The sequence below is a fragment of the Paraburkholderia sp. SARCC-3016 genome (assembly GCF_031119615.1).
Lineage (GTDB): Bacteria > Pseudomonadota > Gammaproteobacteria > Burkholderiales > Burkholderiaceae > Paraburkholderia.
Genome location: NZ_JAVHZD010000019.1, coordinates 1 through 57286 on the forward strand (window position 1 = coordinate 1; position 57286 = coordinate 57286).

At 65.1% G+C, this 57286-nt stretch carries 49 protein-coding genes and 1 pseudogene (1 of these 50 cut by a window edge); 28 read left to right on the forward strand and 22 right to left on the reverse strand.

Translation table 11 applies throughout. The annotated features are described in order from the left end of the window. On the reverse strand, positions 1 to 218 hold a 218-nt coding region (locus QYH69_RS19525; protein WP_308833462.1), incomplete at its 3' end, for an ATP-binding cassette domain-containing protein. Between the two features lie 22 nt (positions 219 to 240). Further along, positions 241 to 1995, reverse strand: coding sequence for an ABC transporter permease subunit (locus QYH69_RS19530; RefSeq protein WP_308833463.1), 1755 nt, complete (start codon positions 1993 to 1995; stop codon positions 241 to 243). A 589-nt stretch (positions 1996 to 2584) separates the two neighbouring features. Here QYH69_RS19530 and QYH69_RS19535 point away from each other — a divergent pair. Then, entirely contained in the window at positions 2585 to 4264 is a 1680-nt protein-coding gene (locus tag QYH69_RS19535; protein ID WP_308833464.1) for a diguanylate cyclase, read from the forward strand. 231 nt (positions 4265 to 4495) lie between these two features. After that, entirely contained in the window at positions 4496 to 4762 is a 267-nt protein-coding gene (locus QYH69_RS19540; RefSeq protein ID WP_075156580.1) for a hypothetical protein, read from the forward strand. A 158-nt stretch (positions 4763 to 4920) separates the two neighbouring features. On the opposite strand, the gene QYH69_RS19545 is transcribed toward QYH69_RS19540, so the two are convergent. Continuing rightward, positions 4921 to 6237: an ATP-binding protein gene (locus tag QYH69_RS19545; protein WP_308833465.1), complete on the reverse strand. Its 1317-nt coding sequence runs from the start codon at positions 6235 to 6237 to the stop codon at positions 4921 to 4923. Continuing rightward, on the reverse strand, positions 6221 to 6946 hold the full coding sequence (locus QYH69_RS19550) for a response regulator (RefSeq protein ID WP_075156578.1): 726 nt from the start codon (positions 6944 to 6946) through the stop codon (positions 6221 to 6223). Before QYH69_RS19550 ends, QYH69_RS19545 begins: the two co-directional genes overlap by 17 nt. Positions 6947 to 7163: 217 nt before the next feature. Here QYH69_RS19550 and QYH69_RS19555 point away from each other — a divergent pair, with 217 nt between their 5' ends. The 6 genes from QYH69_RS19555 (at position 7164) to QYH69_RS19580 (ending at position 12576) form a co-directional block, all read left to right on the forward strand. After that, positions 7164 to 7700 (forward strand): periplasmic heavy metal sensor, encoded by a 537-nt coding sequence (locus QYH69_RS19555; protein WP_374992453.1) that lies wholly within the window; start codon positions 7164 to 7166, stop codon positions 7698 to 7700. 497 nt (positions 7701 to 8197) lie between these two features. After that, complete coding sequence (locus QYH69_RS19560) at positions 8198 to 8419, forward strand: hypothetical protein (protein WP_308833467.1); 222 nt, start codon at positions 8198 to 8200, stop codon at positions 8417 to 8419. Between the two features lie 155 nt (positions 8420 to 8574). Continuing rightward, the gene (locus QYH69_RS19565; protein WP_308833468.1) at positions 8575 to 9264 is read left to right on the forward strand and encodes a histidine ABC transporter permease HisQ; all 690 of its coding nucleotides are present in this window, start codon (positions 8575 to 8577) and stop codon (positions 9262 to 9264) included. Next, a complete protein-coding gene (locus QYH69_RS19570) occupies positions 9261 to 9974 on the forward strand; it encodes an ABC transporter permease (RefSeq protein ID WP_308833469.1) in 714 nt (237 codons plus the stop codon). Before QYH69_RS19565 ends, QYH69_RS19570 begins: the two co-directional genes overlap by 4 nt. Before the next feature lie 43 nt (positions 9975 to 10017). Continuing rightward, entirely contained in the window at positions 10018 to 10797 is a 780-nt protein-coding gene (locus tag QYH69_RS19575; RefSeq protein ID WP_308833470.1) for an ATP-binding cassette domain-containing protein, read from the forward strand. A 612-nt stretch (positions 10798 to 11409) separates the two neighbouring features. Then, entirely contained in the window at positions 11410 to 12576 is a 1167-nt protein-coding gene (locus tag QYH69_RS19580; protein WP_308833471.1) for a porin, read from the forward strand. A gap of 289 nt (positions 12577 to 12865) precedes the next feature. Here the strand turns inward: QYH69_RS19580 and glnK are convergent, their stop codons facing one another. From glnK to QYH69_RS19595, 3 genes and pseudogenes are all read right to left on the reverse strand, one after another. Continuing rightward, positions 12866 to 13204, reverse strand: a complete 339-nt coding sequence (glnK, locus tag QYH69_RS19585; RefSeq protein WP_008342452.1) for a P-II family nitrogen regulator — start codon at positions 13202 to 13204, stop codon at positions 12866 to 12868. 135 nt (positions 13205 to 13339) lie between these two features. Beyond that, a complete protein-coding gene (gene nadE / locus QYH69_RS19590; RefSeq protein ID WP_308833592.1) occupies positions 13340 to 13930 on the reverse strand; it encodes an NAD(+) synthase in 591 nt (196 codons plus the stop codon). After that, positions 13902 to 15023: pseudogene (locus QYH69_RS19595) on the reverse strand (NAD+ synthase); the annotation flags it as partial. The gene nadE and the pseudogene QYH69_RS19595, both read right to left, overlap by 29 nt. 64 nt (positions 15024 to 15087) lie before the next feature. Here QYH69_RS19595 and QYH69_RS19600 point away from each other — a divergent pair. Together QYH69_RS19600 and QYH69_RS19605 are read left to right on the forward strand one after the other, a co-directional pair. Further along, positions 15088 to 16266, forward strand: coding sequence for a GNAT family N-acetyltransferase (locus tag QYH69_RS19600; RefSeq protein ID WP_308833472.1), 1179 nt, complete (start codon positions 15088 to 15090; stop codon positions 16264 to 16266). Positions 16267 to 16275: 9 nt separating this feature from the next. After that, positions 16276 to 16596 (forward strand): GIY-YIG nuclease family protein, encoded by a 321-nt coding sequence (locus QYH69_RS19605; RefSeq protein WP_308833473.1) that lies wholly within the window; start codon positions 16276 to 16278, stop codon positions 16594 to 16596. A 64-nt stretch (positions 16597 to 16660) separates the two neighbouring features. Here QYH69_RS19605 and QYH69_RS19610 read toward each other — a convergent pair whose 3' ends face one another. The 3 genes from QYH69_RS19610 to ppa all read right to left on the reverse strand — a co-directional run bounded on the left by QYH69_RS19610 (position 16661) and on the right by ppa (position 18359). Beyond that, on the reverse strand, positions 16661 to 17104 hold the full coding sequence (locus QYH69_RS19610; RefSeq protein ID WP_308833474.1) for an Hsp20/alpha crystallin family protein: 444 nt from the start codon (positions 17102 to 17104) through the stop codon (positions 16661 to 16663). Positions 17105 to 17120: 16 nt separating this feature from the next. Next, on the reverse strand, positions 17121 to 17561 hold the full coding sequence (locus QYH69_RS19615) for an Hsp20/alpha crystallin family protein (RefSeq protein ID WP_308833475.1): 441 nt from the start codon (positions 17559 to 17561) through the stop codon (positions 17121 to 17123). A 267-nt stretch (positions 17562 to 17828) separates the two neighbouring features. After that, positions 17829 to 18359, reverse strand: coding sequence for an inorganic diphosphatase (gene ppa / locus QYH69_RS19620; protein WP_308833476.1), 531 nt, complete (start codon positions 18357 to 18359; stop codon positions 17829 to 17831). Positions 18360 to 18741: 382 nt separating this feature from the next. Between ppa and QYH69_RS19625 the strand changes: the two genes are divergently transcribed. The 3 genes from QYH69_RS19625 (at position 18742) to QYH69_RS19635 (ending at position 22413) form a co-directional block, all read left to right on the forward strand. Continuing rightward, positions 18742 to 20181, forward strand: coding sequence for an aldehyde dehydrogenase family protein (locus tag QYH69_RS19625; protein WP_308833477.1), 1440 nt, complete (start codon positions 18742 to 18744; stop codon positions 20179 to 20181). 88 nt (positions 20182 to 20269) lie between these two features. Further along, a complete protein-coding gene (locus QYH69_RS19630) occupies positions 20270 to 21028 on the forward strand; it encodes an SDR family oxidoreductase (RefSeq protein ID WP_308833478.1) in 759 nt (252 codons plus the stop codon). 65 nt (positions 21029 to 21093) lie between these two features. Further along, a complete protein-coding gene (locus QYH69_RS19635; RefSeq protein WP_308833479.1) occupies positions 21094 to 22413 on the forward strand; it encodes an MFS transporter in 1320 nt (439 codons plus the stop codon). Positions 22414 to 22541: 128 nt separating this feature from the next. On the opposite strand, the gene QYH69_RS19640 is transcribed toward QYH69_RS19635, so the two are convergent. From QYH69_RS19640 to hemC, 3 genes are read right to left on the reverse strand one after another with little or no spacing between them, the layout of a single operon-like run. Then, entirely contained in the window at positions 22542 to 23732 is a 1191-nt protein-coding gene (locus QYH69_RS19640; protein ID WP_308833480.1) for a heme biosynthesis protein HemY, read from the reverse strand. A 2-nt stretch (positions 23733 to 23734) separates the two neighbouring features. After that, entirely contained in the window at positions 23735 to 25816 is a 2082-nt protein-coding gene (hemDX, locus tag QYH69_RS19645; RefSeq protein WP_308833481.1) for a fused uroporphyrinogen-III synthase HemD/membrane protein HemX, read from the reverse strand. Next, positions 25816 to 26799 (reverse strand): hydroxymethylbilane synthase, encoded by a 984-nt coding sequence (hemC, locus tag QYH69_RS19650; RefSeq protein WP_308833482.1) that lies wholly within the window; start codon positions 26797 to 26799, stop codon positions 25816 to 25818. The genes hemDX and hemC overlap by 1 nt, the downstream gene beginning before the upstream one ends. A gap of 369 nt (positions 26800 to 27168) precedes the next feature. On the opposite strand from hemC, the gene ppc reads away from it, so the two are divergent. Beyond that, entirely contained in the window at positions 27169 to 30474 is a 3306-nt protein-coding gene (gene ppc, locus QYH69_RS19655) for a phosphoenolpyruvate carboxylase (RefSeq protein WP_308833483.1), read from the forward strand. Between the two features lie 114 nt (positions 30475 to 30588). Here the strand turns inward: ppc and QYH69_RS19660 are convergent, their stop codons facing one another. Further along, positions 30589 to 31650, reverse strand: a complete 1062-nt coding sequence (locus QYH69_RS19660; RefSeq protein ID WP_308833484.1) for a methyltransferase — start codon at positions 31648 to 31650, stop codon at positions 30589 to 30591. A 174-nt stretch (positions 31651 to 31824) separates the two neighbouring features. Further along, a complete protein-coding gene (locus tag QYH69_RS19665; RefSeq protein WP_308833485.1) occupies positions 31825 to 32577 on the reverse strand; it encodes a class I SAM-dependent methyltransferase in 753 nt (250 codons plus the stop codon). 141 nt (positions 32578 to 32718) lie between these two features. On the opposite strand from QYH69_RS19665, the gene QYH69_RS19670 reads away from it, so the two are divergent. Both QYH69_RS19670 and argH read left to right on the forward strand, forming a co-directional pair. Further along, the gene (locus QYH69_RS19670) at positions 32719 to 33591 is read left to right on the forward strand and encodes a helix-turn-helix transcriptional regulator (RefSeq protein WP_308833486.1); all 873 of its coding nucleotides are present in this window, start codon (positions 32719 to 32721) and stop codon (positions 33589 to 33591) included. A gap of 225 nt (positions 33592 to 33816) precedes the next feature. Beyond that, on the forward strand, positions 33817 to 35223 hold the full coding sequence (argH, locus tag QYH69_RS19675) for an argininosuccinate lyase (protein WP_308833487.1): 1407 nt from the start codon (positions 33817 to 33819) through the stop codon (positions 35221 to 35223). A 1-nt stretch (position 35224) separates the two neighbouring features. Here the strand turns inward: argH and QYH69_RS19680 are convergent, their stop codons facing one another. The 5 genes from QYH69_RS19680 to apbC all read right to left on the reverse strand — a co-directional run bounded on the left by QYH69_RS19680 (position 35225) and on the right by apbC (position 40946). Further along, a complete protein-coding gene (locus tag QYH69_RS19680; RefSeq protein WP_374992454.1) occupies positions 35225 to 35995 on the reverse strand; it encodes a lysozyme inhibitor LprI family protein in 771 nt (256 codons plus the stop codon). Between the two features lie 13 nt (positions 35996 to 36008). Next, positions 36009 to 38291 carry an arginine/lysine/ornithine decarboxylase gene (locus QYH69_RS19685; protein ID WP_308833488.1) on the reverse strand — a complete coding sequence of 761 codons (2283 nt, stop codon included), beginning with the start codon at positions 38289 to 38291 and terminating at the stop codon, positions 36009 to 36011. A 97-nt stretch (positions 38292 to 38388) separates the two neighbouring features. Next, positions 38389 to 38958, reverse strand: a complete 570-nt coding sequence (gene dcd / locus QYH69_RS19690) for a dCTP deaminase (protein WP_308833489.1) — start codon at positions 38956 to 38958, stop codon at positions 38389 to 38391. A 168-nt stretch (positions 38959 to 39126) separates the two neighbouring features. Further along, positions 39127 to 39672, reverse strand: coding sequence for a superoxide dismutase family protein (locus tag QYH69_RS19695; protein ID WP_308833594.1), 546 nt, complete (start codon positions 39670 to 39672; stop codon positions 39127 to 39129). Between the two features lie 185 nt (positions 39673 to 39857). Then, entirely contained in the window at positions 39858 to 40946 is a 1089-nt protein-coding gene (gene apbC / locus QYH69_RS19700) for an iron-sulfur cluster carrier protein ApbC (protein ID WP_308833490.1), read from the reverse strand. A 338-nt stretch (positions 40947 to 41284) separates the two neighbouring features. Between apbC and QYH69_RS19705 the strand changes: the two genes are divergently transcribed. Continuing rightward, positions 41285 to 41947: an OmpA family protein gene (locus QYH69_RS19705; protein WP_075156555.1), complete on the forward strand. Its 663-nt coding sequence runs from the start codon at positions 41285 to 41287 to the stop codon at positions 41945 to 41947. Between the two features lie 486 nt (positions 41948 to 42433). On the opposite strand, the gene QYH69_RS19710 is transcribed toward QYH69_RS19705, so the two are convergent. Continuing rightward, positions 42434 to 43210 carry a hypothetical protein gene (locus QYH69_RS19710; protein ID WP_308833491.1) on the reverse strand — a complete coding sequence of 259 codons (777 nt, stop codon included), beginning with the start codon at positions 43208 to 43210 and terminating at the stop codon, positions 42434 to 42436. A gap of 398 nt (positions 43211 to 43608) precedes the next feature. On the opposite strand from QYH69_RS19710, the gene metG reads away from it, so the two are divergent. Beyond that, positions 43609 to 45825, forward strand: a complete 2217-nt coding sequence (gene metG / locus QYH69_RS19715; RefSeq protein ID WP_374992455.1) for a methionine--tRNA ligase — start codon at positions 43609 to 43611, stop codon at positions 45823 to 45825. Between the two features lie 99 nt (positions 45826 to 45924). Here metG and QYH69_RS19720 read toward each other — a convergent pair whose 3' ends face one another. Then, a complete protein-coding gene (locus QYH69_RS19720) occupies positions 45925 to 46731 on the reverse strand; it encodes a GntR family transcriptional regulator (RefSeq protein ID WP_308833493.1) in 807 nt (268 codons plus the stop codon). 413 nt (positions 46732 to 47144) lie between these two features. On the opposite strand from QYH69_RS19720, the gene QYH69_RS19725 reads away from it, so the two are divergent. The 10 genes from QYH69_RS19725 to QYH69_RS19770 all read left to right on the forward strand — a co-directional run. Then, entirely contained in the window at positions 47145 to 47933 is a 789-nt protein-coding gene (locus QYH69_RS19725) for an SDR family oxidoreductase (protein ID WP_308833494.1), read from the forward strand. Positions 47934 to 47950: 17 nt separating this feature from the next. Next, positions 47951 to 48595, forward strand: a complete 645-nt coding sequence (locus QYH69_RS19730; RefSeq protein WP_308833495.1) for an L-fuculose-phosphate aldolase — start codon at positions 47951 to 47953, stop codon at positions 48593 to 48595. A 48-nt stretch (positions 48596 to 48643) separates the two neighbouring features. Beyond that, on the forward strand, positions 48644 to 49660 hold the full coding sequence (locus QYH69_RS19735; protein WP_308833496.1) for a sugar ABC transporter substrate-binding protein: 1017 nt from the start codon (positions 48644 to 48646) through the stop codon (positions 49658 to 49660). A gap of 111 nt (positions 49661 to 49771) precedes the next feature. Then, positions 49772 to 51295 carry a sugar ABC transporter ATP-binding protein gene (locus tag QYH69_RS19740; protein ID WP_308833497.1) on the forward strand — a complete coding sequence of 508 codons (1524 nt, stop codon included), beginning with the start codon at positions 49772 to 49774 and terminating at the stop codon, positions 51293 to 51295. Next, on the forward strand, positions 51292 to 52326 hold the full coding sequence (locus tag QYH69_RS19745; RefSeq protein WP_308833498.1) for an ABC transporter permease: 1035 nt from the start codon (positions 51292 to 51294) through the stop codon (positions 52324 to 52326). Before QYH69_RS19740 ends, QYH69_RS19745 begins: the two co-directional genes overlap by 4 nt. Continuing rightward, the gene (locus tag QYH69_RS19750; protein WP_308833499.1) at positions 52323 to 53321 is read left to right on the forward strand and encodes an ABC transporter permease; all 999 of its coding nucleotides are present in this window, start codon (positions 52323 to 52325) and stop codon (positions 53319 to 53321) included. Before QYH69_RS19745 ends, QYH69_RS19750 begins: the two co-directional genes overlap by 4 nt. 15 nt (positions 53322 to 53336) lie before the next feature. Then, on the forward strand, positions 53337 to 54311 hold the full coding sequence (locus QYH69_RS19755; protein ID WP_308833500.1) for a sugar kinase: 975 nt from the start codon (positions 53337 to 53339) through the stop codon (positions 54309 to 54311). 17 nt (positions 54312 to 54328) lie between these two features. Continuing rightward, a complete protein-coding gene (locus QYH69_RS19760; RefSeq protein WP_308833501.1) occupies positions 54329 to 55093 on the forward strand; it encodes an SDR family NAD(P)-dependent oxidoreductase in 765 nt (254 codons plus the stop codon). 13 nt (positions 55094 to 55106) lie between these two features. Further along, positions 55107 to 56528, forward strand: coding sequence for an aldehyde dehydrogenase family protein (locus QYH69_RS19765; protein WP_308833502.1), 1422 nt, complete (start codon positions 55107 to 55109; stop codon positions 56526 to 56528). After that, a protein-coding gene (locus tag QYH69_RS19770) for a DMT family transporter (protein WP_308833503.1) crosses the window boundary here: on the forward strand, positions 56529 to 57286 show its 5' portion. 202 nt of this gene lie beyond the right edge of the window; the window shows 758 of its 960 coding nt (coding positions 1-758); it begins with the start codon at positions 56529 to 56531; its stop codon lies beyond the right edge, outside the window.

The window sequence follows — 57286 nt, forward strand, 5'->3', positions numbered from 1 at the left end:
ATGCGCAACAGCGTCGACTTGCCCGAACCCGAGCGGCCCAGCAAACCGACGATCTCGCCTTCGCGCAGCGACAGGTTGGCGTCGTCGAGCACGAGCAACTCGCCCTGCGTCTTGTTGAACCCGCGGCAGACATCCTTGACGCGCAGAATCTCGTCGCCGAGGCGCGGTGGCATCGGCGGCGTCTGGATCGGCGTGGCGGCGGCTTTAGGATTTTGCATCGTGTTTTGCCTTCAGTTGCAATCAATCGAGCCGCAGTCGCGATTCGGCGTGCGCATACAGCGGACGCCACAGCAGTCGATTGAACAGGGTCACGAACAGGGACATCACCGCGATGCCCAGGATGATTTTCGGATAGTCGCCAGCCTCGGTGTTTTGCGCAATGTATGCGCCGAGGCCGTGCGCCGCGACGCGCGTATGGCCCCACTCGACGAACTCGGCGACGATGCTCGCATTCCAGGCGCCGCCCGACGCCGTGATCGCGCCCGTGATGTAGTACGGGAAGACGCCCGGCAGCATTGCCTGGCGCCACCACTGCCAGCCGCGAATGCGGAAATTCTTCGCCGCCTCGCGGTAGTCGTTCGGATAGGCGCTCGCCCCCGCGATCACGTTGAACAGGATATACCACTGCGTACCGAGCACGATCAGCGGCGACAGCCAGATATCCGGGTTCAGACGCCAGCGCACGATCGCGATCACGAAGACCGGGAATAGCAGGTTCGCCGGAAACGCGGCGAGAAACTGCGCGAGCGGCTGGATCTTTTCCGCAAGCCTCGGACGCAGGCCGATCAGCACGCCAAGCGGCACCCAGATCACCGACGCGATCGCGATCAGTACGATCACGCGCAGCAGCGTAATGAGCCCGAGCACGAGTACATGGCCGATCTCGTCGAGCGTCACGCCGGTGCGCACGTACGCGATCACGCGATACAGCACGTACACGGTAACCAGCAGCACGACGATCGACCAGACGAGATCGCCGATACGCCGCGTCGTGCCGCTTTGCACGGCCGGAAAACGCACCGCCCCGACCGACGACAGCCGCAGCGGAATGCGCGCCGCGCGTGCGAAACACCAGCCGAGCGGCACGAGCAGCCGATGGATAAGGCGCGTGCGGCGAATCAGGTCGAGCAGCCACGACTCGGGCGCATTGCCCGAGCTCGTGTTCTCCATGCGGAATTTGTCGGCCCACGCGACGAGCGGGCGGAACAGCAACTGGTCGTAAAGCAGGATGACGATGGTCATCGTCAGGATCACCCAGCCGATCGCGTGCAGGTTCTGCTCGGCGATCGCCTGCGCGAGATAGGCGCCGATGCCCGGCAGGGTAATCGTATGATTGCCGACCGTAATCGCTTCCGAGGCGACCACGAAAAACCAGCCGCCCGACATCGACATCATCATGTTCCAGACGAGGCCCGGCATCGAGAACGGCACCTCGAGCTTCCAGAAGCGCTGCCATGACGTGAGGTGAAAGCCGCGCGAGACTTCGTCCAGATCGCGCGGCACCGTGCGCAGCGACTGGTAGAAGCTGAACGTCATGTTCCACGCCTGGCTCGTGAAGATCGCGAAGATCGCCGCCAGTTCCGCGCCGAGCACGCGCGACGGCACGAGCGCGAGGAAGAACGTCACCGTAAACGAGATGTAGCCGAGCACCGGCACCGACTGCAGGATGTCGAGAATCGGCACGAGCACCTGCCCCGCCCGCCGGCTTTTCGCGGCAAGCGTGCCGTACACGAGCGTGAACACGAGCGACGCGGCCATCGCCGCGAGCATGCGTAGCGTGGTGCGCATCGCATATTCGGGCAGGTGTGCCGGATTGAGCGAGATGGCCTGCGTCTTCAGCGTCGAGATCGGCGCCATCGTCTCGTGAAAGCCGATCGCGGCCATCGCGATCGCGCAGATGATGAGCGGAAACGCGACGAAGTCCCAGCGGTTCGGCAACACGCGCCACGCCGATGCGTTGGCGGTGCGATTGAGGTTGAAGCTGAAGAGATCCATCAGGCCCCCTTGCCGCTCTCGGCGTGGATTGCGGTTCGGGTGATGCCTCGGGTCGTGCCTCGCGGCATGCAGTGGGGCGCGGCACAGCGGCGCGCGAATCGGTCCGGAAAGCTGAAATCAGGCATGGCAAAACGCGTGAGCGCGGTGGTCGTTGGCGTCGGGCGCGGCCCCGGACTGGCGAGGGCTCGCGAGCTTTCCCTATTTTGGACGGCACGACAGTACTACAACCAGCATGACAGGCACAACCATCGCCATGGCTTAGCCTGCGCGCGGCGCGCGGCGCTTCGCGAAACCGTCGCGCGCAAGCCACAGCGGCGTGCGGCCATGCGCACATCCTCTATTCAGAAACTGAGGCTGCAAGCCGATAAGGATCATGCAAGGCGAAGCGCGAGACCCGTGACGACAAATAACGGACTCGCGCGCCGCCGCGCGGCGGTTAAAATCGGGGAGCGGCCCGGTGGCGCACGGCCCGCGGATCTGGCCGGATCCGGCGAGCCGCGCGGCACACGACGAAGGAAAGCGGCCCGGTGCCGGCGCGTCGCAGCGCATGACCTTGCCGCATGAAACACTCAGACGGATCAGAGGGTCGATGAAACGGACAACCTTGCGCCAGGCGGTCGGGCCGGCCAGTTTCGTACTGGTCGCGCTCGTTTGCTGGTTTCTGTCCGGCCTCGTCGCCGATCGCATGGTCCAGCAGGAACTGGACGCGGCATTGCGCCAGCAGCGCCAGATGTCGTCGTCGATCGTCTACAACATGGCGGAGGTGATCGCAAGCGACCTCGCGATGTCTCGCGCGATTCCCGCGACCATGGCCGAGCTCGGCGTGATCCAGCAGGCGCTGTCGCATGCGGGCAATTACACCGCGCCCGGTATCGACGCGGAACCCGCGCATCGCAACGAACTGCTCGCCGCGCGTGAACTTGCCGCAGTCAACAATTTTCTGCATGACGCGCAGGGCTTTTCCGGACTCGACGTCATCTGGCTCGTCAATGCGAACGGGCTTTGCGTCGCGGCGAGCAATGCGCAAAGTCCGCAATCGTTCATCGGACTCGACATGCGTTCGCGCAGCTATCTGACGAACGCGCTGCTCGGTGCTTTCGGCGAAGCGTATGGCGTCGGGCGCCGGAGCGGCGAGCCGGGCATCTTCATCTCGGCGCCGGTCTACGACGACGGGCTGCTGGTCGGCGCGATCGTCGCGAAGGTCGGCATCGCGCGCTTGCGCCACTGGGTCGCGCACGCGGGCACGTTCGTCACCGACGAAAATGGTGTGATCATCATGGCGCATAACGCGACACTCGAAGGCGAAGCGATGCCGAATTCGCGCGTCACGCAGATGTCGGCCGCCGAGCGGATCAGCACGTATCGTCGAGAAACGTTTCCGGCCGTGCAGATCCAGCCGGTCGCGCGCCAGGTGCGGCGCGCGGCGCCCTGGGTGCCCGACGAGGTCGCCGCGCAGCTGTTCGACATGCCGGGCCACGCCACCCCGACGCTCTATCAGTCGCGCAGCGGGCTGAACTCCGGGCTCTCCGCGCATCTGGTCGATCCGCTCGGCGCCTGGAGCGAACTGCTGCGCAATCACAAGCGCGACCACATGCTCGTGTTTCTGACGCTGGCGGGCACCGTATCGCTCGCCTGGGTGATCACCGTGTCGTATCTGCGCGAGCGCCGCCACCATCGCGCGACGCGCGATCTCGCCGAACAGCTGCAGGCGGCCAATACGCTGCTGTCCGCCGAAGCGCGCCACGACGCGCTGACCGGCGCGCTGTCGCGCCGCTACTTCCTCGACCTGCTGCGCCACGAAATCGATCGCGCGCGTGCGACAGGCGAACCGCTATGCATGGCAATCGCCGATCTCGATCACTTCAAGCAGATCAACGACCGCTTCGGCCACGCGACCGGCGACCGTGCACTCGAGCATTTCGTCGACACCTGCCGCACTGCGTTGCGCGGCAGCGATGCGATCGGGCGCCTGGGCGGCGAGGAGTTCGGCATCCTGCTGCCGTCCACGACGTTGAGCGCGGGGCTCGCCGTCGTCGAGCGGCTACGCATCGGCCTGAAGGCCACGCCATGCGCGAAGCTGCCGGCTACCGCCGGTTTGAGCGTGAGCATCGGCATTACCGAGCTGTCGCCGGAAGATGCGCCGGAGCGCATCGTGAGCCGCGCCGATCTCGCGCTCTATGCGGCGAAGTCGGGCGGGCGCGATCGCAGCGAAGCGGTGCCGCCCGACGACACGGCGCCGCCTGCGCGCACGCCGGCGACCGCCCTTTAAGCCGCGTGCTTCCGCCGTCTCGTGCCGGAACGCCGCGGGGCGCTGCCACGCGCCAACGTACGCTAACCGCTATCGGCGCGGGAGCGGCGCGGTATCATCGGTCCAAGGCTTACATCCGAAGATAGCAAGCGCATGCAGCGACTGCTGCCGTCGCTGATACCCGTTTGCTATCGGCTGGCTACTTCGCCTGTCGTCACCGAATAGTTACCGCCGCTTAACCGGGAGGCTCGCATGAAGGGAAATCTGGTGATCGTCTGCCGCGATCAGGATGCTGACGCGTTCGACCATCTACTCGCCGAATATGGCGCATTTCAGACGCGGCTGTCGTCAACAGCCTGGTATCTGAAACTCGATGCAACGCCTGAAACCCTGCAGGAGGAAATTCTCGCGCGCCTCGGCAAATACACAACGCACTACATTTTCGAAGCGGAGACGGTGACGTGGAACACCGTCGATAGCGAAGCGGCCGCCGCGCTCAATACGCTTTTCACCGAATAACACGCCTCGCATCGCGGCCGCCGGCGAATCGGCCGCCGTGGCCGCCGCCGTAACGGTCAGCGCGGCTGCGACACGTTTCACGCGGCATGCACCGGTCGCGAAACGCATAACGCAGCGGCCCGCGCCGCGCGCCGCGATGCACCACCACCCTGCCCGCACTACCAGACGCTTTCCGACGCCGACGTTGCGCGCGACACGGCTTCGAGCGGGAACGTCATCTGCACACGCAAGCCGCGTCCGTCGTGATTGCCGATCTCCCATGTACCGCCCGCACGCCGCACGAGCCGCTCGACGATTGCGAGACCGAGACCGCTATGGCCATTGCCGCCGCGCGCCGGATCGAGCCGCACGAATGGCCGCGCCGCGTTGATCAGGTCTTGCGCGGCGATGCCGGTGCCGTTGTCGCTGATCGACAGCACATAGCCGTCCGCTGCGCGCGACGTCGCGACGACCACCGGCGGCGCGCCATAAGCATGCGCGTTGTCGAGCAGGTTGGACAGGATGCGATCGAGCGTCGCGGCCGGCAGCCTGAAGCCCGGCCCCGCATGCAGATCCGTCTGCACGGCGCTCGAGCCCGGCGCGACCGCGCGATAACTGCGCACGACGCGTTCGCATTGCTCGTCCACTTCGACGGGCTCGCTGCGGTCCGCGCCATCGTGCGCGAACACGAGGAACTGATCGACGATATGCGTCATCGAGTCGACGTCGCGCACGACCCCGTCGCGCATCTTCGGCTCTTCCATCATCTCGGCGCGTAGGCGCAATCGCGCAAGCGGCGTCTTCAGATCGTGCGCGACACCGGCGAGCATGACCGCGCGATCGTTCTCGGTGCGCGCGACCTCCTGCACCATCTGATTGAAGCCATGCGTGAGCTGCCGCAACTCGCGCGGCCCGCGTTCGCGCACGGGCGGCACCGGCAGGCCACGGCCGAAGCGCGCGACCGCCTGGGCAAGCGAACGCAGCGGCTGCTGCAGTTGCCACGCGGCAAACAGCGCGGCCATCACGCCGGCCGAGAAGATCACGGTAAGCCACAGCACCATGCGGTCGAGCGACCGCGGCGGCCGCAACGGCTGCACGGGAACGACGATCCAGCTGCGATCCGTCGCGGTCTTCACCCAAAGCGTAGGAGGCTTGCCCGGCAAGCCGATGCGCACCTGCGTCGAATCGGGCATGCGGTCGCGCACATCGTCGACAAAGCGGTCAAGCGGCACCGGCAACGACTTGTTGTCGGGCGGCACATCGGGGCTCGACGGATCGACGAGGCGCACGCGCGACGGCAGCGGCTGGTCCGGCGTGCGCGCGACGTGCTGACGCACGGCGTCGACGAGGAACGCGGCTTCTTCGACCGCATAGCGTGTTTGCAGATTGCTGCGCTCGAGGCGGATCAACGCGTACCACGCGAAATGCGACAGCAGCAGCACCCCGACGACGAGTACCGCAAGCCTGCCGAACAGCGAATCAATGGGACGCCGCATGTTGCTCGCCGTCCGGCACGAAAACGTAACCGCGCCCGCGCACCGTCTGGATGAAACGGGGCACCGACGGGTCCGTCTCGAGGATACGGCGCAGGCGCCACACCTGAACGTCGATGCCGCGGTCTGTGCCGTCGTATTCGGGACCATGCAGCAGTTCGAGCAGGCGTTCGCGCGTGAGCGTACGCATTGGATGATTGACGAAGATCTTCAGTAGCGCGAACTCGCTGCCCGACAGCGTGAGCGGCTTGCCCTCGAGACTGAGCGTGCGCGACTGGAAATCGAGCGTGAAGCGGCCGAACGAAAACGGCTCGCGCTGCTCGGGCGCCGCCGCCGACGGCATCGTGCGCCGCCGGCGCAACACCGCCTGCACGCGCGCGAGCAGTTCGCGCGGATTGAACGGCTTGCCGAGATAGTCGTCCGCGCCGAGTTCGAGGCCGACGATGCGGTCCACGTCGTCCGCGCGCGCAGTGAGCATGATGACCGGAATGTCGTCGCCCGACGCGCGCAGCTTGCGCAGCGCCGTGAGCCCGTCGACACCCGGCATCATCAGGTCGAGCACGATCAGATCGGGACGCTCGCGTTCGAGCCGGCGCTCCAGCGATCCGGCATCGTGAAGCACCGAGACTTCGATGCCCTGGCGCGCCAGATAGTCGCGCAGGAGATCGCGGAGTTCGACGTCGTCGTCGACGACAAGGATTTGAGTAGCCATGGATCGAAGTTTAACGCGCACCCGGAGCCAGGCCGCTGTTACTGACCCCGAAAAGGGTTACGGGGTGTTACGGCGAAAGGCGCGAGTAATGTCGCGTAACAGCGCGAATCGTCTGCGTAACACGGCGTGAGTGCGGCGCCTCTACGCTGTGCATTACCGAATGCGGACCCGACACGTCGTGAAGGCCGCTCGTCGGATGTCACCTGGGAGCACTTTAATGTCCAAAAACACTTCTCGTTTTCTCGCTATCGCAGCTGCTTCGCTTTCGATCGGCATCGGCGCCGCATATGCGGCCCAGCCTTCGGGCATGGGCGGCATGGGCCACGGCGGCCCCGGCGGCTGGCATAACCACTTCATGCAGGAAATCAACAAGCTGCATGGTCAACTGAACCTCAATGCGGATCAGGAAAAGCTCTGGCAAAGCGCGCTCGACACGATGAAACAGAATCGTGAAGCGATGCGCGCGAACCACAAGCAGATGCGCGATCAGTTCAAGTCGATGCAGCAACAACCGATTCTCGATCTGAACGCGATGCACGCCGCGCATGAGAAAATCGCGCAGCAGGACGCGCAACTGCGCGAGCAGACTTCGGCTGCATGGCTCAACTTCTACAACAGCCTCAACGACCAGCAGAAAACCACGGTCAGCACCGCGCTCAAGCAGCACTTCGCGAAGATGGAACAGCGCCACGAAAAGATGCGCGAGCGCTGGCAGCATCACGGCGACGCGCCTGCGTCGGCCGCCAAGCCTTAAGACGAAGTTGCAGTCGCGCTACCGCGGCGGTTCCCGCTGCCGCGGCATCGAAAACGCGTCACGGCATTGCTTTGCCGGGACGCGTTTTTCGTTGTCCGATCGGTCCGGCGAGACCTCTGCGTGCTCCTTCCAGCGTCTCTTCGCATTGCACGTTCATTGCACGTCCATTGCACCGTGCAAACCGCCTGTTTGTCCTTAAGCGCTTGACCGGCTGGCGCGACACGCCGCTTCGGGTAAAATACCGCCCTTTTGCGCGACCTTCCGGCCCGTGACGTTGACTGCGGCGATACGGGCAACAAGGTGGATACACGGCGAATACATCGTGAGGCGCGCCATTTTTGACAGCCTAGAATAGCGTCGCCGACGCCTGCGGGACCGCTGCGGACTCGACGTTCGCGGCGACGTTTGCTGCGACGTTCGCGGGCAAGAGAACGCCGCGGTGGGCGGCACGGCAATGAAGGACAGGCCAATCATCGACGATCGGCGACAGGAGAAACATGAAGAAGCTCGCATTGTGCGCGGCATTCGCCGCCCTCGCGACGGGCGCAACGGCGAACGAACGTAGCAGGCTCGGCGAAGACGTTGCGGCGAACCCGCACCAGAACGACGCCGCGCTGAAAACGATGGTCGACCACGCGGTATCGGCCTCGCGCAAGGAAGGCGCGTCGGCACGCCCGGCCAGGCCGTATTTCGACACCGATCTGCGGCCGACCCGATAAGCGAAGGACCCCGCAAAGGACAGGCGAGTGTCGGCTGCCGCACATTCGCTCGGGCAGGCCCGAATGGGCCAGACAAAGGGCCTGATAATACAGTCGGGGAAAGCGTCGAAATGAGCGCCCGACCAAACGCCCTTAAGGGCCCTTAAGGACACACTATGTTTCTGCAAGGTTACGGCCCGCTGATCCTCTCGGGCACGTTCCAGACCGTCAAGCTTGCCGTGCTGTCGCTCGTGCTGGCATTCGTGCTGGGGCTTCTTGGCGCGGCCGCGAAGCTGTCGAGGAACCGGCTTTCGCATGGCATCGGGACGGTCTACACGACACTGATTCGCGGCGTGCCCGACCTCGTGCTGATGCTGCTGCTGTTCTACAGCATCCAGATCTGGCTCAACAATCTGACTGACGCGCTCGGCTGGGATCAGATCGACATCGATCCGTTCGTCGCCGGCGTCGCGGTGCTCGGCTTCATCTACGGCGCGTACTTCACCGAAACGTTCCGCGGCGCGTTCCTCGCGGTGCCGCGCGGCCAGCTCGAGGCCGGCGCGGCGTACGGCATGACCGGATGGCAGGTGTTCACACGCGTCATGTTCCCGCAGATGATGCGCTTCGCATTGCCCGGCATCGGCAACAACTGGCAGGTCATGGTGAAGGCGACGGCGCTTGTTTCGATTATCGGTCTCGCGGACGTCGTTAAGGCCTCGCAGGACGCCGGCAAGGGCACGCTGCGGTTCTTCTTCTTCACGCTGCTGGCCGGCGCAATCTATCTGCTGATCACCACCGTCTCGAACTTCGTGCTGATGTACCTCGAAAAACGCTACTCGACCGGCGTCCGAAAGGCGGAACTATGATCGAGCTGATCCAGGAGTACTGGCGCAATTATCTGTACACCGACGGCTACCGTTTTACCGGTGTCGCCATCACGCTATGGCTGCTCGTCGTGTCGATCGGACTCGGCTTCTGCCTGTCGGTGCCGCTCGCGGTCGCGCGCGTATCGAAGAAGAAGTGGCTCGCGGGCGCGGTGTGGCTCTATACGTATGTGTTCCGCGGCACGCCGTTGTATGTGCAACTGCTGCTTTGCTACACGGGCCTCTACAGTCTCGAAGTGATCCGCGCGAACGAACTCACTAACGCGTTCTTCCGCGAGGGCATGAACTGCACCCTGCTCGCCTTCACGCTAAACACCTGCGCCTACACCACCGAGATTTTCGCCGGCGCGATCAAGGCGACGCCCTACGGCGAAATCGAAGCCGCGCGTGCCTACGGGATGTCGCAATTCACGCTCTATCGCCGCGTGATCCTGCCGTCGGCATTGCGCCGCGCGCTGCCCTACTACAGCAATGAAGTGATCCTGATGCTGCATGCGACCACCGTCGCGTTCACCGCCACCGTGCCCGACATCCTGAAGATCGCACGCGACGTGAATTCGGCGACATACCGCTCGTTCGATGCGTTCGGTATTGCGGCGCTTCTTTACCTGTGCATCTCGTTCGCGCTCGTCTGGCTGTTCCGCCGTGCCGAGCGACGCTGGCTCGCCTATCTGCGCCCGCAGGGCAAATAACGGCCGCGCTGCGACCGCGCTGCAGCCGACCCCAAGGATTCCAATGAACACCCTGTCTCCCATGCTTTTCGTCGACAACCTGCATAAGAAGTACGGCGATAACGAAGTGCTCAAGGGCGTGACGCTGAAGGCCAAACGCGGCGACGTCATCAGCGTGATCGGCTCGTCCGGTTCGGGCAAAAGCACGATGCTCCGCTGCATCAATTTTCTCGAACAGCCGAACGCGGGCCGCATTTTCGTCGACGGCGAAGAGGTCCGTACCGCGCAAGACAAAGCGGGCGCGTTGCGCGTCGTCGACCACAAGCAGCTGCAGCGCATGCGCACGCGGCTCTCGATGGTGTTCCAGCACTTCAACCTGTGGACCCACATGACGGTGCTCGAAAACATCATCGAAGCGCCGCTGCATGTGCTGGGCCTGTCGCGCAAGGAAGCCGAAGACCGCGCACGCACGTATCTCGAGAAAGTCGGCCTCGCGCCGCGCGTCGAGAAGCAATATCCGTCGCACCTGTCGGGCGGCCAGCAGCAGCGCGTCGCGATCGCCCGCGCGCTGACGATGCACCCGGACGTCATGCTGTTCGACGAACCGACCTCGGCACTCGATCCCGAGCTCGTCGGCGAAGTGCTGAAGGTCATGCAGACGCTCGCCGAAGAAGGCCGCACGATGATCGTCGTCACGCATGAAATGGCATTCGCGCGCAACGTGTCGAATCACGTAATATTCCTGCATCAGGGACGCGTCGAGGAAGAAGGCCACCCTTCCGAAGTGTTTGGGAATACGAGGAGCGACCGCCTTAAACAGTTTCTCGCAGGCAGCCTCAAATAAAATCCTGATTGCATGCGACCCGGCATGTAGTCGATGTAGTATTACAAGGCGCTTACGCGCCTTTTTTATTGCCCGAAAGCCGTGCTGCAAGGGGCTCACAAAGCTTCGTCATCCCAACATATGCACGCTTTTATGCGCTGCAGCCGCTTACTCCCGACGATTTTCAACGTCAATAGTGGCAATCCTTGACCTCTCCCTTACGAAAGCGTGATTCCCTTTATCGATAAGGATTTAAGCGCCTTTTCGGGCTCGATTCGACGTCGTCCGGTCACACTGGTATTGCAATTTGGCGACATCTCTACCGCGAGCTTCTAATTTATTCCCCACGTCCGGGTATTTTTGCTAAATTAGTAACCAAAGTAGCAAAACAAAGTTCATTAAAAGTAGTTTCACTTCAAAAACGCACAGGACATAACACACAGGAGACATCGGCCGGCGAGGCTCGGAAACGGCGCTTGAACAGCCGCAACAAGGCTGCGCGTCAGGAGACACCGATCGCTTCCCCACTCAGGCCCGTGTCTTACTGCATAAAGGTTTCCTGTCCGGCGCTGCTGGCGTCCGGATACCACTCGCAGTACTGGTTTTACTTTTTGACAGGGTATGGAGGAGAAGATGAAGAAAGCTTTGCTCGCCGCATCGCTGCTGTCCATCGGCGTTGCTGCGCATGCACAGAGCAGCGTGACGCTGTACGGGCGTCTGGACGCTGGTCTCGAAGCCATGTGGGGCGTGCCGACCGGCTCCAATGCCGCCGGCCAGGCAACCAACAGCACGCACCGCTTTCGCGCGGAAAGCGGCGACTGGGGTACCAGCCTCTGGGGTTTGAAGGGCGCTGAAGACCTCGGTGCCGGCTACAAGGCCGTGTTCCAGTTGGAAGGCTCCTTCAACACGATGACGGGCCAAGGCCCTGGCGGCGGCGGTCTCTTCAATCGCTGGGCGACCGTCGGTGTCGCAAGCAACCAGTTCGGTACCTTCCTCCTCGGCCGCGAACTGTTCATCGCCAACGGCGTGTGGGACTTCGACCCGTTCGGTCAGTCGAACTGGTCGTCGGCGTCGCTGGTGCGGGGCCGCAACTGGCCGCAATCGAGCAACAACATTTCGTACCAGTCGCCGAAGATCGCGGGCTTTGACTTCTACGGTCAGTACGCGCTGTCGAACGCAACGAACTGGAACGGTAACGGGTCGACCCCGCAAGGCCGTGAAGGTGGTGCTCAGATCACCTACACGTCGTCGCTGTTCCAGGTTCGCGGTATCTATGACGAAATCCGCAACCCCGGCAACGGTATGCTCGGCGGCGCGTATAACGCGCTCAACGGCGGCACGGTCAATCCGGACAACAGCAACGGCAACGGTGTGTACGGCTACTCGCGCGAGTACACGGCTGCTGTGAACGTGTTCCTCGGCCAGTTCAAGATCCAGGCCGCTTATCAGGCTATCCGTTCGTCGGGCATGACGAACGTGCTGCCGGGCCAGCCGACCACGCTCGACCACGAATGGGGCGGCGTGACGTGGCAAGCCACGCCGGCGGCTGCTCTGATCGCCGCGGTGTACCACGTGAACGGCAACAACGGCGCGGGCAATGCGACGATCTACACGGTTGGCGGTTCGTACAACCTGTCGAAGCGCACGCTGCTCGATATCCAGGTCGCTACCGTGCAGAACAGCTCGACGGCGAACTATGGCCTGAACGCGAACAACTTCGGCAATGCGGCTGCGACGGACAACCCGCTCGTCGGCCACAGCCAGTCGGGCGTGTACGCAGGTATCCAGCACTCGTTCTGATCGAACGTTGCGAGTACAAAAGATGTAGCTAGAGAACAGTTTTCACGCTGCTGCGAGAGGCGCGTATCGGTGCGATGTCCGAAAGGGTGTCGCACCGTTTTTTCTTTGGTCTCGCATCTGGGAGTGCAGACGGATTTGCGCTCATGCATCGAGGTGCACCGGAAAGCACCAGGGCGCACGAAGATGCTCCGGGGCGCATGGAGCGGGGAACTGCGCGGAGCACTGCGCGGGGCACTGCGCGGCACACGCATTGCGCGTGCACCGTTGTGGCACAGCCGGACGAGCCGGCTTAAACCGCCGCTTCGTTCTCTTCGCCCGTGCGAATGCGGATCACGCGCTCGACATCGGCGACAAAGATCTTGCCGTCGCCGATCTTGCCCGTGCGCGCCGCACCGATGATCGCATCGATAACCTGATCGGTCTGATCGTTCGCGACCACCACTTCGATTTTCACCTTCGGCAGGAAGTCGACGACGTATTCGGCACCGCGATACAGCTCGGTATGCCCTTTCTGGCGTCCGAAACCCTTTACTTCCGTGACGGTGAGCCCCGTCAGCCCTACTTCCGCGAGCGCCTCACGCACTTCGTCGAGTTTGAACGGTTTGATGATTGCGGTGATGCGTTTCATAGCGAGCCTCGTGTGGGTTCGAAGATAACAGGATGCCGGATTGTTTTTTGATTCTACGCTGCGCCGGACACATTGCCAGCGCGGTGGCGCGCATTCGCGCTCGCGCGGGCAAGCTCGAACAAGCCTGAAACAGGCTTACGCAAGCGGCTCCGTATAGCGCGATGTGATCGGATAGCGCCAGTCGCGGCCAAACGCGCGATGCGTGACACGAATGCCGATCGGCGCCTGACGCCGCTTGTATTCGTTGATCTTGATCAAACGCGTCACGCGCTTCACGTCTTCCGGTGAAAAGCCCGCCGCGACGATTTCCGCAAGCGAGCGGTCTTCTTCCATGAACATCCGCATGATCGCGTCGAGCGTGTCGTACGGCGGCAGGCTGTCCTGGTCGGTCTGGTTGTCGCGCAGCTCGGCAGAAGGCGCGCGCGTCAGGATGCGCTCGGGAATGATGTCCCGCTTCGTGTACGCCGTCGCGGCGTTCCGGTAGTGGCACAGCCGGTAGACCAGCGTTTTCGCGATGTCCTTGATCACGGCGAAGCCGCCCGCCATATCGCCGTAAGTCGGATCGTAGCCATGTCGTTCTGTGAGCCAAGGAGTTGGTAGAATGTTTTGTCTTCCTAAGACCGCTTGGCCTCCGACTTGTGCCGCGAATGCGCGCCTGGATGTTTTCCTCGGTCGCGTCTTCGGCGCGGCCCGCGAATTCGCCGGCAAGCGATGCGCGGAACGCATCGAACATCGGCGCGATCGCGATTTCGTCGTAGCGCACGCCGACGCGCCGCGCCATATCGGCCGCGTCCGTCGTCGAAATGTCGGCGGTGTAGCGCGACGGCATCATCACCGCGCGCACGCGCTCGGGTCCCAGCGCATCGCATGCGACGGCCAGCACGAGCGCGGAATCCACGCCGCCCGACAGGCCGATGATCGCCCCCGGAAATCCATTCTTGTTGATGTAATCGCGCACGCCGAGCACGAGCGCCGCATAAACCTGCGCTTCGATCGAAGTCTCCGGTGCGACCGTCGTCGCGACCGGCTGCGCGCCGTCGAACTCGACGATCGCATGGCCTGCGGTGAATTGCGGCATCTTCGCGACGACCTCACCGCGCGCATCGAGCACGAACGAGCCGCCGTCGAACACGAGTTCATCCTGTCCGCCGACCATGTTCACGTAGACCATCGGCAGCCCGGTCTCGCGAATCCGCGCGCGCAGGATATCGATGCGCACCGCTTCCTTGTTCATGTGATACGGCGACCCGTTCGGCACGAGCAGCACCTGCGCGCCGGCCGCTTTCGCCAGCTGCGCCGCCGACGCGTGCCAGACGTCCTCGCAGATCACGACGCCGTACTTCACGCCGTCGAGCTCGAACACGAACGGCTGCGGATCGGACGCGAAATAGCGCTTCTCGTCGAATACTTCGGTGTTCGGCAGATCCTGCTTCAGATAGGTGCCGGCCACCGCGCCATCGACGATCAGCGACGCTGCGTTGTAGGTGTCGACTGGCGGCAGCCCACGCTCGATCGGCGCGTTTGCATTACCATGGCCGTTCGCCACATCGCGATACGGATGGCCGACCACCACGTGGAGGCCGGTCAAAGGCTGCAGTTCGCGCGCAAGATCGGCGAGCGCCGCGGCGCTGGCCGCATAGAACGCGGGCCGCAGCAGCAGGTCTTCGGGCGGGTAGCCGGACAACGCGAGTTCGGGTGCGATCAGCAGCTTCGCACCATCGCTGTGCGCGGCGCGGGCCGCGGCCACGATCTTCGCGACGTTGCCGGCGAAATCGCCGACGGTGACATTGAGTTGGGCTAGAGCGATGCGAGTCGTCATTTGATAAACACACGGCGCGGCGCGTGTGCAGCGCGCCAGATCGGATCGGGAACGGTCATTCAGATTGAATCAGGAACGTTTTGATTATCTCACGGGCATTCTGGCGTCGCCGTCCGAAGTGGACGCCGCCGAATGGAATGCGCTGCTCGCAGGCCAGGCTCAGCCGACGCCGTTCTTGCGTCACGAGTTTCTGAGCGCGCTCCACGCCACCCGCTGCGCGGTGCCCGACACCGGCTGGGCGCCGCAATTCGTGACGCTGACCGACCCGCGCACGGGCCGGCTCGCGGCCGCGGCGCCGGTCTACCTGAAGGGCCATTCGTACGGCGAGTACGTGTTCGACTGGGCATGGGCCGACGCCTACAAACGCAACGGCCTCGCGTACTACCCGAAGCTGTTGTGCGCGGTACCGTTCACGCCGGTGCAAGGCACGCGCCTCATGGCCACCGACGCACGCGCGCTGCGCCATCTCGCGGCCACGCTCGTCGCGTTCGCCGAGCAGGCCGACGTGTCTTCGCTGCATGTGCTGTTTCCGACCGACGCCGAAGCGCAGGCGCTGACCGAACTCGGCATGATGCAGCGTGAGGGCGTGCAATTCCACTGGCTCAACGACGGCTATCGCGACTTCGACGAATTCCTGTCGACGCTCGAGCAGAAGAAACGTAAGAACATCCGCGCGGAGCGGCGCAAGGTGCGCGAAGCGGGCGTGACGATGCGGCGCCGGGTCGGCAAGGATATTTCGGACGCGGACTGGCGCTTCTTCAGCAAGTGCTATCGGCAAACGTACCGCGAGCACTTCTCGAGCCCTTATCTGAACCTCGACTTCTTCCGCACGATCGGCGAATCGATGCCCGAGAATCTGATGATGGTGATCGCCGAAGCGGACGGCAAGCCGATCGCGAGTTCGCTCGTCGTGTTCCAGCGCGACACGACGGCGAACGGCACGGGCGGCACGCTCTACGGCCGCTACTGGGGCGCGGTCGAACACGTGCCGTGCCTGCACTTCGAGACGGCGTACTATCAGCCGCTCGAATTCTGCATCGAGCAGAAGCTCGCGGTGTTCGAAGGCGGCGCGCAGGGCGAGCACAAGATGGCGCGCGGCTTCATGCCGACTGTCACGCGTTCGACACATTGGCTCGCGCACCCTGCATTTTCCGATGCGGTCGCGCATTTTCTCGACAACGAGACCAATCACATCCACGCGTACGTCGACGAACTGCGCGAGCACAATCCGTTCAAGAGCTAGCACGCCAGCATGACGCGCACGACGCCGTGGTTTCTCTATCTGATCGAATGCGACGACGGCAGCGTCTACACGGGCATTGCGACCGACGTCGCCGCACGCTTCGACAAGCACTGCAACGGCACGGGCGCGCGCTACACGCGTTCGCGCAAACCCGTGCGTCTACTGGCGTCGTTCGAACTCGCGGACCGCGCTAGCGCATCGCGTGCCGAATACTGGGTCAAACGCTTGACGCCGACGGGAAAGCGCGCCCTGGCGGCCGGCGCGCGCACACTCGACTCGGTGCTGCCCGCGCGGTCCGCCGAGGACGCCGAAGCGCAAGCGGACGCATAGCTGCCGCCGGCCGGCCCCGACTGGCGCCGACCGGCAGCGGACGAAGCCGGCGCTGCGCAATCGCCTAGCCGACGCTCACCTCGATACGCCGCGGCTTCGCCTCGTCGCGCCGCGGAATCGTCAGCTTCAGCACACCGTCCTTCAGGTTAGCTTCGATCTTCGACGTATCGAAGTCGTCGCTGACCGTGAAGCGCCGTGCGAAATACGGCGCGCGCACTTCCGCATGCGTGAGACGAAGGTTCGCGGGCGTCGGCACCGAGGATTCGGCCTCGATCACGAGGTTGCCGTCGTGTACGCGGATATCGAGCCTGTCCTTCGATACGCCCGGCAAGTCCGCCCACAGCGTCACCGCACGGTTGTCTTCGACGATATCGACCGCCGGCGTGATGGTCGTGCGGCGCGCCTCCTTGTCCTCGCGCCCCGACGCGGCCGCACCGGTAACCGCAGCGTCGCGGCCTGCGGCCTGTTCAGCGCCTTGCCCCGGCGCAATCAGATTCGTGTCGCTCATGATTTCACCTCGCTGGTTATTGAACGGTAATCGCCCGCGGCTTCGACGCTTCGCGCTTGCCGACCGAGATCAGCAGGCAGCCGTCGGCGTAGCGCGCCTGCACCTTGTCCGGATCCGCATACTGCGGCAATTCGACGGCGCGCCGGAAGTTGCCGCTAAAGCGCTCCTGCGCATAGCGCCGCACGTTGTCGCCGGCTTCCGGCTGGGGCGACGCACGCACGCCCGAGATCGTCAGAAGCCCCTTGTCGATCGATATGTCGAGCGTGGCCGGATCGATGCCGGGCGCGAACGCGACGATCTCGATCGAATCGTCGGTCGTGCCGATATTGATGCCCGGAAATGCGCCGTAACGGCTGCTGCGGATGCTGGAAGGGAAACCGCCGAAGAGGCTCGACATCTGCCGCTGCAGACGGTCCAGTTCTCCGAACAGGTCGCTGGCAAAGTAAAGGTCACTCATGATCGCTTTCTCCTCTAGCGGCAAGGAGACGAACGGGCATGCGCCTCAGTTCGTTTGCCGAAGCCGCTGACAAACAAAGTAGAAACGGATTGCCCGCAGGAGGCGGGCGGCTTGCCTGAGCGATTTCAAGATAGAAGCGGTATCGACGATTTCAAGAGGCGGATTGCGTGCGATGCGCAACGCCGCGGTCGCAAAAAAACCGCGCGGCCCTTTGCGAGCACGCGCGGCTTTTTAACCGGACCGGAAACGGTCACGCAGACATTTTTGCTACGACTTTTTGTAGTTCGCGACGCCGTCGGTGATTTCCTTGTGCGCGGCTTCGATGCCGGCCCACCCTTCGACCTTGACCCATTTGCCCTTCTCAAGCGCCTTGTAGTTCTCGAAGAAGTGCTTGATCTGATCTTTCAGATAGCCGGGCACGTCGTCGATCGATTTCATATGCGCGGTCATCGGGCAGATCTTGTCTTGCGCCACGGCGACGAGCTTCGCATCGACGCCCGATTCGTCTGTCATTTGCAGCATGCCGAGCGCGCGGCAGCGCACGACCGAGCCAGCCAGCAGCGGATACGGCGTGACGACGAGCACGTCGACCGGGTCGCCGTCGCCAGACAGCGTCTGCGGAATGAAGCCGTAATTAGCCGGATAGCGCATGCCGGTGCCGATAAAGCGGTCGACGACGAGCAGACCCAGATCCTTGTCGGCCTCGTACTTCACCGGCTCGCTTTGCGCGGGAATTTCGATGATGACGTTGAAATCTTGCGGCAGATCCTTGCCGGGCGGGACAGTGTTGAAGCTCATGGCGCTCTCTGATGATGATGAAACGGGGACATTGACACGGACCATGCGACGACGCTTGCGGCGGCCGGAAACAACGGCAGCCGCTGCCGCCCCGTATCGCTGCGGGAATGCGCCATTATAGCCAATCGGCCGGTGCCGCCCGCGCGCATTCGGCGCGATAATCGCCGTATCGTCTGGCCTGCTGGTGCCTGCCCGTGCGTTTGCAACGCGTCTGCATCGCGTTCGCATCGCGTTTGCATCGCGTCTGCATCGCATTCGCGCGCAATGCATGCGCATCCTGCATCGGCCAGCCGCTTCGAGCGCCCGCACGGAAGCTGTTCGGAACGCGTTCCGACGAACCGTCGCGTGGCCTCCAATCATCCCTTTCGAACAAGGAGCATGCATGGAAGAAGCGAAACACTTCATCGGCAACGAATGGACCGCGGCAGCGGGCGGCGACACGATCGCCGTCATCGATCCGTCCGACGGCCAGCCGTTCGCGCGTCTGGCGCGCGGCAACGCAGCCGATATCGACGCCGCCGTCGCGGCCGCGCGGCGTGCCTTCGACGGCGCCTGGGGCGCATTGAGCGCCGCCGAGCGCGGGCGCCTGCTCTATCGGCTTGCGATGCTCGTCGGCACCTGCCACGAGGAGCTCGCGCAGCTCGAAGCGCGCGACACCGGCAAGCCGCTGCGCCAGGCGCGCGCGGACGCCGCGGCGCTCGCCCGCTACTTCGAGTTCTACGCGGGCGCCGCCGACAAGCTGCACGGCGAGACGCTGCCGTACCAGGCCGGCTACACGGTGTTCACGATCCGCGAGCCGCACGGCGTGACCGGCCATATCGTGCCGTGGAACTACCCGATGCAGATCTTCGGCCGCAGTGCCGGCGCGGCGCTTGCCGCGGGCAACGCGTGCGTCGTGAAGCCGGCCGAAGACGCATGCCTGTCGGTGCTGCGCGTCGCCGAGCTCGCCGCCGAAGCGGGTCTGCCCGCGGGTGCGCTCAATATCGTGACGGGCTACGGCCACGAAGCGGGCGCGGCGCTCGCCATGCACGCGGGCATCGACCATATCTCGTTCACCGGTTCGCCCGACACCGGCAAGCTCGTCACGCAGATGGCCGCCGCCAACATTGTGCCGGTCACGCTCGAACTCGGCGGCAAATCGCCGCAAATCGTGTTCGCCGATGCGGACATCGACGCCGCGCTGCCGGTGCTCGTGTCCGCGATCGTGCAGAACGCCGGGCAAACATGTTCGGCAGGCAGCCGCGTGCTGATCGAGCGCGCCGTCTACGAGCCGCTGCTCGACCGGCTAGCGGATGCGTTCCATGCGCTGCGCGTCGGGCCGTCGCATGCGGATCTCGACTGCGGTCCGTTGATCAGCGCGAAGCAGCAGCAGCGCGTCTGGGATTACCTGTCCGATGCGCAGCACGACGGCATCCCGATGGCCGCGCAGGGCCATGTGATCGCCGAGGCGCCCGAAAGCGGCTTCTATCAGGCGCCCACACTGCTGCGCGACGTGCCGCCCCAACATCGGCTCGCGCGCCAGGAAGTGTTCGGCCCCGTGCTCGCGGCGCTGCCGTTCGCCGACGAAGACGAGGCGCTCGCGCTCGCGAACGGCACGCCATACGGGCTCGTGGCCGGCATCTGGACGCGCGACGGCGCGCGGCAATTACGCGTCGCGCGGCGCGTGCGCTCAGGGCAGGTATTTATCAACAACTACGGCGCGGGCGGCGGCGTCGAGTTGCCGTTTGGCGGCGTCAAGCACTCGGGGCATGGACGGGAGAAAGGCTTCGAGGCGCTTTACGGATTCACGGTGCTGAAGACGGTCGCAATACGGCACGGATAGGCACGCGCGCCGTGGCGTGCGCCCGCCGGGACACTGGAGACAACACAGAAGCAACACCCGCAGCACAACAAACAACATTGGAGACATCATGCGACTGACAGGCAAAACGGCCGTCGTCACGGGCGGCGGCTCGGGCTTCGGCGAAGGCATCGCAAAGACCTATGCGCGTGAAGGCGCGAACGTCGTCGTCAACGACATCAACGGCGCCGCGGCCGAGCGCGTCGCGAGCGAGATCGCGCTCGCGGGCGGCAAGGCCATCGCGGTGACCGGCGACATCACGCGCGGCGAGGACTGGCAGCGGCTGCGCAACGCCGCGCTCGACGACTTCGGCAGCGTCGGGATCGTCGTCAACAATGCGGGCACCACGCATCGCAACAAGCCCGTGCTCGACGTCAGCGAAGCGGAGTTCGACCGCGTCTATGCGGTCAACGTCAAAGGCATCTACTGGAGCGTACGCGAATTCGTGCCGTATTTCCGCGAGCGCGGCGGCGGCGTGTTCGTCAACATCGCGTCGACCGCGGGCGTACGGCCGCGGCCCGGGCTTGTCTGGTACAACGGCAGCAAGGGGGCCGTCATCGTCGCGAGCAAGTCGCTCGCGGTCGAGCTCGGGGCGGACCGCATTCGCGTGAATTGCGTGAATCCGGTGATCGGCGAAACCGCGCTGTTGCCCGAATTCATGGGCATGGAAGACACGCCCGAAAACCGCCGCAAGTTTCTCGCGACGATTCCGCTTGGCCGCTTTTCGACACCGCAGGACATCGCGAACGCGTGCGTCTTCCTTGCGTCGGATGAGGCCGCATTCGTCACCGGCGTGTGTCTCGAAGTGGACGGCGGGCGCTGCGTGTAAACGCGACATGAGAACGCGCCACAAGGAAAGGACGCAAAACCGGGATACGACACGAGGAGACGACGATGGCAAGTCCAGCGAATCCGCTTCATCCGTCGGGCGCGGGGACGCCGCCCTCGACCTTCGAGGAGGCGACGTACCGGAAGGTAGCGTGGCGCCTGACGCCGCTGCTGATGCTCTGCTATGTGGTCGCCTACCTCGACCGCGTCAACGTCGGCTTCGCGAAGCTGCAGATGCAGGCCGACCTGAATCTGAGCGACGCCGTCTATGGCTTCGGCGCGGGCATTTTCTTTCTTGGCTATTTCATCTTCGAGATTCCGAGCAACATCATTCTTCACCGCGTCGGCGCACGCGTCTGGATCGCGCGGATCATGGTGTCGTGGGGCATCATCTCGGCGCTCACGATGTTCGTCACCACGCCGACGATGTTCTACGTGATGCGCTTTCTGCTCGGCCTCGCCGAAGCGGGCTTTTTCCCAGGCATCATCCTCTATCTGACGTACTGGTACCCCGCGCATCGGCGTGGCCGGATGACGACGTGGTTCATGACCGCCATCGCGCTGTCGGGCGTGGTCGGCGGCCCCATCTCGGGCTTCATCCTGAAGGCGTGCGACGGGCTGAACGGCTGGCATGGCTGGCAGTGGCTGTTCCTGCTCGAAGGATTGCCGTCGATCGTGGTCGGCATCGTCGTGTTCGTGATGCTCGACGATCGCATCGGTAAAGCGCAATGGCTGACTGTCGAAGAACGTCAACTGCTCGAACGCAACATCGCCGCCGAGGACGCGACCAAGGAAGACCCGTCGATCGGCACCGTGCTCGCGAGCCCGCGCGTCTGGCTGATGAGCCTCATCTATTTTTCGTTCGTGATCGGCCTCTACGGCGTGAGCTTCTGGCTACCGACGATCATCAAGGCGACCGGCGTCACCGACTCGTTCGCGATCGGCCTGCTCTCGGCCATTCCGTTCGCGGCCGCGGTCGTCGCGATGGTGCTCGTGTCGCGCAGCGCGGACCGCACGCGCGAGCGGCGCTGGCACGTCGCGATTCCGGCGTTCGCCGGCGCGCTCGGACTTGTGCTGTCGATTCTCTGGGCGCAAAACACGCTGCTCGCGATGATCTCGCTGACGCTCGCGACGATGGGCATTCTGACCACGCTGCCGCTCTTCTGGAGCCTGCCGACCGCGTTTCTGGCCGGCACCGGCGCCGCGGCCGGCATCGCGATGATCAATTCGATCGGCAATCTCGCAGGCTTTCTCGGCCCTTACGCAGTGGGCTGGCTCAAAGAGGCGACAGCCTCGAATGCCACGGGCATGTATCTGCTTGCCGCGTTCATGCTGCTTGGCGGGCTGCTCGCGGTGGGCGTGCCGAAGCGGCTCGTGAACCGATAGCAAAACCGATAGCAAAAAACCCGGCGGCCGTAGCGACGGACCACCGGGTTCCTGTCTGGTCGACGGCCAACCGTCGACTCCGTGCAATACGAGCGGCGACTCCGCTGCCGCCCCGCTCACTTCTTCGCTCAGGTCACGTTCATCGCCAGCGCGCTTTCGCGATAGTGTTCGCTGGCCTTCGCCGAATCGCCGAGTTGTTCATGCAGCCGCGCAAGCGCGCGATGCGAGCGGATCTTCAATGTCTCGTTGTCGGCCATCTTCAGCGCCGCTTCGAGGAACGACTGCGCCTTGCCCCACAGTTGCTGGTGCAGACACAGCCGGCCCAGTGCGAACAGCAGATCGGCATCGTCGGGACGTTCCTTCTGCCATGCTTCGGCCTTCTGGATGAGCGGCAGCGCGTCGCCGCCCGCGGTATCGGGATAGCGGCGCAACAGCCGCGCGTCCCAGTTCTGCGCGAGCGCTTCTTCGACGATCTTGCGCGCTTCCTGCGGACGGTTCAGCGCAACCAGCAGTTCGGCGGCCAGATCGGCGAGGCGCGGCGAATGCCGTTCCGTGGCCGACAACGCACCCCACAGTTCGAGCAGCGCATCGGCATTGTGGCGACGGTCGCGCAACAGATTCTCGGCCGCGAGCTGCCGCAGCCGCACCGCGACGGCCGGATGAATCGCCTCGCGCTTTTCGAGCGTCTTCACGAGCTTCAGCACTTCGCTCCAGTTCTTCAACTGCTGCTGTGCACGCAGCGCGATCTGCTGCGCGTGGATGCGCCGCCCGCCCTGCGATTGCATCTCGAGCAGCGCGGCCAGCGCGCCGTCGGCGTCGCGGCCGTCGGCGCGCATATCGGCGGTGGCCATCAGGCGCGCGTCCTGCCAGTCGGGCGCATCGATCCTCGCGAGCCACTCGTCGCGGCGCGCGTACTCGTGCATGCGGTGCGCGGCGTTGGCGGCGATCAGGCCGGCCGCGCCCGTGTTCTCGTCATGCGCGAGCGAATCGCGCGCTGCCTTTTCCGCGCGCGAAAAACGCCCCGCATACAGATTGCCGATCGCATCGCGCAGCGCCGCATGCGCCTTCGCGATACGCGTGCGCGCGCGGTACGCGGCCACGCGCTGCGGCATGCGCCAGACATTGCGGACAATGCGCGTCGCCGCATACAGCACGATAAACACGACGACGAGCGCGACGACAAACAGGTTCAGCGAGATATCGACACGGTACGGCGGATAGACGATCAGCACCTGCCCCGTATCGAAACGCCCGGCCAACGCGAGCACGACCGCGATCGCGAACAGGAAAGCGAGCCACAGGAGTCCTCGAAGCGCCATCGTCAACTCCGGCTGCGGTATTGATGAACGGCTTGCAGGCTGGTGTCGAGGTTCGGCACCTCGACCGCGCCCCCCGCAGCGTCGACGTCCTTCACGAGGCCGCGCACGGTCTGCGTATTCTTCGACGACGCATCGAAGTAATGGGCAAGCGTCGCATCGGCCGCGTGCAGATCCGAGCGCAGCGTCGTCTCGTTGCGCGCGAGCAGTGCGAGGCGCGCCGACAGCAGGCGCAACTTCAGGTTCTCGCGCAGGAAGTAGCCCTGGTCCGGCGCGACCATCAGCGCGTCGGCATTGTCGATGCGGCGCACCTGCACGAGGCTCGCCAGTTGCTGACCGATACCCGATACGAAGCTTTGCCACCACACTTTCCAGCGCGGCTCGCCGGTTGCCGCGGCGACCTTGTCGGTATCGGCAGGCGCGGATGCGTGCGGCGTCGCATGCGCGATCGGCGCTTCGCCGGCGAGCGGCAGGCTGTCGACCATTTCGATCGCGTTATCGAGCTTGATCGCCAACCCCGTCAGATCGGTGGACGGCGCGGCCTTCAGCTTGTCGATGTCCTGGCCGATCGCCTTGCGCACCGCGAGCGCCTGCGGATTGTCCGATGCGGCGAGGCGCGTATCGGCGCTTTGCAGCGCGAACAGCGCGAGCTGCGTGTTGCCGGTCAGTTGCAGCTGCTCGCTCGCGCTCGACAGCATCTGGCCGACTTCGGCCATCGTCCAGTCGTCGCGATTGCGCGCGAGATCCGCATATTGCTGCTGCAGCGCCTGCTGCGCGTTCTGCGCATCGGCAAGCTTGCCTTCGAGCTGCGACATCTGCGTATCGACGCCGCGCACCGTGGCAAGCGCCTGTTCGGTCTTCACGCGCAGTTCGGACGTTTGCGCGTCGTTGATCTGCTGGCGCTTCGTCAGTTCCTGATCGAGGCGGATCAGCTTGCGGTTCAACACGACGCCGCCCGCGGCCGCGGCGAGCACCACGGCGATAATGACGAACCACAGCAGCCCGGTGCCGCTGCGGCGGCGCGGCGGTTGCGCCTCGTAGGGCGTAAACGGCTCGTTCGGCGGCAGGGACCTCGTGCCCGCCGACGGCGAAGATGGGTTCGTGGATGCGGTCGAATCAGTCATGCGTGCTTGAGCCGGGTTGGTCTGAACCGGTTGAACTTCAGGAAGCGCGACGGCGGCGAGCAACGCGCGGGCGATACGTTCGTCGCCCGCGCCGGACACCGTAATGCTATCAAAACCCAATGCCCGCGCGGTTTCGGCAATGCGCGGATGGGGCGCGACGAACGGCGCGCGCTTCAGCTGGGCGATTTCGTCGACGGTCAGATGGTCGCGCGCGAGCTCGCCCAGATTGCGCATGCCTTCGGAGCTCGTGACGAGCCATACGTGCGGCTCGCCTGCGAGCAGCGCGTGAATGCGCTCCCAGGTGCGCACCGACGGCTCCGGCACGATGCGCCGGTAGGCCGCCACGGCCTCGACTTCGGCGCCCGCCTCGCGCAAGCGCTCCGCGAGCCATTCGCGGCCGCCGTCGCCCCGCACGATCAGGACGCGCTTGCCCTCGAACGCGTTTGCGCCGAGCGTCGATTCGAGCGCGGCATAGAGGCCTTCGGAATCGAAGCGCGCGCCGTCGATCTCGCGGCCGTTGCCGTCCGCGCTGCTTTTGTCGCTGCTTTTGCCGCTGGTTTTGCCACTGCTGTCGGCGCCGCTTTCGCCATTTTCATTGCCGCCGCTGCCGCCGGGTGCGGCCGGGCTGATCACGCGATACGCGGGCGCCGCGACGCCGTGCCGTGCAAGCGCCGCGACGCTGCCCGGCCCGACTACGCCGATCGGCAATGCGTGCGGCCAGATCGCGTTGAAGCGCGCGAAGGCGCAGTCGATCGCGTTCGGCGAGACGAACACGACGAGCGCGTAATTCGAAAGCGCGGCAAACGCAGCGTCGAGCGGCGCGGTATCCGCGACGGGCGCGATATCGATCAGCGGGAAATCGACGGTTTCGACGCCTTCGGCGGCAAGCCGCGCAGCCAGTGCGCCGGACTGGCCCGCGGGCCGTGTGAGGACGACGGTCACGCGCCCTGTCGCGCGTTCCATCACGCGTCGGACGCGGAATCGTCCGCGCTGCTGAGCGAGCGCACGATCTCGAGCGCGCCCTGGCTTTCGAGTTCGCTCGCGACTTCGCGGCCCAGTTCGATCGCACGCTCGAGCGTCGACGCCGGCGACGAGCCGTGCGCGTGCAGCACGCGCTGGCCGTCCGGCGTCGCGACGAGCGCGCGCAGATGCAACGCGCCGTCATGCCACGTCGCATGCGCGGCGAGCGGCACCTGGCAACTGCCGCCGAGCGCGCGCGACACCATGCGCTCCGCTTCGACCGCCGCCGCCGTATGTTCGTGATGAAGCGGCGCGAGCCATGCAGCGAGGTCCGCCCGATCGGCGCGAATCTCGATGCCGAGCGCGCCCTGGCCCGCCGCCGGCAGACTGTCGAGCGGATCGAGCAGCGCCCGGATGCGGTTCGCCAGGCCTAGACGTTTCAGGCCTGCCGCCGCGAGAATGATCGCTGCGTAGTCGCCGCGATCGAGCTTCGCGAGTCGCGTATCGAGGTTGCCGCGCAACGGCTTGACAATGAGTCCGGGAAAGCGCGCGCGCAGATTCGCCTCGCGCCGCAAGCTGGATGTGCCGACCACGCTGCCCGGCGGCAACGCCGACAGCGCTTCGTGACTGTTCGATACGAACGCGTCGCGCGCGTCCTCGCGCTCGAGAATCGCGCTCAACGCGAAGCCCGGCGGCAATTCCATCGGTACGTCCTTGAGCGAATGCACGGCGAGATCCGCGCGTCCGTCGGCGAGCGCGTTTTCGAGTTCCTTGACGAACAGGCCCTTGCCGCCGACCTTCGAGAGCGTGCGATCGAGGATCTGATCGCCGCGTGTAGTAAGCCCGAGAATTTTGACGTCGCAGGATGGATATAATTTGTGCAGCGCACACCGCACATGCTCGGCCTGCCACATCGCGAGGCGGCTTTCACGCGAGGCGATCACGAGCGTGCTGGGTGGGGTCGCTGAGAGCGTCTCGGGATTCATTGCTGAGTCAAAAGTGAATGACGGGATCGATAAAAAACAATGTTAGCACGCGCTTAGCGCAGGCTCCGCGCTTCTCCCGCGAGCGGTTGCCGGGCCGCGCAGCCTTGTGCGACAACGCAGACACGAAAAGGAGACAGCGGGAGACGGCGCGCCGGCGCATCGCGCGAGGGCCGCACATCGATCAGAATGAGACAACGCAATCGGGCCATACACGTGCACGGTCGTTCGCGCGCCCATCAGCCGCCTGCGCGATGATGCCGCAGGCGGTCACCGGATGCGGCAACACCATGCAGTGCGCCCCATGCAGCACCCGCAGTGGCAGTTCCTCTCTTTAGACCTTTAGACCCTGGCTTTCGAAGGAAACCCATCGTGACGTCTTCCGGATCGGCGCGCCGCGCGCGCCGCAATACTGCATCGCTCGAAAGCGGCCTCGAACCGTCCGCGCGCGCCTTCGCGCAATCGACCATCGCCGCAGAAGCCGCCGTTAACGGCAACGGCGATGGCAACGCCAGCGGCGTAAGCGCCGGCCGCACCCAACGCATCAGTCAGGCAGCGCGCATCGAGAAGGCGGACAAAGCCGTCAAGCCGGTCAAGCCGCCGAAGGCTCCCAAGGCCCCTGATGCCCATAAGGCCGCTCAAACCGCCAAGGTCGCCAAGGTCGTTAAAGCCACCCGCTCCGCGCCCGTAGAGAAAAAACTCGCCGAAAAAGCCCCCAAAGGCAAGCACGCCAAGCTGGCCGCCAACGGCGCGGCCGGCCCGGCGGCCATGCCTGTCGATAAAAGCGGCGCGAAGCCGCGGCAAGCAGCCCGCGCCAACGCGTCGGACAGCGGCATCGCCGCACTCGCCGCGGCCGCGCCGAAAGACGGCCGTACGCGCGAAGACAAGGACCAGCCGCTTTTCGAAGACATCCGCTATCTGGGCCGCCTGCTCGGCGACGTCGTGCGCGAGCAGGAAGGCGATGCGGTATTCGACGTCGTCGAAACCATCCGCCAGACGGCCGTGCGCTTTCGCCGCGAGGACGACAGCGTCGCCGCGCAGACGCTGGACAAGAAGCTGCGCGCGCTGAATCCGGCGCAGACCGTCAGCGTCGTGCGCGCCTTCAGCTTTTTCTCGCACCTCGCGAATATCGCGGAAGACCGCCATCACAACCGGCGGCGCCGGATTCACGAGCTGGCGGGTTCGTCGGCGCAGCCGGGCACGGTCGCGCACGCGCTCGAGCGGCTCGAGAAAGCCGGCGCCGCGCCGACGCCGGTCGTGCAGCAGTTCTTCGACGACGCGCTGATCGTGCCGGTGCTGACCGCGCACCCGACCGAAGTGCAGCGCAAGAGCATTCTCGACGCGCAGCACGACATCGCACGCCTGCTTGCCGAGCGCGACCAGCCGCTGACCGCGCGCGAGCACGCGCAAAACGACGCCCTGCTGCGCGCGCGCGTCACGTCGCTGTGGCAAACACGGATGCTGCGCGACTCGCGCCTCACCGTCGCCGACGAAATCGAGAACGCCCTGTCGTATTACCGCGCGACGTTCCTTGCCGAGATTCCCGCGCTGTATGCGGACATCGAGGCGGCGCTCGCCGAGCACGGGCTCGCGTCGCGTCTGCCGCCGTTCTTCCAGATGGGCAGCTGGATCGGCGGCGACCGCGACGGCAATCCGAACGTGACGGCCGAGACGCTCGAGCTCGCGATGTCGCGCCAGGCAACGGTGATCTTCGAGCATTACCTCGAGCAGATTCACCAGCTCGGCGCCGAACTCGCGGTGTCGTATCTGCTCGCCGGCAGCAGCGACGCGTTGAAGGCCTTGGCCGACGCGTCGCCGGACCGCTCGCCGCACCGCGTCGACGAGCCGTACCGTCGCGCGCTGATCGGCGTCTACGCGCGGATGGCGGCCACCGCGCGCGAACGCCTCGGTGAAGGCGTCGTCGCGATGCGCCAGGCAAGCCGCGACGCAAAACCGTACGCGGATGCCGACGAATTCGTGCGCGACCTCGACGTGCTGATCGAATCGCTCGCGCAACATCACGGCGAATCGCTCGCGACGCCGCGGCTGTCGCCGCTCGTGCGGGCGGCCGAAGTGTTCGGCTTCCATCTCGCGTCGATCGACCTGCGCCAGAGTTCCGACGTGCACGAGGCGGTGATCGCCGAACTGCTGCAGCGCGCAGGCGCGGTCGACGACTATGCGGCGCTGTCCGAAGCGGAAAAGCTCGACGTGCTGCTCGCCGAGCTCGCGCAGCCGCGCCTGCTGCGCTCGCCCTATATCAAGTATTCGGACCTCGTCGCAAGCGAACTCGGCGTGCTCGAGGAAGCGCGCGTGACGCGCGAAAAATTCGGCATCCGCGCGGTGCGCAACTACATCATCTCGCACACCGAGACGGTCAGCGACCTCGTCGAAGTGATGCTGCTGCAGAAAGAAACCGGCCTGCTGCAGGGTCTGTTAGGCGCCGCGCATGCGCCGGCGCGCGCAGGGCTGATGGTCGTTCCGCTCTTCGAAACGATCCCCGACTTGCGCAACGCGCCGCACATCATGCGCGACCTGATGGCGCTGCCCGGCATCGAGGCGATCATCGAGCATCAGGGCAACGAGCAGGAAGTGATGCTCGGTTACTCGGACAGCAACAAGGACGGCGGTTTTCTCACGTCGAACTGGGAGCTGTACCGTGCGGAGCTCGCGCTCGTGTCGCTCTTCAACGAACGCGGCATCACGCTGCGGCTGTTCCACGGCCGCGGCGGCACGGTCGGCCGCGGCGGCGGCCCGACCTATCAGGCGATTCTCTCGCAGCCGCCCGGCACCGTCGACGGCCAGATCCGCCTGACCGAGCAGGGCGAGGTGATCGCCAGCAAGTTCGGCAACCCGGAGATCGGCCGGCGCAATCTCGAAACCGTGATCGCGGCCACGCTCGAAGCGTCGCTCGCGCCGCACGGCCATGCGCCGGCCCAGTTGCCCGCGCAACTGTCCGTCTTCGAGGAAACGATGCAAAGCTTCTCCGATGCGGCGATGCAGGCGTACCGCGCGCTCGTCTACGAAACGCCGGGCTTTGTCGACTACTTCTTCGCGTCGACGCCGATCACCGAAATCGCCGAGCTCAATATCGGCAGCCGGCCCGCGTCGCGCAAGCTGCAGGATCCGAAGAACCGCAAGATCGAAGACCTGCGCGCGATTCCGTGGGGCTTTTCGTGGGGCCAATGCCGTCTGCTGCTGACGGGCTGGTACGGCTTCGGCAGCGCGGTCGCGGGCTGGCTCGACGCATCGGCCAACGACAGCGAACGCACGCGCCGCGTGCAGTTGCTGCGCCAGATGCACAAGACCTGGCCGTTCTTTTCGAACCTGCTGTCGAACATGGACATGGTGCTGGCGAAAACCGATCTCGCGGTCGCGTCGCGCTATGCGCAGCTCGTCGAAGACAAGAAGCTGCGCAAGCTCGTGTTCGAACGCATCGTCGCGGAATGGGAGCGCACGTCGAACGTGCTATCGGAAATCACGGGTAGAAAGGAGCGCCTTGCCGACAACCCGCTGCTCGCGCGTTCGATCAAGAACCGCTTTCCGTATCTCGATCCGCTGAACCATCTGCAGGTCGAATTGCTGAAGCGCCATCGCGCCGGCGACGATAACACGCGCTTGCGGCGCGGGATTCATTTGACGATCAACGGAATCGCGGCCGGTTTGCGCAATACCGGTTAAGTAGCGCTTGCGCGGTTAGCGTCGCGAGGGCACGCGGTGGCACGGATGCACCGCGTGCCCTTCTGTTTTCTATCGGTATGCGAACGGACATGGCGGGCGTGACCGCACAATGGCTTACCGCTTTCTCGCTTCGATGACCGTGGTGGTGCCGAGCGGCGAGACCACCTCGGCGGTCCCCGACGCAACGAGACCCACGAGGCCGAGCAACCGCTCGAAATCGTGCATGGTTCGCTCGCGCGAGCCGAAATGGACGAGCATATTCAGATCCTGCAGCATCACGCGCGGCTCGTTGCCGTCCGGCTTGACCACCATCTCGATCACCACGACCCGGCTGTCCGGCCGCATGGCCCGCGCGCAATTCGCGAGGATCTCCACGCATCGGTCGTCATCCCAGTCGTGCAGGACGTGCTTCAGCATGTATAGGTCGAATCCAGCAGGCACGGCCTCGAAGAAGTCCCCGCCGATAAACGACAGGCGCGAGGCCAACGCGGTATTGACCGGATCCCGCGACGATTGTTCGACCGACCTCGGCGTATCGAGCACGATGCCGCTCAAATGCGGATTCTTCTCGAGCATCGGCCTGATCAGTTCGCCCGAGCCGCCGCCGATATCGGCAATGGTCGCCATCGACGACGTATCGACGGTCTGCGCGATCTGTTCGCCGACCGACTCCGAGATGTCGGTCATCGCACGAATCAGCACGGCAAGTTCGGCAGGCGCCCGGCCGACGTGCTCCCAATAGTTCTCGCCAAGCGCAGCGGTGTCCTGCGCGGTGCCGCTCCTGATCGCCGCGGGTAGCCGCCCCCAGATCTGCCAGGCTGCGTGTCCGCCGAGCAGACGCGCAAGACCGCGCACCGAGCCTGGCGCGCCCTCTTCGAGCGTGCGAAGCAGCGGGGTCGATGCATACCGGAAGTCCGCATCGACGGTGACGAGCTCGAGCGGCACCGCTGCCTGCATCAAACGGCGCGTCGTATCTTCGTCGGCGTCGATGTGCCGCGCGAGATCGGCGGCTTTGAGCGGACCGCTCGCGAGATGGTCCGCAATGCCGAATTCGGCAAACGTGCGCACGACCTGACTGACCGCAAATCCATAGATCATTTGCATCATGCGCTCGGTATTCGCATCGAGCGCCGCGGGCAAGCGTTGCGACGACGGCTTCAAGGAGCTTGCACTCATTTACGTGTTCCCTACGGGAAAGGTGGGACAGGAGAAGAGGACCTTGCTCAGCCACCGGCTCGATACGAAGCGGATCAAGTAACCGGTGAAGCCGTACTATGAGACGCGTACGGCCGCTCCCTCGCCTCGCGCTGCGAAGCGACACGTCAACGGGCGAATAAACGCGAGACCTCGTTAGTGCGCCTCGATCATGAGCGTATCGAGTTCGAAAGATCCATCGGCCTGCACCGCGAAGTAGTCCCTGACTTCTTCCGGCGCGCTCTCCCACAGCGAGCGGATCGCATTCACGCGCTGCGGCGGCGTGCGCATGCGCGACACCCATGCGTCGAACTCGATCGGCAGCCGCCAGCGCTCCCTTATCCTTGCGGCAAAACCGGCTTGCCCGAAAAAGGCAAGCCACTCGTCGGCGCGGTAATCGCGGATATGCGACGCATCGCGCAACACCTCGACCGCCTGCAAGTGCGTATCGACGAGCGGATGATCGGCGCCCGCGATATCGATAAAGAGCGCCTCGCCGCCCGGCTTCAGCACGCGGCGCACTTCCGCGAGCGCCTGCCGCACGTCGTGCCAGTGATGCGCGCTGAAGCGGCTCACTACCCAGTCGAACGAAGCGTCGTCGAACGGCAGGTTTTCCGCGGCGCCCTGCTTCGTCCGGATATTGGCCAGACCACGATCGAGCGCAGCCGTGTCGACGGTCGCGAGCATCGGGCGCGCAAGGTCATAGGCAACCACCGACTCCGCGTGCGGCGCCACCGCAAAGCTCGCGTGGCCCGCGCCGCAGCCCATGTCGAGCACGGTCCCGCGCGGCCGGCTCGCGACGAGTTTCGCGAGCGTCTGCAGATCCTTGCCCGTCGCGTGCACGGTGCTCGTCAGATAGTTGGCGGCGGTCGAACCGAAGGCGTCGGCGACCTGGTCTCGATGTTTCATGTGGGCTCCCTTGTCCCGTGCTTTCGCGCCGGGTGATTTGTGCATGCGCACGCGTGGTCTGAATCGCTACAATAGAGCGCCGCCTGTACCGGTACAAGGCAAGCGGCTATTCTGGTATCGACAACACCTGCCTCGCCCGCCATGACTTCGCCGTCCGACGACCCTGCACACGAACCCGAGCACGCGCCCGAGCACGCCCCCGCACACGACGCCACGCGCGATGCGGCGCCTCCGCTCGACGCGACCCCCGCCCGCGCGCTCGGCGACTTCATTCGCGCGCACCGCGAACGGCTATCGCCGCTCGCGGTCGGCTTGCCGCCGGGCCCGCGCCGCCGCACGCCCGGGCTGCGCCGCGAGGAAGTCGCGCAGTTATGCGGCGTGAGTCCGACCTGGTACACGTGGATCGAGCAAGGCAGGCCCGTATCGGCGTCGGCCGACGCGCTCGCGCGTATCGCCGTCGCGCTGCAGCTGTCGCGCGCCGAACGCGCGTATCTGTTCGAACTCGCCGCACAGCGCGACCCGGCCGAGCCCGAGACGGGCGGCGCCGATGTGCCGGCGATGCTGCTCAAGACCGTTCAGCTCGTGCAATCGCCGGCGTATGTGCTCGACCGTCAGTGGAATGCGATCGCGTGGAACGCGCCGGCCGCAGACCTGTTCGTCGGCTGGCTCGACGACGCTCACGACCGCAACCTGCTGCGCTATACGTTTCTGTCGCCGGTCGGGCATGCGCTGATCGTCGATTGGGAATCGCGCGCGCGGCGCCTCGCCGCCGAGTTCCGCGCGGACTCGATCCGGCATCTGAACGACGCGCCGACGCGCGCGCTGATCGATGCGCTCGTCGGCAAAAGCGATGCGTTCGCGCATTTCTGGGCGTCGCAGGATGTCGGCGAGCGCGAAGGCGGCCGCCGCGAGTTCGAGCATCCGCGCGATGGGCGCGTCGCCTACGATCAGATCACGTTCAAGCCCGCGCATCGCGAAGATCTGAAGCTGGTCGTGCTCGTGCGCGAAGGCTGATGGTCGGACCAGTCGCTGGAGCATGATGGCGCGGTTGGGCAGCCATGCACGCCGTCGCCGCACGAGGCCGGCATCTGCTCGCGCGATGCTAAAATCTGCGTTTTCCGCAACGGGTCCGGCGCCACTCTGCGTCACAAGCAGAAAACCCCCGGCGCTCACGAGCCTCACGCGCGCCGCCGTCCGTGTTCTTCCACTCGCATTGATCGCCATTCGCGTCCTTACATCATGACGTCCCAACTGCATAAAAAAGGCGAAGCCTGGTCGGCTCGCTTCTCGGAGCCGATGTCGGAGCTCGTCAAACGCTACACGTCGTCGGTTTTCTTCGACAAGCGCCTTGCGTGGGTCGATATCGAAGGGTCGCTCGCGCATGCCTCGATGCTCGCCGCGCAGAAAATCATCTCCGCCGACGACCTCGCCGCAATCGAGCGCGGCATGGCGCAGATCAAGGGTGAAATCGAGCGCGGCGAATTCGCATGGCAGCTCGACCTCGAAGACGTGCATCTGAATATCGAGGCGCGCCTCACGGCGCTGATCGGCGATGCGGGCAAGCGCCTGCATACGGGCCGCTCGCGCAACGACCAGGTCGCGACCGACATCCGCCTGTGGCTGCGCGGCGAGATCGACCGCATCGGCGGCCTGCTGAAAGACCTGCGCGGCGCGCTCGTCGATCTCGCGGAACAGAACGCCGGAACGATCATGCCGGGCTTCACGCATCTGCAGGTCGCGCAGCCGGTCACGTTCGGGCATCACCTGCTCGCTTACGTCGAAATGTTTTCGCGCGACGCCGAGCGCATGCTCGATGCGCGCAAGCGCCTGAACCGCCTGCCGCTCGGCGCGGCGGCGCTCGCCGGCACCAGCTATCCGATCGATCGCCACGCGGTCGCGAAGACGCTCGGCTTCGACGGCATCTGCGCGAACTCGCTCGACGCCGTGTCCGACCGCGACTTCGCGATCGAATTCACGGCCGCCGCGGCGCTCGTCATGACGCACGTGTCGCGCTTCTCCGAAGAACTCGTACTGTGGATGAGCCCGCGCGTCGGCTTTATCGATCTCGCCGACCGCTTCTGCACCGGCTCGTCGATCATGCCGCAGAAGAAGAACCCCGATGTGCCCGAACTCGCGCGCGGCAAGACGGGCCGCGTGAACGGCCATCTGATGGCATTGCTAACGCTGATGAAAGGCCAGCCGCTCGCGTACAACAAGGACAACCAGGAAGACAAGGAACCGCTGTTCGACACCGTCGATACGGTGGCGGACACGCTGCGCATCTTCGCGGAGATGGTGGCCGGCATCACGGTCAAGCCGCAGGCGATGCGCGCCGCCGCGCTGCAAGGCTTTTCGACGGCGACGGACCTCGCCGATTACCTCGTGAAGCGCGGTCTGCCGTTCCGCGACGCGCACGAAGCGGTCGCGCATGCGGTGCGTGTCTGCGTCGATCGCAATTGCGATCTAGCGGATCTCACGCTCGATGAAATGAAGCGCGAACTGCCCAACGTCGCGCATCTGATCGGCGACGACGTATTCGAGTATCTGACGCTAGAAGGGTCGGTCGCGAGCCGCAATCATCCGGGCGGCACGGCGCCGGATCAGGTACGCGCCGCAGCAAAGGCGGCACGCGCGGCGTTGAAATAGCCTAGTCGTTGCCCGCCGTCTCCGCGAGCTTCTTCAGCGTCGCCACGCGCGCACCGATCAGATCGATGCGCTCGCGCGCATCGCCGAGCGGCGCGGTCGCGTCGCGATAAGCGAGCCACGCCTGCTGCGCCCGCCACAGCACCGGCCACGAGCGCCGCGGCATCTTGTTCACGAGGCGCCGGTAGTACTGATTGACGTCGGCGCTCGCGTGGACGCACTGCGGATCGCCGAGACAGCCGCGCAGCGGCGGCGGCGTGTCGAGCGCCCCCGCCTTCGCCACCACGCTGCGCAACGCAAGCGCGCGATCGCGCACGGGCTGCAGACGCAAATCGCCTTCGGACAGCTGGTAGCGTGTCCCGCGCGTCGTCGCCGTGACGGCGGCGAGCATCTGCATCTCCGCTTCGCGCCACGCTTTCCAGCTGTCTTCGCTCGCTTGCCAGCGCTTGCGCTGCGCGGGCGGCACTTTCGCGAGCAGCTTCTGGAACGACTGTTCGATCGACGCCTGCCACGCGAGCCGCGCCGTATCCATGCACTGCAGCTGCCCCGCCGTCGACGACATATCGGCGCGCGCGAGGCACGTGCGCATCGCCGCATCGATCGGATCGGCCGCGGCCACTTCGGCGCGCGCAGCTAATGGCCATGCAACGAGGCCCATGCATACCACGGCCACCCACAGCGCGGCCGCCGACGCCCGCGCGGATCCCGCCACGCGCGCGCGAACGGCCGCCGGCACGACCTGCAAACCCGCCAAAGCTGTTGAACCTTTCACCATCCGCTTGCCGCCGTCAGTTGCGCACGCAGTCGACAAAGTATTCGACGCGACCGTTGATCACTTCACCGACGAGCCCGTGGATATCGGTATGGAAACCCGGAAAACGCTCGTTGAACTCGCGCGCGAACTGCAGGTAGCTGACGATAGTGCGATTGAAGCGCTCGCCCGGAATCAGCAGCGGAATGCCCGGCGGATACGGCGTGAGCAGGATCGACGTGACGCGGCCTTCGAGTTCGTCGATCGGCACCCGGTCGACTTCGCGGTGCGCGAGCTTCGCGAACGCGTCGGACGGCTTCATGGCCGGCTCCATGTTCGACAGGTACATCTCGGTCGTCAGGCGCGCGATGTCGTTCGCCCGGTAGACGCTGTGGATCTGCTCGCAGAGATCGCGCAGGCCGATGCGCTCGTAAGCCGGATGCTGCGCCACGAATTCGGGCAGCACGCGCCACAGCGGCTGATTGTTGTCGTAGTCGTCCTTGAACTGCTGCAGTTCGGTGACCATCGAGTTCCAGCGGCCTTTCGTGATGCCGATCGTGAACATGATGAAAAACGAGTAAAGCCCCGTCTTCTCGACGATGATCCCGTGCTCGGCCAGATACTTCGTCACGATCGCGGCCGGAATGCCGGTTTCGCCGAACTCGCCGTCCACCGTCAGGCCCGGCGTGATGATCGTCGCCTTGATCGGATCGAGCATGTTGAAGTTTTCGGCGAGCGCGCCGAAGCCATGCCAATGATCGTTCGGGCGCAGCATCCAGTCTTCGCGCGAGCCGATGCCTTCTTCGGCGAGTTCGTCGGGACCCCAGACCTTGAAGAACCAGTCGGCGCCGAATTCGTCGTCGACCTTGCGCATCGCGCGGCGAAAGTCGAGCGCCTCGGCGATCGATTCCTCGACGAGCGCCGGACCGCCCGGCGGCTCCATCATCGCCGCGGCGACGTCGCACGACGCAATGATGGCGTACTGCGGGCTCGTCGACGTATGCATCAGATACGCCTCGTTGAAGCGATGGCGATCGAACGTGCTGTTCTCCGAGTCCTGCACGAGAATCTGCGACGCCTGCGAGATGCCGGCGAGCAGCTTGTGCGTGGAGTGCGTCGCGAACACGAGCGCGCCCGTGCGCGGCCGGCCCGCGCCGATCGCGTGCATGTCCTGATAGAACTCGTGGAACTCGGCGTGCGGCAGCCACGCTTCGTCGAAGTGCAGCGTGTCGAGCAGGTCGCCCAGCAGATCCTTGATCATCTCGACGTTATAGATCACGCCGTCGTACGTGCTTTGCGTGATGGTCAGAATGCGCGGCTTGAGGTTCGGGTTCTTCGCGAGCGCCTCGCGCGCGAACGGATTCGCTTCGATCTTCTTGCGAATGTTCTCCGGCTTGAACTCGTCGCGCGGAATCGGCCCAATGATGCCGAAATGATTGCGCGTCGGCGTCAGAAACACCGGAATCGCGTGCGTCATCGTGATCGCGTGCAGGATCGACTTGTGGCAGTTGCGGTCGACGAGCACGATGTCGCCCGGCGCGACCGTCGCGTGCCAGACGATCTTGTTCGACGTCGACGTGCCATTGGTCACGAAGAACAGATGGTCCGCGCTGAAAATGCGCGCCGCGTTGCGCTCCGACGCGGCGACCGGACCCGTGTGGTCGAGCAGCTGGCCGAGTTCGTCGACCGCATTGCAGACGTCGGCGCGCAGCATGTTCTCGCCGAAGAACTGGTGGAACATCTGGCCAAGCGGGTTCTTCAGGAACGCCACGCCGCCCGAGTGGCCCGGGCAGTGCCATGAATACGAACCTTCCTCGGCGTACTGCACGAGCTCCTTGAAGAACGGCGGCGCGAGCGAATCGAGATAGACCTTCGCCTCGCGGATGATGTGCCGCGCGACGAACTCCGGCGTGTCCTCGAACATGTGGATGAAGCCGTGCAGCTCGCGCAGGATGTCGTTCGGCAGATGGCGCGAGGTGCGCGTCTCGCCGTACAGGAAGATCGGGATGTCGGCATTGCGGCGCCGTACCGCGGCGACGAACGCGCGCAGGTCGATGATGGCGGGCGCGAGTTCCGGCGCGTCGCTGTCGGCTGCGTTTTCGACGTACGGCAACAGCTCGTCGTCGTCGATCGACAGGATGAAACACGAGGCGCGGCTCGACTGCTGCGCGAACGACGTCAGATCGCCATAGCTCGTCAGCCCGAGCACTTCCGCGCCTTCTTTCTCGATCGCTTCGGCAAGCGCCCGGATGCCGGAACCCGAGATGTTCTCGGAGCGGAAATCTTCGTCGATGATGACGACGGGAAAACGAAACTTCATGGGGCGATTCTCCAAAAAGAACGACCGCTACCTGACGCTCGGCGGGTAGCGGTCCCCGTATGGCAATTGAGTCAAACGCCTGGCCGGGCGGCCGGCGTCATGTCTTCGGCAGCGTGACGCCGTGCTGACCCTGGTATTTGCCGCCGCGATCCGCGTACGACACGTCACAAATCTCGTCGCTTTCGAAAAACAGCACCTGCGCGACGCCTTCGTTCGCGTAGATTTTCGCAGGCAAAGGTGTCGTATTCGAGAACTCGAGCGTCACGTGCCCTTCCCACTCCGGCTCGAACGGCGTCACGTTGACGATGATGCCGCAGCGCGCATACGTGGACTTGCCGAGGCACACGGTCAGCACGCTGCGCGGAATGCGGAAGTACTCGACCGTGCGCGCGAGCGCGAACGAGTTCGGCGGGATGATGCAGACGTCGCCCTTGAAATCGACAAACGACTTCTCGTCGAAGTTCTTCGGGTCGACGATCGTCGAATTGATGTTCGTGAAAATCTTGAACTCGTCTGCGCAGCGAATATCGTAGCCGTAGCTCGAGGTGCCGTAGCTGACGATCTTGCGGCCATCTTCGGACGTACGGATCTGCGACGGCTCGAACGGCTCGATCATCTTGTGTTCGGCGGCCATGCGCCGGATCCACTTGTCGGACTTGATGCTCATAAGGTGAACGCTGACGTGACGGTGGGTATGACTCGGGATGAACGCCGCGCCGGTGCCGGCATCCGGAAGCCCTGCGCCCGGCTCGATGCCGGACCGGACAGGCCTCGACCGGCGGCTGCGGTCGGACGAAAGGCGCTTATTTTACGCGAAGGGAGCGGGCTGCCGCGCTTACTGAGTGCGGATCAATCCGCAAGCGATGGCGGGGCCGGGGCCGCGCTGCGGATACGCGTACGGATCGGTCGGATCGTGGTGCAGCAGCACCGAGCGCTGCAGCACCGAGCGCACGCCGTCGAGCGAGACGTCGGGCGCAACGATGAAGCCCGTTGCGACGCCGGTGCTGTCGGCGTGGATGTTGCCGAGGTCGCCCTCGACGCGCGCGCCGCTCTTCAGGCGCTCGGCGGCCGGCGAGAAGACCGCGCCCGCGCTCGAGCCGTCGGCGGCATTGCAATCGCCGCGCTCGTGCACCTGCAGGGCGTGGTCGCTGCCAGGCGGCAGGCCGACGAGGTTATACGTGACCTGGACGCCGTCCGAACGCTCGATGAACGTCACGGTGCCGCGCGCCTGGTTGCCGAGCGTGGGCAGCAGTTGGGCAACGGCCCGTTTCTCCTGCGGTTGCAGGAAGGACGTGCAGCCGGCGAGCAGCACGCCGCTGGCAGCCATGACGATGAGCGCCAAGAAGGCTTGCATCGCACGGCCGTCGATTCGTTTTCTCATGCGATCCTCTTGTCGGGCGCCGGCCGCCCCTGCAGCCGCCTTGCCGGACCTGATGAAGTCGACATGATACCGCGAGCGGCCTTGCAAAACGCCTTGCAAGGCATCCGTGCCGTTCATGCGCGGCACGCGATACGCGCGCGCCGCGCATGCACGGCAAACGCCATCGCGCTGACGCCGATGCAAACTCAGGTGTTCTGCACGACGATCGTCGGGAACTTCGACGACATGTCGCGCGCCCGCTCGGCGATATGGATGGCGACCTTGCGCGCGATGCTGCGATAGATCCCGGCGACGCGGCCGTCCGGGTCGGCGACGACGGGCGGCTTGCCCGAGTCGGACTGCTCGCGAATCGCGATATCGAGCGGCAGGCTGCCGAGCACGTCGACGCCGTACTCCTTCGCCATGCGCTCGCCGCCGCCTGCGCCAAAGATATGTTCTTCGTGGCCGCAGTTCGAGCAGATATGCACGGCCATGTTTTCGACGATGCCGAGAATCGGAATGCCCACTTTCTCGAACATCTTGAGGCCCTTCTTCGCGTCGAGCAGCGCGATGTCCTGCGGGGTCGTGACAATTACCGCGCCCGTCACCGGCACGCGCTGCGAGAGTGTGAGCTGAATGTCGCCGGTGCCCGGCGGCATGTCGACGATCAGGTAATCGAGTTCGCGCCAGTTCGTCTGACGCAGCAGTTGCTCGAGCGCCGAGGTGGCCATCGGGCCGCGCCACACCATCGGGTTGTCCTGCTCGATCAGAAAGCCGATCGAATTCGCCTGCATGCCGTAGCCGGTCAGCGGATGCATCGACTGGCCGTCGGGCGATTCGGGCCGGCCCGTGATGCCGAGCATCATCGGCAGCGAAGGGCCGTAGATGTCCGCGTCCAGAATGCCGACCGAAGCGCCTTCGCTCGCGAGCGCGAGCGCCAGGTTGACGGCGGTCGTGCTCTTGCCGACGCCGCCCTTGCCCGACGCGACGGCGACGATGTTCTTCACGTTCGGCAACAGCTTCACGCCGCGCTGCACGGTATGCGCCGCAATCTCCTGCGACACCTGCACCTGTGCCTGCGCGACGCCCGGCACCGCGGCGAGCGCGCCGGCGACGAGCGCGCGGATCGCGTCGAACTGACGCTTCGCCGGATAGCCGAGCACCACGTCGACACTGACCGTGGCACCATCGACCTTGATGTTCCTGAAATTCTTCGCGGCGGCAAACGGCCGGCCCGTGTTGGGATCGGCGATGGCCGCGAGGGCGGCATCCACCTGGGCCCGATCGATACTCATTGAGTCTCCGTGGGAACGCTGGGCGCGCGGCGGAATCGAAATTTCGCCAGCGGCCGGAATTGAAAGAAATTGTTATCCAGGATTGCGTAAAACCGGTCTCGCAGGCACGCTTGCCGCGCGACCAGCAAAAGGGCCGAATCGCTGGTGCATCAAACGTCATTGTAGTGGCTGGTGTCGGCACATGCCGGAAGACCCTTTTTGGTTGTCGGTGCGCGCATGAGGGGTCGCGATGCGGACTTCGCGCCGGGCTTTCGCCTCGCGCGACAGGCGCTCCACCCGCGCCGTATGCCAGCCGCCTCTTGTAGCCGGCTTGTTTGACTCAAAGAAAGGACCTGAAAATGAATGCGAAAATCATGACCCGCCTCTCGGTAATCGCCATCGCAGGCGCGCTCGTCACCGGCTGCGCCACGCAGCAAGGCACCAACACGGCGGTCGGCACCGGCGTCGGCGCGGGCACGGGCGCCGCGCTCGGCGCGATCTTCGGCGGCGGCAAGGGCGCGGCGATCGGCGCCGGCGTCGGCGCCGCGGTCGGCGGCATCACGGGCTACAACTGGGAAAAGATTCACAACAAGCTCTCCGGTGCGACGAAGGGCACGGGTACGCAGATCACCGAGCAGCCCGACGGTTCGCTCAAGCTGAACATCCCGAGCTCGGTCACGTTCGATACGAACAGCTACGCGATCAAGCCGTCGTTCCAGCCGGTGCTCGCGCAGGTCGCGCAAACGCTGAACCAGAACCCGGAGGTGATCGCGCAGGTGGTCGGCCATACGGACAGCACGGGTCAGGCGGCCTACAACCAGACGCTGTCGGTCAACCGCGCGGAAAGCGTGACGAGCTACCTCGCCTCGCAAGGTGTCGCGCCGCAACGCCTGTCGGCGACGGGCATGGGCGCAAGCCAGCCGATCGCGGACAACAACACCGAGGCGGGCCGCGCGGCCAATCGCCGCGTCGAGATCTATCTGCGCGCGACCGCGCAGCCGGGTCAGGCGCGTCCGCAGTAATCAGCGCAGCAGCGATGGAGAACGACGGGCGGCGAGGCGGCCGCGGCCGGAACGGTCGCAAAGACCGCGCCGCCGGAAACGCCGCGAAGCCTCGGCTGCAGGCGTTTTTCGCCGCCCGAAAAAGCGGGACTGAAGGGTTCGTCTAAGGCGAACGAAAATTTTTCGAACTCTTCTGCTCGACCGCTGTCTTTATTAACGGTACGTGTGCGGTTCGTCCGCCGCGTCACCATTCTCCTCTTGTCGTTGTTGCTCCGGGGCCCATTAGCCCCGGTTTTTTTTGGCGCGTACGGTTCGCCGGGAGCCTGTGCCATGGCCGCGCCGCGGCCCGCCGTCAGGGCGTCATTCAGCACCCGGAACGCACGTCCCGAACGCGTGGGCGCCTGGCGACAACATGGATCTGCCCGTATCCCCGGCGACGCGCCGCCCAATTGTCGGGACGGCTGCGCGAGGAACACATTCAGCAAAATGAAAGCTCCCCTTGCGGCGCTACTTCGCGAGCCGTCTGAGGTTCGCGCGTGCGCGCGCCTGGCTCAGCCGCTTCAGGATGCTGTTCTCATGCGGGTCGCCATAGTGAAAAAGCGCCGTGCTGCGGATGCTGGTCGGCAGGCACGCCTCGTTAGCGTGCAGCGAGCGCATTCCCCAGAAGAAATAGATGTTGCCCGGCTCGAGCGGCACCGGCTTCGCGCCAAGCCGGCGCTGCACCGCCGGCGAGCGCCAGAAGTGGCAGGCAGGCGGGCTCTCGACGATTGCCTTCTCGAGAATGTTCAGCATGACCGGTCCGCGCACGTTGCGCATATTCGGATACATCACGAGGTCGCCGTGCGGTTCGTCCGGCCGGTTCGGAATCAGCACCGGAACCAGCGCCGTGACCACATACGAGTCGTAGTGAAAAAGATTGGCGTGACGCAGGCCGTGCGTTCCAGCCAGCACGCGCAGCACCGGCAGGATCCGCTTGCTCAGCGGCTCCCCGTGCATCGCGCGATGATAAAGACCCTCGAGCACGGTCCGGAAGCCGCGCGCGCTGAAGACTGCGTTGAGCGGGCTGTCCGCGATCCAGTCCTGGCCGCGCATGCCGAAATACTGGCCGCCGCGCCGCGCGAGTTCGGCCGTGATGTATTCGCGCATCGGTGCGAGCACCACATCGGGCACGACGTTGTGAAGGACGCCGAACCCCTGCCGATTGATCGACGCGAACAGGTTCTCGACGTCCGTCATGTCGACGGACGCCAGCAGCTCGGAATCGAGCGCCTCAGTGGCTATCATTCCTCTCTCCTCTATGAGCGTCACGCACGCTCCCGCAGCGCGCGCGACGCCGCGACCGGCACAGCACTCACGATGCCGGTTCGCTTGTTATCGAACGATTTCGGCGAACCGAATCGCGTAAAGAAGCAGATGCATAAGAACAGTACGGTCGCGTACCGGGCCGCACCGTGCGCTCGCCAACGCAGCGGCAGGAACAAAAACCATGTCGCATGACATACCGCGGTCTCGCGCACGTTGTTCGGCAACGCTTTCCGGTCGCGCTCGGCCGTGGTCGACCACGGTCGAGCGTTGACACGCTGGTAAAATCGGTCGAATCGAAGCTGGTCCGTCTTCCTTCGGCAGCCTCATCTCGCCGCAGGCCAGAAAATTCTGCCTATCAATCCGCGTGTAAATTCCGTATGTCAGCCTCTACCGATCGCCACTCCGTGGACCGCAACGCCAACGACCTCGCCGCCGGGCTCCAACCCACCGGCACGCCGCCGGGCCGCCGCCAGATCCTCGTCACGTCCGCGCTGCCGTATGCAAACGGCCAGATCCACATCGGCCATCTGGTCGAATACATCCAGACGGATATCTGGGTCCGCGCGCTGCGCATGCACGGGCATGAGGTCTACTACGTCGGCGCCGACGACACGCACGGCACGCCGATCATGCTGAAGGCCGAGCAGGAAGGCATCACGCCCAGGCAGCTGATCGAACGCGTGTGGAACGAGCACACGCGCGACTTCAACCACTTCGGCATTTCGTTCGACCACTACTACACGACCGACTCCGAAGAGAACCGCGTGCTGTCGGAATCGATCTATCTGGCGCTGCGCGACGCGGGGCTCATCGACGCGCGCGAAATCGAGCAGGCCTACGACCCGGTCAAGCAGATGTTCCTGCCGGACCGCTTCATCAAAGGCGAATGCCCGAAGTGCGGCTCGAAGGACCAGTACGGCGACAGCTGCGAGGTATGCGGCTCGACCTATTCGCCGACCGATCTGATCAACCCTTACTCGGTCGTCTCAGGTGCGACGCCCGTGCGCAAGAAGTCGACGCACTACTTCTTCCGCCTGTCGGACCCGCGCTGCGAGGAATTCCTGCGCGGCTGGGTCGGCGGCCTCGCGCAGCCCGAAGCGACGAACAAGATGCGCGAATGGCTCGGTGCGGCCGGCGACGCGAAACTGGCCGATTGGGACATTTCACGCGACGCGCCGTATTTCGGCTTCGAAATTCCCGACGCGCCGGGCAAGTACTTCTATGTGTGGCTCGATGCGCCGGTCGGCTACTACGCGAGCTTCAAGAACCTGTGCGACAAGCGCGGCATCGACTTCGACGCGTGGATCCGCAAGGGTTCGAGCGCCGAGCAGTATCACTTCATCGGCAAGGACATCCTGTACTTCCATACGCTGTTCTGGCCCGCGATGCTCGAGTTTTCCGGCCATCGCACGCCGACCAACGTGTTCGCGCACGGCTTTCTGACCGTCGACGGCGCGAAGATGTCGAAGTCGCGCGGCACGTTCATCACCGCGAACAGCTATATCGAAGCGGGCATGAATCCCGAATGGCTGCGCTACTACTTCGCCGCGAAGCTGAACGGCACGATGGAAGACATCGACCTGAACCTCGAAGATTTCCAGGCGCGCGTGAATAGCGACCTCGTCGGCAAGTACGTGAATATCGCGAGCCGCGCGGCGGGCTTTCTGCTCAAGCGCTTCGACGGCCGCGTGCAGGACAGCGCGATGCATCATCCGCTGCTCGGCACGCTGCGCGCCGCGCTGCCGCAAATCGCCGCGCATTACGAGGCGCGCGATTACGGCCGCGCGCTGCGCCAGACGATGGAGCTCGCCGACGCAGTGAACGGCTACGTCGACACCGCGAAGCCGTGGGATCAGGCGAAAGAGCCGGCCAACGCGGTCGCGCTGCACGAAACCTGTACCGTCAGCATCGAGGCGTTCCGTTTGCTGTCGCTTGCGTTGAAGCCCGTGCTGCCGCAGGTCGCGCAAGCGGCCGAGGCGTTCCTCGGCATCGAGCCGCTCGTGTGGGCCGACGCGCAACGGCCGCTGTCGTCGGAGCGTCCGATCAGTGCGTACAGGCATCTGATGACGCGTGTCGATCCGAAGCAGGTCGACGCGCTGCTCGACGCGAACCGCTCGTCGCTGCAGGCGACCACATCTGCGCCGGCAGCGGCCAACCCGAATGGCGCAGCGGCGGCGGCAAAAGCCAAAGGCGCCACGGGCGCCAAAGGCGCCACGAACGGCGTGGACGCGAACGGCAAGGAAGAAGAGTCGTCGATCATCTCGATCGACGACTTCGCGAAGATCGATCTGCGCATCGCGAAGATCGTCGAGTGCAAGGCCGTCGAGGGATCGGACAAGCTGCTGCAGCTGACGCTCGACGTCGGCGAGGAAAAGACGCGCAACGTGTTTTCGGGCATCAAGTCCGCGTATCAGCCGGAGCAGCTGGTCGGCAAGCTCACGGTGATGGTCGCGAACCTCGCGCCGCGCAAGATGAAGTTCGGGCTCTCGGAAGGGATGGTGCTCGCGGCATCGGCGGCCGATGAAAAGGCCGAGCCCGGTATCTACGTGCTCGAACCCGATAGCGGCGCGAAGCCGGGCATGCGCGTGAAATAACGCGCCAGCAAGCACGCAAGCAGACGGAGCAAAGCACGAAACGGCTCGCCAGACGGCGAGCCGTGACGGCGAGCCATATCGGCGAGCCGTTTTACATGGTCACGCGGTTCCGCCCGGCGGTTCCGCTCGCGCATGCGCAGTCACATGGATGCGGCTGAAGGCGGTGCTATACAGGCAGCGATAGTATTCGAGCGGCTGGTGATCGCGCGTGCGTCCGACCGACTCGATCGACAGCACGGGCTGGCCGGCCGACAACTGCAGCAATGCGGCTTGCTCCTCGTTGGGCACCGCGGCTTCGAACCAGCGCTCGGAAAACTCGATCTGCAGGTCGTAGCGCTCCCGCATCACGCCGTAAGCCGATACGTTGTCCGCCATCAGCGACTCGAGCCCAGCTACCCGGTGACCCGCGAGCGTGAGCCACGACAAGGCGGTCGGCACTTCGTCGACCGAGTACAGCCGGTACAGCCGTAATACGTCGGCGCCTGGCGGCAAAGCGAGCATGTCGCGCTCGCGCTGCGACGGACGTTCGCGCGACATATGCAGAATGCGTGTCGTGACCCGGTGGCCGCGGCTGATCTCCGCGAACAGGCTCTCGTTCATCGAGGCGAAATCGACGTCCGTCTTGCGCGGCGCAACGTATATCCCTTGCCGCGGCACTTTGGTGATGAGCCCAGCCTTGACCAGCGAATCGAGCGCGAGTCGCACGATGGGCCGCGACACGCCGAGAAGGTCGCAAAGATTCTGCTCCGACGGCACACGTGCACGAGGGCTCACGCCCGGATTGCGGATGGCCGTCTCAAGAACGTTCTTGACCTGCACCCAAAGCGGTAGCGGTCCGGAACGGTCGAACTGCTCCGGTCCCCCGAGCAGGTCCTGAAGGTCGATTATCTCTGCGATGTCTGTCATATGAGTCGAGTCGGCGTGCGTTCCGATTATCGGCGAAGTCGGGCGATGTCACATCGGCACTGCAGATTCCGCTGAAATTCAGCTTGACAGTCCAGCCGACGTTGACCATGATTGTGGTTATAACCAACTGGTAATTACCACGTCAAGCCCTTTGAAGGCCAAGACGGACATGGAGACAACATGCATATCAGCGCCCTCTCGTCCTGTTATCCGTCGTGCAGCCCGCCGCATCGCCGTTTTTCGCCGCGCTTCATCACAGCGGGCTAAGTCGTCCGGCTGGCGCTCTTCGAGCACCGGGCGCCGTCATCCCCGATCCCTTTCACTGCGCGACACCGGCTGCGGCATTCTATCGGCGCCGGGCCGCGCCATGTCAGTAAGGGTTACTAACGTTGTGCAACAGATAGAGAAGAGGCATGGCTTCCACGGCATCTGCTTATCCTGAACGCTTCGGTCTTGCCGGCACGCGGGCGGTCGTCACCGGCGGCGCGAGCGGCATCGGCTATGAATCGGCGCGCGCGCTCGCCCAGTGCGGCGCGCGGCCGATCCTGCTCGATCGCGACAGCACCGCGCTCGAACGTGCGCAGGAAACGCTGCGCAACGAAGGCATCGATGCCGCGATCTACCGCATCGACGTCACCGACGCCGACGCGGTGCGGCGCATCGCGGACGAAATCGTCGAGCGCGAAGGCCGCATCGACACGCTCGTGAACAGCGCCGGCATCGCGCGCCTGAACAGCGTGTTCGAGACGCCCGACGACGAATGGCGGCAGGTCATGGACATCAACGTGAACGGCACCTTCTGGGTATCACGCGCGTTCGGGCGCCACATGGTCGCGCAGCGAGCGGGAAGCATCGTCAATCTCGGCTCGATGTCGGGCGTTATCGTCAACCGTCCGCAAAGCGCCGCGTCGTACATGACGAGCAAGGGGGCCGTGCACATGCTCACGAAGGCGCTCGCGACCGAATGGGCCAAAGACAACGTCCGCGTCAACGCGCTCGCGCCCGGCTATATCGGCACGGAAATGACGCTTGCCATGCGCGCGCGGCCCGAACTGTTCGATGTATGGATGGACATGACGCCAATGGGCCGCTGCGGCGAGCCCGCCGAAATCGCGTCGGCGGTGGTGTTCCTCGCCTCGACCGCATCGTCCTACATGACCGGCTCGATCGTCCCGATCGACGGCGGCTACACGTCCTGGTAACCCGCGAGAAACGGCACATGAACGAACACGAACTCAACCAGCGCCAATCGATCATCGACGCGTGCCGGCGCATGAATGCGCTCGGCGTGAACCAGGGGACATCGGGCAACATCAGCGTGCGTCACGAACACGGCATGCTCGTCACGCCGACGAGCATGCCTTACGACGCGATGGAGCCCGACGACATCGTCTATATGACGATGGACGGCGAAGCGCAGGGCAAGCGTCAGCCATCGAGTGAATGGCGTTTCCACCTCGACATCCTGCGCGCGCGTGCCGACGTCAACGCCGTGGTGCACACGCACCCGCCGTACTGCACGTCGCTGTCGATTCTCGAACGCCCGATTCCGCCGATCCACTACATGGTTGCGGTCGCCGGCGGCAGCGACATCCGCTGCGCCCCGTACGCGACCTTCGGCACCGAAGAACTCTCGGCCAATGCGCTCGTCGCGCTCGAAGGCCGCAAGGCATGCCTGCTCGCGCACCACGGAATGATCGCGACGGGCACGACGCTCGACAAGGCGATGTGGCTCACCGTCGAAGTCGAGACGCTGGCGCGTCAATATCTGACGTGCCTTCAGGTAGAAGAGCCGCCGCTCCTGTCGGTCGCGGAAATCGACAACGTGATCGCCCGCATGGGCAATTACGGCCACCGCGACTAGCTCGATGCAGGACGCCGGAAATAACCAACATTCAGGAGACAAACAACCATGCACAATCAGACGCTCGCTCGCGCCATGCCTCGCGCGATGCGCCTTCTTCCGGTAGCGGTGGCGCTTGTCGCCGCACTCGCGTGTGCCGCACCAACCGTGCACGCGGAGCCGTCGCTCAAGGGCAAGCGGATCGGCGTATCGATTACCGGCACGGACCACTACTGGGATCTGATGGCTTTTCGCGGCGCGCAGGACGAGATCAAGCGGCTCGGCGGCACGCCGATCGCGCTCGACGCGGGCCGCAAGGACCAGACGCAGGTTTCCCAGCTGCAGACGCTGATCGCGCAGAAACCCGACGCCATTATCGAGATTCTCGGCAACATCAAGGTGCTCGACCCGTGGCTGCGAAAAATCAGGGATGCCAGGATTCCGCTTTTCACGATCGACACGGCAACGCCCTACTCGCTCAACGTCACGACGTCGAACAACTACGACCTCGGCGCCGAAATCGCGCTGCAGATGGTGTCCGACATGGGTGGCAAAGGCAACGTGCTCGTCTTCAACGGCTTCTATAGCGTACCGGTATGCAAGATCCGCTACGACCAGATGAAGTACGTGCTGAGCGCTTTCCCCGACGTCAAGATCGTCGAGCCGGAACTGCGCGACGTGATTCCCAACACGGTGCAAAGCGCGTATTCGAATGTCTCCGACATGCTGACCAAATACCCGGCGCCGGGCTCGATCAACGCGATCTGGTCGTGCTGGGACGTGCCGCAGATCGGCGCGACGCAAGCCGTGCAGGCGGCGAAGCGCCCGGAGATCAAAACCTATGCGATCGACGGCAGTCCCGACGTCGTGAAGATGGTCGCCGATCCGAAGTCGCCGGCGGGCGCGGTCGGCGCACAGCAGCCCTATGAAATCGGCAAGACGTCGGCGGCCAACGTCGCGGCCTATCTGTCCGGCGAGAAGGTGCCGCCGTTCACGTTCGTGCCGTCCGTGCTCGTGACGAAGAAGAACGCCGGCACCACCGCCGGCCCGATTCTGCAACAGGCCGAAAAGGTCAGCGGCAAGTAACGCCCCGGACCCTCCCGGGCATTGCCATCAGTGTGTTTCGCAGCGACGCTTCCGGGCGGCGCGGGTTCGTTGCCCGCCCGGCCCGGAAGTGCCGCGATCAACGGAGGCAACATGCGCAACGATGAACGGCGCATCGCGATCTCGATGAAGGGCATCAGCAAACGCTTCGGCGCGGTCCAGGCGCTCGCGGACGCGAACCTCGAGGTGGCGTGCGGCACGATCCATGGGCTCGTCGGGCAGAACGGCGCGGGCAAGTCGACCATCATCAAGGTGCTGGCCGGCATCAATGTGCCGGACAGCGGCGAGATCCGCATCATGGGCGAGCGCGTCGACCACCTGACGCCCGCGCGCGTCGAAGCGCTCGGCGTGCACTTCATCCACCAGGACCGGCTGCTCGTGCCGACTGCGACCGTCGGCGAAGCGGTGTTCCTGCGGCACGAACCGCGTATCGGACCGTTCGTCAACAAGCGGCGCATGGAACGCGAAGCGGCCGCGCTGCTGAAAAAATACTTCGACCTCGAATTGCCGCGCAACCTGCTGATCCAGGACCTGACTACCGCCCAGCAGAAGATCGTGCAGATCACACGCGCGCTCGCGCAGCGCGCGCGCGTGCTCGTGCTCGACGAACCGACCGCCGCGCTCGTCAGAAGGGAAGTGGACAGCCTCTTCACCGTGCTGCGCCGCCTGCGCGACGACGGCATCGCCGTGATCTTCATCTCGCACTACATGCAGGAAATCGAGTCGCTGTGCGATGCCGTCACGGTCATGCGCAACGGCACCGACGTCGGCGTCGTGTCGCCGAAAACCACGCCGGTGGACGACATCATCTCGATGATGATCGCGCGCGACGTCGGCGAAATGTTCCCGGCGCGCGACGTCACGCCAGGGCCGCCCGTGCTCGAAGTCGCCGGCCTGTCGCGTGCCGGCGCCTTCCACGACGTGAGCCTCGCCGTGCGTCGCGGCGAGATCGTCGGGCTGACCGGACTGCTCGGCTCGGGCGCGAAGGAGCTCGTGCAATGCCTGTTCGGACTGGGTCAGGCCGATCACGGCAACGTCAGCGTCGACGGCAAACGCGTGCCGCTTCGCTCGCCGATGGACGCGGTCAGAAACGGCATCGCGATGCTGCCCGAGGACCGGCGCGCGCATGGCGTCGCGCTCGGCCTGTCGGTGCGCGAGAACGTGAGCCTCGCGAGCCTCACGCGCTACAGCCGCATCGGCTTCATGCGCGGCGGCGACGAGCGCTCGGCGGTCGGCGATTTCATCCGCGAGCTGTCGATCAAGACACCGGGCGGCGACACGCTCGTGCGTCATCTGTCGGGCGGCAACCAGCAAAAGGTTGCGATCGCGAAGTGGCTCAGTTGCCAGTCGAAGGTCTATGTGCTTGACGAGCCCACGGTGGCCGTGGACGTCGCCGCCAAGGTCGAGATCTACACGCTGCTGAACCGTCTCGCGAGCGAAGGCGCGGCGATCCTGATGCTGTCTTCCGATCTGCTCGAGCTGTCCGATTTCTGCGATCGCGTGCTGGTGATCTATCGCGGCGAGCTCGTCGGCGAATTCAGCGGCGCGCGCCTGAACAGCGACCAGTTGCTCGCCGCCTCGTCGGGCGCATCACTTGCCGAAGGAGTCACCGTATGACAGCCATCCAACGCGCCTTGCTCGAGAACGTCGCCACCGGGCGACAGCCGCCGCCCGCGCGTGGGCGGCGCAAGGCGATCGGCTCGCTGGCGATCCGCCTTGCCGCCGTCGGCGCTTTCGTCGCGATCCTGCTGTATTTCGCGTTCGGCGCGTCCGGTTTCATGACACCGGGCAATCTCGTCAATATCGTCGAGCAGTCCGCCATCCTCGGCGTGATGGCGTTCGGCATGTCCGTCGTCATCATCGGCGGAGGTTCGAACGTCACCGACGGCGGCATCGACCTGTCGATCGCGGCCAACATGGGCGTGTGCGCCGCCGTCTACGCGAAGCTGCTCACGCTCGGCGTTTCCGACGCGCTCGCACTGCCGGCCGTCGCCGCGACCGGCATCGCGATCGGCCTGCTCAATGCAGTCGCGGTCGTGCGCCTGGGCATTCTGCCGTTGCTCGCCACGCTCGCCGTGATGAACATCGCGGCCGGCGCCGAACTGACGATCACGCAGAACACCGTGATCAGCGTGTCGTCGCCGCTCATGACGTTCATCAGCTCGGCGTCGTTCCTCGGCATCTCGGCGCTCGCATGGACGCTCGCGCTCGCCTCGGCCGCCATGATCCTGCTCGTGCATCACACGGGCTTCGGCCTGCGCCTGTACGCCGTGGGTGGACATCCGGAAGCGGCGCGCTCGACCGGTATCGGGGTCGGCCGCTATCTGACGTTCACGTATCTGTTCAGCGGTCTGTGCGCGGCGCTCGCGGCCGTCCTGACGGTCGCGCGCCTCAGTTCGAGCACGCCGGGCTCCGGCGACATGCTGCTCCCGGTGCTCGCCGCCGCACTGCTCGGCACCGTCTTCTCGCGGCGCTTCGTGCCGACCATCGGCGGCACGCTGCTCTCCGTGCTTTTCATCGGCTGCCTCGCGAACGGCTTCCAGTTGCTGAACGTATCGAGCTACTGGGTGAACGGCGTGCAAGGCACGCTGATCCTGCTCGTCGTCGCGACCACGTCGTTCGCCCGCAAACCGGAGAGCGCTCAATGAGCACCACGCCCGCACAGGCCGGCGCCGCGTCGCGCCACTTCTCGCAGATCGGCAGGCTCGCCGCGAACTACAGTCTGATCGTCGTGTTCGCGCTGATCTGCATCGTCTTCTCGCTCGTCGCCGACACGTTCCTGAGCCCGGCCAATCTTTTCAACGTGCTCGTCAACAACGTCGTGCTGCTCGCGATCGTCGCGCTCGGGCTCACGCTCGTCGTCTCGTCGGGCGGCATCGATCTGTCGGTCGGCGTGGCCGTCGACCTCGCCAGCATGATCTTCGTGATGCTGCTCGGCGCGGGACACGGCGTCGCGGCGAGTCTCGCCGCGGGCCTCGGCGTCGCCGTGTTGGTCGGCGTGCTCAATGCGATCCTCATCACGCGGCTCAGGATCAGCCCGTTTCTCGCCACCCTCGGCGTGCTTTTCATCGGACAGAGCACGCAACAGCTCGCCACCGGCGGCGGCCAACCGATCTATCTGATCACGGGCCAGCCGGCCGCGGCGTTCGACAGCATCGCGCGCTCCGCGCTGTTCCATGTGCCGACGCCTGTCATCGTGCTGTTCGCGTGCGCCCTCGCCGTCTATCTGCTGCTGCACCGGTCCGTGTTCGGCCGGCAGATCGTCGCGCTCGGCGTGCAGCCCGGCGTCGCGCGCTACTCGGGCATTCGCGTCGCAAGGCAGCTTTCGTGGGTGTATATCGCGGGCGCGCTGCTCGCTGGCATCGCGGGCATTCTGCTCTCGGCAACGGTGAAGTCGTATGTGCCGCTGTCGGGCAACGCGTTCCTGCTCGATGCGATCGGCGCCACGTTCATCGGTACGACGCTGAGCACCGAGCGGCGCCCGAGCGTCCCCGGCACCCTGATCGGCGTGCTGATGCTCGCGGCCATGAAAAACGGGCTGCTGCTCGTCGGCTGGAATTTCTACTGGCAGCAGGTCGGCATCGGCGTGCTGGTGTTCGTCGTTCTCGCGGCCAGCTTCGCGCTGCGCCGCCGCTCTCACTGATGAAGGAAAACACACGTGACTACATTCGACGTTAGCTGCATCGGCTTTCACGTGCTCGACGTGCTCGGACGTCCGGTAACGGCGATTCCGCCCGGCGGGCGCGCGGCCTACATCGAGGAAATCTGCATGACGGTCGCGGGTACGGCCGGCGCGACATCGGTCGCCTGCGCAATGCTCGGTATCCGCACGCGTTCGGTGACGACCGTGGGCACCGACGACATGGGCGATTTCCTCATCGCGAAGATGCAGGGCTATGGCGTCGACTGCGCACTCGTGTCGCGCACGAGCGACGTGCAGACCTCCGCGACGATTCTGCCTGTGCGCCCCAACGGCGAGCGCCCGGCGCTGCATGTGCCGGGCAGCGCCAACGCCTTCACCGTGCGCGCCGAGCAGTTCGACGCGGCGCTCGATGCGCGCCTCGTGCATGTGGGGGGGACCGGTCTCATGAAAGCGTTCGACGGCGAGCCGACCCTCGCGCTGCTGCGCCGTGCGAAAGAGCTGGGCCGCATCACGACCTTCGATCTGATCCAGGCGACGCCCGAGACGATTGCACTCGTCGAGCCGTGCCTGCCGTATCTCGACTACTTCGTGCCGAGCATCGACGAAGCGTCGGAAATGGCGGGCACGACCGATGTCGCCGAGGTTGCGCGCTTCTTCCGCGCGCGCGGCGTGAAGAACTGCATCCTGACGCTTGGCGCGCATGGCGTCTATGTCGCGCCCGAGTATGGCGAGCCGTTCACGCTGCCTGCGTTCGACATCGCCGTATCGGATACGACCGGCTGCGGCGACAGCTTCACGGCAGGCATCATCGTCGGGCTGACTAAGGGCTGGGACTTGCGCGAGTGCGCGCGCTTCGCGTCGGCCGTCGCGGCGAAAGTCGCGATGGGACTCGGCTCGCAAGGCAAGCTCAAATCGTTCGACGACACCGTCGAGGCGCTGCGCACTCTGCCGGCCAGACAGCACACGCCTCTCACTGCAGCCCAATTCTGATCGCGGAGAACATCGACATGCAAAACAGGGACTCGACCCGCCCCGTCGCACTGGTAACCGGCGCAAGCCGCGGCATCGGACAGGCGCTTGCGCTCGGCTTCGCCGACGCCGGCTACGACATCGTCGTCACCGACCTGCCGCAAACCGAAGCCGAACTGCGCAAGACCGCCGACCTGATCGGCCGGCGCGAGCGCAAGGCCCATCTGTTCACGCTCGACGTCAGCGACCGCAAACAGATCGACGACGTGACGCAGCGCGCGCTCGCGGCGGCCGGCCGCATCGACGTGCTCATCAACAATGCCGGCGTGCTCAAGCCCTCGCTGCTGCAGGATCTCGACGAAAAGACATGGGACACGCACTTCGACGTCAACGTGAAGGGCGTGCTCATGATGTGCCAGGCCGTCGTGCCGCATATGCGCGAGCGCAAGGCGGGGCGCGTCATCAACATCGCGTCCATCGCCGGCCGTCAGGGCGTGGCGACGCAGGGCCACTACGCCGCGACCAAGTCGGCCGTCATCACGCTCACGCGCGTGCTCGCGCAGGAAGTGGGCATGGACGGCGTGACCGTCAATGCGATCTGCCCCGGCATCATCCTCACCGAAATGGGCCGCAACAATCTCGGCAGCGAAGCGGCCGTGCGTCACTGGGAAGAAGTCGCCGCGCTCAAACGGCTCGGCAAGCCGGAAGACATCGTCGGACCCGCGCTCTTCTTCGCTTCGGAGCAGTCGGCTTTCGTGACCGGGCAGGCGCTCAACGTCTGCGGCGGCATCTACTTCCATTGAACGGAGACAACCGATGGTGAGGACTGACCGCTTCTATATCGATGGCCAATGGGTCGCGCCGCGCGGCACGGATACCTTCGCGATCGTCAACCCCGCGACGGAGGCCGTCATCGGCCAGCTCGCGATGGGCAACGCCGATGACGCGGCCGCGGCCGTCGATGCCGCGCAGCGCGCATTCGACGCGTGGTCGGCCACGTCGCGCGAGACGCGCCTCGGCCTGCTCACGCGCCTGCTCGAGCGATACAACGCCGGCGCGCAAGAGATGGCGGAACTGATGACCGCCGAGATGGGCGTGGCGAGCGGGTTCTCGCGCGGCGCGCAGATCGCGCTCGGCCGCGCGCATCTCGAAACCGCGATCCGCGTGCTGCGCGAATTCAGCTTTACCGAAACGCGCGGCGCGACCGTGCTCGCGAAAGAGCCGATCGGCGTGTGCGCGCTGATCACGCCGTGGAACTGGCCGATGAACCAGCTCGTCGTGAAGGTCGCGCCCGCCCTGGCCGCCGGCTGCACGATGGTCGTCAAGCCCAGCGAATTTTCGCCGTACAGCGCGCTGCGCTTCGCGCAGATGATCGATGACGCAGGCTTTCCCCCGGGCGTGTTCAACCTCGTCAACGGCGACGGCGCGATCGTCGGCGAAGCCTTGTCGCGCGATGCTCGCGTGGATATGGTGTCGATCACGGGTTCGACGCGCGCGGGAATTGCCGTCGCCAAGGCCGCGGCGCAGACCGTCAAGCGCGTGCATCAGGAACTGGGCGGCAAATCGGCCAATATTATTTTCGACGATGCCGATTTCGATCGCGCAGTCGCATTTGGTGTGCGCGCGAGCTATCTCAACTGCGGGCAGTCGTGCAGCGCCCCCACCCGCATGCTGGTGCCTCGCGCGCTGATGTCGCGCGCCGCGCGCATTGCCGCGCAAACCGCGAATGCGATCCGCGTCGGCCCGCCGGAACACGAGCATTCGGAACTCGGACCGGTCGTCAACGCGAAGCAATACGCGCATATCCAGGCGCTGATCGAAAGCGGCGTCGCGCAGGGCGCGACGCTCGCGGCGGGCGGCCCGGGCCGACCCGAAGGCGTCGACAAAGGCTATTTCGTGCGGCCCACCGTGTTCGCGGACGTCACGCCCGACATGCGCATCGCGCGCGAGGAAATCTTCGGGCCCGTGCTGTCGATCATTGCATTCGACGACGAAGCGCACGCGCTCGCCATCGCCAACGACAGTCCATATGGTCTCGCCGGCTACGTGCAGACGAACGACCAGGACAGGGCACGGCGCGTCGCGGCGAAGCTGCGCGTGGGCAACGTCTACATCAACGAAGCACCGTGGGATGCGAACGCGCCGTTCGGCGGCTACAAGCAGTCGGGTAACGGCCGTGAACACGCGGAGTTCGGACTCGGCGATTACCTCGAACTCAAGGCGATCGCGGGTTTCTAGATGAGTCATGGCTATGCCGCGCATCACGCGGCCCACAAGCGCCTGTCGACGCTCGGCGCAGGCGCTTTCTTCCTGTTCGTAACGGCACTGGGCTGGGCGCTGAACTGGCCCGCCATGAAAATCCTGCTGCGGGAATGGCCTCCGCTCTTTTCGCGCGGCGTCGCCGGCGTGACGGCGTCGATCATTCTCGCGATCGTCGCCGCGCTGTGCGGCGAGCGCCTGCGTGTGCCCTGGTCGCTGATGCCGCGCATCATGCTCGCTTCGTGCACAAACGTGCTCGCGTGGATGGGTCTGTCGACCTTGTCGATGAAATGGCTCAGCGTCAGCGAAGGCGCGCTGCTCGTCTACACGATGCCGATCTGGTCGATGCTGCTTGCGTGGCCGGTGCTCGGCAGGCGGCCGTCGCGCATGTCGCTGCTCGCGATCGTGCTGGGCATGTCGGGCCTCGTGGTCCTGCTCGGCGGTCGCGGACTCGCCTTCGATGCGGGCAAGCTCGAGGGCATTGCGTGTGCGCTGGGCGCCGCCGTGCTGTTTGCGTTCGGCACCGTCAATTCACGCGACCCGTTGCCTGTGCCGCCCATTGCGCTCGTCGCGTGGCAGGTCGGGTTGGGATGCGTGCCGCTGGTGCTGGCGGGGATCGTGCTGGAACACCCGAGCTTCGCGAGTCTGAAGCCGGACGGCATGGCCGTCATGGTCTACATGACGCTCGTCCCCATGGGCGTGTGCTACCTGACGTGGTTTGCCACTTTGCGCAAGCT

Excerpts from the sequence above, each read along its gene's own strand:
- QYH69_RS19530 (WP_308833463.1), bottom strand. The coding sequence starts at position 1,995 with ATGGATCTCTTCAGCTTCAACCTCAATCGCACCGCCAACGCATCGGCG.
- QYH69_RS19535 (WP_308833464.1), top strand. The coding sequence starts at position 2,585 with ATGAAACGGACAACCTTGCGCCAGGCGGTCGGGCCGGCCAGTTTCGTA.
- QYH69_RS19540 (WP_075156580.1), top strand. The coding sequence starts at position 4,496 with ATGAAGGGAAATCTGGTGATCGTCTGCCGCGATCAGGATGCTGACGCG.
- QYH69_RS19545 (WP_308833465.1), bottom strand. The coding sequence starts at position 6,237 with ATGCGGCGTCCCATTGATTCGCTGTTCGGCAGGCTTGCGGTACTCGTC.
- QYH69_RS19550 (WP_075156578.1), bottom strand. The coding sequence starts at position 6,946 with ATGGCTACTCAAATCCTTGTCGTCGACGACGACGTCGAACTCCGCGAT.
- QYH69_RS19555 (WP_374992453.1), top strand. The coding sequence starts at position 7,164 with ATGTCCAAAAACACTTCTCGTTTTCTCGCTATCGCAGCTGCTTCGCTT.
- QYH69_RS19560 (WP_308833467.1), top strand. The coding sequence starts at position 8,198 with ATGAAGAAGCTCGCATTGTGCGCGGCATTCGCCGCCCTCGCGACGGGC.
- QYH69_RS19565 (WP_308833468.1), top strand. The coding sequence starts at position 8,575 with ATGTTTCTGCAAGGTTACGGCCCGCTGATCCTCTCGGGCACGTTCCAG.
- QYH69_RS19570 (WP_308833469.1), top strand. The coding sequence starts at position 9,261 with ATGATCGAGCTGATCCAGGAGTACTGGCGCAATTATCTGTACACCGAC.
- QYH69_RS19575 (WP_308833470.1), top strand. The coding sequence starts at position 10,018 with ATGAACACCCTGTCTCCCATGCTTTTCGTCGACAACCTGCATAAGAAG.
- QYH69_RS19580 (WP_308833471.1), top strand. The coding sequence starts at position 11,410 with ATGAAGAAAGCTTTGCTCGCCGCATCGCTGCTGTCCATCGGCGTTGCT.
- glnK (WP_008342452.1), bottom strand. The coding sequence starts at position 13,204 with ATGAAACGCATCACCGCAATCATCAAACCGTTCAAACTCGACGAAGTG.
- nadE (WP_308833592.1), bottom strand. The coding sequence starts at position 13,930 with ATGCGTTCCGCGCATCGCTTGCCGGCGAATTCGCGGGCCGCGCCGAAG.
- QYH69_RS19605 (WP_308833473.1), top strand. The coding sequence starts at position 16,276 with ATGACGCGCACGACGCCGTGGTTTCTCTATCTGATCGAATGCGACGAC.
- QYH69_RS19610 (WP_308833474.1), bottom strand. The coding sequence starts at position 17,104 with ATGAGCGACACGAATCTGATTGCGCCGGGGCAAGGCGCTGAACAGGCC.
- QYH69_RS19615 (WP_308833475.1), bottom strand. The coding sequence starts at position 17,561 with ATGAGTGACCTTTACTTTGCCAGCGACCTGTTCGGAGAACTGGACCGT.
- ppa (WP_308833476.1), bottom strand. The coding sequence starts at position 18,359 with ATGAGCTTCAACACTGTCCCGCCCGGCAAGGATCTGCCGCAAGATTTC.
- QYH69_RS19625 (WP_308833477.1), top strand. The coding sequence starts at position 18,742 with ATGGAAGAAGCGAAACACTTCATCGGCAACGAATGGACCGCGGCAGCG.
- QYH69_RS19630 (WP_308833478.1), top strand. The coding sequence starts at position 20,270 with ATGCGACTGACAGGCAAAACGGCCGTCGTCACGGGCGGCGGCTCGGGC.
- QYH69_RS19635 (WP_308833479.1), top strand. The coding sequence starts at position 21,094 with ATGGCAAGTCCAGCGAATCCGCTTCATCCGTCGGGCGCGGGGACGCCG.
- QYH69_RS19640 (WP_308833480.1), bottom strand. The coding sequence starts at position 23,732 with ATGGCGCTTCGAGGACTCCTGTGGCTCGCTTTCCTGTTCGCGATCGCG.
- hemDX (WP_308833481.1), bottom strand. The coding sequence starts at position 25,816 with ATGGAACGCGCGACAGGGCGCGTGACCGTCGTCCTCACACGGCCCGCG.
- hemC (WP_308833482.1), bottom strand. The coding sequence starts at position 26,799 with ATGAATCCCGAGACGCTCTCAGCGACCCCACCCAGCACGCTCGTGATC.
- QYH69_RS19660 (WP_308833484.1), bottom strand. The coding sequence starts at position 31,650 with ATGAGTGCAAGCTCCTTGAAGCCGTCGTCGCAACGCTTGCCCGCGGCG.
- QYH69_RS19665 (WP_308833485.1), bottom strand. The coding sequence starts at position 32,577 with ATGAAACATCGAGACCAGGTCGCCGACGCCTTCGGTTCGACCGCCGCC.
- QYH69_RS19670 (WP_308833486.1), top strand. The coding sequence starts at position 32,719 with ATGACTTCGCCGTCCGACGACCCTGCACACGAACCCGAGCACGCGCCC.
- argH (WP_308833487.1), top strand. The coding sequence starts at position 33,817 with ATGACGTCCCAACTGCATAAAAAAGGCGAAGCCTGGTCGGCTCGCTTC.
- QYH69_RS19680 (WP_374992454.1), bottom strand. The coding sequence starts at position 35,995 with ATGGTGAAAGGTTCAACAGCTTTGGCGGGTTTGCAGGTCGTGCCGGCG.
- QYH69_RS19685 (WP_308833488.1), bottom strand. The coding sequence starts at position 38,291 with ATGAAGTTTCGTTTTCCCGTCGTCATCATCGACGAAGATTTCCGCTCC.
- dcd (WP_308833489.1), bottom strand. The coding sequence starts at position 38,958 with ATGAGCATCAAGTCCGACAAGTGGATCCGGCGCATGGCCGCCGAACAC.
- QYH69_RS19695 (WP_308833594.1), bottom strand. The coding sequence starts at position 39,672 with ATGAGAAAACGAATCGACGGCCGTGCGATGCAAGCCTTCTTGGCGCTC.
- apbC (WP_308833490.1), bottom strand. The coding sequence starts at position 40,946 with ATGAGTATCGATCGGGCCCAGGTGGATGCCGCCCTCGCGGCCATCGCC.
- QYH69_RS19705 (WP_075156555.1), top strand. The coding sequence starts at position 41,285 with ATGAATGCGAAAATCATGACCCGCCTCTCGGTAATCGCCATCGCAGGC.
- QYH69_RS19710 (WP_308833491.1), bottom strand. The coding sequence starts at position 43,210 with ATGATAGCCACTGAGGCGCTCGATTCCGAGCTGCTGGCGTCCGTCGAC.
- metG (WP_374992455.1), top strand. The coding sequence starts at position 43,609 with ATGTCAGCCTCTACCGATCGCCACTCCGTGGACCGCAACGCCAACGAC.
- QYH69_RS19720 (WP_308833493.1), bottom strand. The coding sequence starts at position 46,731 with ATGACAGACATCGCAGAGATAATCGACCTTCAGGACCTGCTCGGGGGA.
- QYH69_RS19725 (WP_308833494.1), top strand. The coding sequence starts at position 47,145 with ATGGCTTCCACGGCATCTGCTTATCCTGAACGCTTCGGTCTTGCCGGC.
- QYH69_RS19730 (WP_308833495.1), top strand. The coding sequence starts at position 47,951 with ATGAACGAACACGAACTCAACCAGCGCCAATCGATCATCGACGCGTGC.
- QYH69_RS19735 (WP_308833496.1), top strand. The coding sequence starts at position 48,644 with ATGCACAATCAGACGCTCGCTCGCGCCATGCCTCGCGCGATGCGCCTT.
- QYH69_RS19740 (WP_308833497.1), top strand. The coding sequence starts at position 49,772 with ATGCGCAACGATGAACGGCGCATCGCGATCTCGATGAAGGGCATCAGC.
- QYH69_RS19745 (WP_308833498.1), top strand. The coding sequence starts at position 51,292 with ATGACAGCCATCCAACGCGCCTTGCTCGAGAACGTCGCCACCGGGCGA.
- QYH69_RS19750 (WP_308833499.1), top strand. The coding sequence starts at position 52,323 with ATGAGCACCACGCCCGCACAGGCCGGCGCCGCGTCGCGCCACTTCTCG.
- QYH69_RS19760 (WP_308833501.1), top strand. The coding sequence starts at position 54,329 with ATGCAAAACAGGGACTCGACCCGCCCCGTCGCACTGGTAACCGGCGCA.
- QYH69_RS19765 (WP_308833502.1), top strand. The coding sequence starts at position 55,107 with ATGGTGAGGACTGACCGCTTCTATATCGATGGCCAATGGGTCGCGCCG.